Raw genomic sequence first — 57,671 nt, 5'->3', positions numbered from 1 at the left:
GCGGGTTCCTGGAAGACCATGGACGCGGTACGGCCGCGCAGCCGGGCGAGTTCGGCTTCGGAAGCGTTTACGACGTCCGTGCCGTTGATCGTCACCCGGCCCGACGTCCGCGCGGTGCCCGGCAGCAGTCCCATCGCGGCGAGAGCGACCGTGGACTTGCCGGAACCGGACTCGCCGACGAGGGCGAGGGTTTCGCCCGGCCGCACGGACAGTGATATGTCACATACCGCGGGCACGTCGCCGGTTTCGGTGGAGAACGTCACGTCCAGATGCCCGATGTCAAGAATCCCGCCGCTCATCCACGTCCCCTCACGTCGAAGGCGTCCCGCAGCCCGTCGCCGATCGCGTTGAACGCGCAGACGACGAGGATGATCGCGAGGCCGGGCGGCACGATCAGCCACCAGCGGTCCGAGTACGCCGCCGTCAGACCGGCCGACAGCATGCCGCCCCAGTCCGTCGACGGTGGCTGGACGCCCAGGCCGAGATACGACACGTACGCGACGAGCAGGATCGCGTCGGCGACCTGGAAGGTGGCCGCGACGACGATCGTCGACACGGAGCCCGGCAGGATGTGCCGGGCGATGGCCCGGCCGTGCGTACCGCCCGTCGCGCGCAGCGTCAGCACGTAGTCGCGGTTCTTGAGCGTCAGTGTTTCCGCCCGCACCAGACGGGACGGCACCAGCCAGGACACCAGGCCGAGGACGACGATCAGCCCGGCCGTGTCCGGCGTCGTGATCGCCGAGACCACCAGCAGGATGAACAGCGCCGGGATGGCGATCCCCGCGTCCACGACCCGCATCATCACCGCGTCCACCCAGCCGCCCGCATACCCGGCGACCGCACCCCACAGCGTGCCGATGACGGTCGCGAGGATCCCGGCCGCGAGTCCCACGAGCAGCGACACCCGACCGCCGTACATCAGCCGCCCCAGCTCGTCGTGCCCCACGGCGTCCGTGCCGAGCCAATGGGCGCCGCCGGGTGCGAGGTTGACCTGGGTGAGGTCGGTGTGGGTCTGGTCCGTGGAGTAGACCAGCGGACCCACGAAGCAGAACAACAGGAAGAGGACGACGACCACAAGTCCCGCGATCGCGAGCCTGTTGCGCGCGAAGCGAGCAACAAGGGGCGCGCGGAACGGCGCGACCAGCCCCGGCCGGCCCGCAGTTTCAACACCGCCGGTCATGCGCGGCCCACCTTCACTCGGGGATCGACGATTCGCTGAACGACATCCGCAAGCAGCGACCCCACAACCGTCGCCACGGAAATGACAAGCACGCACCCCAGCAGCACCGGATAGTCGGAGGACTGCGCCGCGCTCCAGAACAGCAGCCCCATGCCCGGGTAGTTGAACAGCTGCTCGACGACGAGCGCGCCGCCGAACAGCACCGGCACGTAGTAACCGAGCATCGCCACGACCGGCGTCAGGGAGTTGCGGAAGACATGCCGGAAGAGGATCGCGCGCTGCCGTGCACCGCCGGCCCGCGCCGTGCGGACGTAGTCCTCGGAGAGGTTCTCCAGGGTCGCGGACCGCATGTACCGGCTGAACACGGCCACCATGGAGGCGGCGCCCGTGACGACCGGCAGCACCAGCGCCGCCGGGTCCGCGAGCACCTGGGCCACCGTGTCTCCCTGGGGTGCCTGGGAGGGGAACCAGCGCAGGGTCTGGGTGAAGAGCAGGATCAGGACGAGGCCCAGGAAGTACACGGGTGTCGAGTACGCGATGAAGTTGAGCGTCGTGATCGCGTAGTCGGCGGGCTTGTTGCGCCGCACCGCCTGCCACATGCCGAGGGGGACCGCGAGCAGCAGGCCGACCAGCGCGGACAGCACGGTCAGGACGAGGGTCTTCGGCAGGCGTTGCTCGATCAGCCGGGAAACGCCTTCATTGAGCGTGAACGACGTGCCCAGGTCGCCCTGGAGCAGATTGCCCAGGTAGTAGACGTACTGGACCGGCAGCGAGCGGTCCAGGCCCTGTTCGTGGTTGAACGCGGCGATCTGCTCGGCGGTCGCCTGCGGGCCGAGGATCCCTCGTGCGGGACCCCCGGGCAGCGCGTGCAGCAGGCAGAAGACGACGACCGTGACGATCAGGACGACGGCCAGGGCCTGGAGCAGCCGACGGGCCAGGAAGAGAACGGTTTCCATGGGGTCAGCTGGTCCACTTCCACTGCGCCGGGTGGAAGTTGGCGAGCGAGTCCTGGGAGAAGCCGCCGAGGCCGTTCCTGATCACCGAGACCTGGTAGACCGGCTCCGGCAGCCAGATCACCGGCAGGTCCTGGGCCAGGGCCGCGCTGTAGTCCTGGATCGGCTGGTTCGAGTTCGAGGTCGTGGAGGCCGAGATGAGCTTGTCGACCTCCGGGTTGGAGTAGTTGCCGAAGTTCGAGCCGCCCTTGGACTGGAACAGCGAGTCACCGGTCGGGAAGGCGCTGAAGTACCAGCTGCCCGCGGTACCGAAGAAGGACAGCTGCCAGTCGCAGATCGGCTGGTCGGACGTGCACTGCGGGGTCTGCGACAGCACCGAGTTGACCGGCGCGGTCTTGATGGAGAACTTGATGCCGGTCTTCGCGAGCGAGGACTGGATCGCGCTCATCATGTTGTCCGTCACCGTCGAGCCGGACTGCGACAGCACCTGCATCTCGAACTTCGTTCCCTCGGCGATGCCTTCACCGCATTTCGCGGGTTCGGTGCAGGTCATGACGGAGTCCTGCTCGGTCCAGCCGTGGTCGGTGAGGAGGGTGCGCGCCGTGTCCGTGGAAAACGGATACGGGTTGGTCTTCTGCTCCGACGAGATGAAGTCGGAGGTCTGTCCCTGCGGGATCGGACCGTATCCGGCGACCGCCGTGCCGTTGAAGACGACCTTCGCCAGGCTCGCCTGGTCGATCGAGTGCTGCACCGCCTGCCGGGCGTAGAGCTGGTTGAACACCGCGCCCATCGCCGGGTTGTTGAAGTTGTACGGCATATAGGTGATCGCCCAGCCCGACCAGGGCTTCACCTCGTAACCCTGCGCGGTGAAGCTCTCCTCCTGGTCGAGGTCGGTCGCCTCGATGTAGCCGTAGTCGACGCTGCCCGAGCGCACCGCGTTCTTCTCGGCGTCCGCCGTGGTGAACGGGAGCAGGTTGACGGTGCTGATTCCGGGCTTCTCGCCGCCGTCGTACTTCTTGTTCTCGGTGAGGACGACCTTGCCGGAGGTCGAGAAGGACTTCACCGAGTAGGGACCGCTGATGGTCTTCCAGAGGGGGTCGCTCGCGTAGCCGGAGATGTTCTTCGCGGCGTCGTTGAGGTTCTTCCACACCTGCTTGGCGTCGCCGCCCTTGTCCCAGACGTGCTGCGGCAGCGGTGTGATCTCGCTCAGCTGGTTGGCCAGCATCCATTCGGAGTTGTAGGCCTTGTCGAACGTGATCGTGAAGTGGCGGTCGTCGACGGTCTTGAAGGATGTCCAGATGTCCGGCGCCTGGCCCGGGGTGTAGCCCGCCCACTCCGTCTTGTTCGCCTTGATGAGGTCGAACCAGAACTGGACATCGCGCGAGGTGATGGGCTGGCCGTCGCTCCAGTGCCGGTCGCCGAGGGTCATGGTGACGCTTTTTCCGTCGGCGGCGAAGTCGGCGTCGGTGGCGATGGAGGCCTTCTTGTTCCACGCGATCTTGCCGGTGGATCCGTCGTAGGCGACGAGCCGCTCCCACAGGCTGTCCGCGATGGAGCGGTTGTTGGTGTTCAGATGCGCCGCGGTGCCGATCGGCAGGATCCAGTTCGGCGTGAAGTTCGCGGGCAGCGCGTAGTTGATGGAGTCGCGGGACGCGGACGAAGAGTCGCTCGACCCGGAGCAGCCCGCGAGCAGCAGCGTGCTCGCGGAGACGACAGCACCGGCGACAAGCCTCGTGCGAGCGGGGGACATGGCACTCCTTGGCGTGAAATCAGCGAAGGCGGGGTGGCGGGAATCAGTCAACGACCGCCGATGGCGAAGAAACAGACGCACATCTGTAAAAAGCCTGTTACTGCTGTTCTGAAAAAAGTAACGAAGCCGTCGTACGGCCTTACGCTCGTCGCCTCGCATCCCCAGGACGGAAGTAACTCAACCGATGTCTGAAAAAAGTGCGCCGCACCGCCGGACCGCCACGGGCGGCGTCTCCGCACTCGCCGAACGCGTCCTCGAACTGCTCGCCTCCGGGCAGGCGTCCACCCGCACCGAGCTGGCCGGACTGCTCGGCGCCGCCCCGTCGACGATCTCGCTCACCGTCGGCCAGCTCGTCGCCCACGGACTGGTCGCCGAGGAGGGCACCCGCTCCTCGAACGGCGGCCGCCCGCAGAAGGTGCTACGCCTCGGCGGCAGCGACGGATTCGCGGTCGCGGCCGAACTCGGCGGCCGGCACGTCCATGTCGGCGTCGTCCTGCCCGGCGGGGGCCTCACCGACGTCTCGACCGTCCCGTTCCCCACGGCCGACGGGCCCGAGTCCGCGCTCCCCGGACTGGCCCAGACCCTCGACTCCCTCGCCGACCGGCACGGACGGCAACTGCTGCGCAGCGTCGGCCTCTCCCTCCCCGGCCCGGTCGACGTCGCCTCCGGCGTCGTCACGCTCCCGTCCCGGATGCCCGGCTGGAACCGTTTTCCCGTCCGTTCCTGGCTGGAGGACCACTTCGGCGTCCCGGCCGCCATCGAGAACGACGCCAACTGCATGGCCATGGGCGAACAGACCGTCCAGCCACCTGAACGCCGCCAGTCGATCATGGTCAAGACCGGCACCGCGATCGGCGCGGGCGTCATCGCCGACGGCCGGCTCTACCGGGGCGGATCCGGCGCCGCGGGCGAGATCACCCACGTCCGGGTCGAGGCCGCCCACGACATCCCCTGCTCCTGCGGCAACACCGGCTGCCTGGAGACCGTCGCCTCGGGTGCCGCGCTGGTGCGCATCCTGCGCGAACGCGGCCTCGACGTCGCGTCCACCGAGGACGTCGTACGGCTCGCCACCGACGCCGACCCCGAGGCGACCCGCGCGGTCCGCCAGGCCGGCCGCTACCTCGGCATGGTGCTCGCCGCGAACGTCAACTTCTTCAACCCCGACGCGGTGTACCTCGGCGGCATCCTCTCCACCCTGGAACCGTTCGTCGCCGCCGTCCGCAGCCAGCTCTACGAGGGCTGCCATCCGCTGGTGACCGAGCACCTCGCCATCGAACGCGCCAGCCTCGGCGCCGACGCCGGACTGGTCGGTGCCGGCCAGCTCGCACTCCAGCGGGCGCTGGCCCATGCGCTGCACGAGGTCATCGGGGGCCACGCGTGACGCCGGACGCGACCGGCGGCACGCGTGATGCCGGACGTCACCGGGGGCACGCGTGACACCGGAGGCCGCTTCTGACGAACGCCGCCGGCGCCCCGATGGACGGACGCCGTCGGCGCCCTCGATGGACGGACGCCGCCGGCACACCCGAGCGACGAACGCCGATCGCCGCATTCGGGTCGGCGATCCGCCGGTGTCACGGCCGGTCTCTTGCCCACACCCGCCCACATATGCCCATTGACAGACATTGCCCGGTAATGGGCGGACGTGGGAGGCAATGCCAGCTATTGCCGGTCTTGCCAGGGTGCGCCGACAGCATCCCTGACGTCCGGAGTTCACCCAAGGCACCTGGAGCCCACCCCGACGACCCGGAGGCACCGAACCATGACCGACCCCCGTCGCCCCACCCCGCGTCCCGTCATCGCCGTCGCCGGACTCGGCATCGAGTCCTCGACCTTCTCACCCGCCCGCACCGAGGCCCCCGCCTTCCACCCGCAGCGCGGCACCGACGTCCTGACGCGCTACCCGTTCCTCGCCCCGGGGGAGCCGCTGCGCTCCGCCGCCGACTGGCGCGGCGCCCTGGTCGGCAAGGCGCTGCCGGGCGGTACGGTGACGGCGGCCGCCTTCGCCGACCTGTCCGGTGAACTCATCGACCGGCTACGGCAGTTGGGACCGGTGGACGGCCTCTGGTACGACATCCACGGCGCGATGACGGTCGAGGGACTGGACGACGCCGAGGCCGTTCTGCTGGCGCGTATCCGTGACGTCATCGGCCCCGACGTCCTCGTATCGACCTCCATGGACCTGCACGGCAACGTCTCCCGCGAGCTGGTCCACCGCTCCGACCTGATCACCTGCTATCGCATGGCCCCGCACGAGGATGCCATGGAGACCAAGGAGCGCGCCGCCCGCAACCTCGTCGACCTGCTGCACAGCGGTGCGCCCCGCCCGGTCAAGGCGTGGATCCCGGTGCCGGTGCTGCTCGCCGGCGAGCAGACCTCGACCCGTATCGAACCCGCGAAGAGCGTGTACGCGGCGGTGACGGAGGTCGAACAGGCCGAGGGAGTGACGGACGCGGCGATCTGGGTCGGCTACGCATGGGCGGACGAGCCGCGCAACCGGGCCGCGGTCGTCGTCACCGGACCGTCCGAGCCCGCGGTGACCGCGGGCGCCGAGCGCCTCGCCCGCGGATTCTGGGCGGCGCGACGGGAGTTCGCCTTCGTCGCGCCGACCGGGACGCTCGACGAGTGCCTGGACGACGCGCTGGCGTCGGCCGTACGCCCGTACTTCATCAGCGACACCGGCGACAATCCGACCGCGGGCGGCGCCGGCGACGTCACCTGGGGGCTCGAACAGGTCCTGGCCCGCCCGGAGTTCAAGGACCCGGGCGGGCCGGTCGTCCTCTACGCCTCACTGCCGGGCCCGACAGCGGTGGATACGGCGGTCGAGGCGGGCGTCGGCGCCACGGTCACCGTCACCGCGGGCGCCGAGGTCGACGACCGCCACGCCGGTCCGCTCACCCTGACCGGCGTGGTCCACGCGATCCGGCACGGCGACCGGGACGCGCGGGTGGAGGTGGTCCTGCGGGTGGGGAGCGTGCACGTGATCCTCACCCGGCTGCGCAAGCCGTACCACCATGAACACGACTTCACCGACCTGGATCTGAACCCCCGGGCCGCGGACGTGGTCATCGTCAAGATCGGCTATCTGGAGCCCGAGCTGTTCGAGATGTCGGCGGACTGGAAGATGGCACTGACGCCGGGCGGCGTCGATCAGGACCTCCTGCGACTCGGTCATCACCGCGTACGCCGCCCGCTGTTCCCCTTCGACCCGGACATGCCCGCCCCGGACCTCACGGCCCGGATCGTCGCCCCCTCGGACCGGCCGCTCACCGGCCCCGACGCGTGAGACCGCCTCCCCCGTCGTCCCCGCCTCCCCGGTCGGCCTCGACGGCGGCGGCGATCAACTGGTCGATCAGCGCGATCAGTACGTCCCGGCACGACTCCCGCTCTCGCGCGTCGCACAGCAGCACCGGGACGTGCTCCGGCAGCGCCAGGGCGTCCCGGATGGCCTCGGGGGGATACGGATGCTCGCCGTGGAAACCGTTTACGCCGACGACGAAGGGGATGCCGCGACGTTCGAAGAAGTCGATCGCGCCGAAGCTGGACTCGGGCCGGCGGACGTCGATCAGGACCACCGCGCCCAGGGCGCCGATGGCGAGGTCGTTCCACATGAACCAGAACCGCTGCTGGCCGGGCGTACCGAACAGATACAGCACCAGCTCCCGGCTGATGGTGATCCGGCCGAAGTCCAGGGCCACGGTGGTGGCCCGCTTCTTCTCGATGCCGTCGAGGTCGTCGATGCCCAGGCCCGCCACGGTGAGCGATTCCTCGGTGCGCAGCGGAACGATCTCGCTGACCGACCCGACCATGGTGGTCTTGCCGACGCCGAAGCCTCCGGCGATCAGGATCTTGACCGTGTCGGGTGGCGCGACCGCGGTGGCGGCGGGCTCAGAGCCGGCCAAGGCTGTCCCTCACTTTCTGCAGCAGGTCCAGGTCCGGGGAGCGGGGGGAGACGGGGTGCGGCGGGTGGGCGGTGATCAGGCCCGCCTCCAGCAGATCGCACAGCATGATCACGACGACGCTCACCGGAAGGTCGAGATGGGCCGCCAGCTCCGCCACGGCGATCGGCTCCGCGCACCGGCGCAGGATCCGCGCCTGCTCGGGCTGCGGGCGCGGCGCCCGTACCGGCGGCGGATCCACCGCGGTGAGCGTCGTGATCAGCGTGAAGTCGGCGCGGCTGGGCCTGGTGCGTCCGCCGGTCAGGGTGAAGGGTCGTACCAGCCGGCCCGTCGAATTGTCTGCGGCCACCTCACGCGCCAGGGCCGGCATTGGCCCGCGGCGCCGCGCTCAGGTGCTCGCCGATCTTCTTCACCAGCATGTTCATCTGGTACGCCACCACACCGACGTCGGCGCCCTGGCTGGTGAGGACGACGAGATGGGCGCCCGTGCCTGCGGAGGTGAGGATCAGATAGCTGTGCGCCATCTCGATCAGCGCCTGGCGCACCGGACCGCCGCGGAAGTCCATGCTGACGCCCTTGCTGAGGCTCATCAGGCCCGACGCGGTCGCCGCCAGCCGTTCGGCGTCGTCGCGCAGAAACCCGGTGGATTTGCTGACGACCAGCCCGTCCTCGGAGAGTACGAGGGCGTGGTTCACCTCGGCGACCCGCTCCACGAGTCCGGTGAGCAGTTGATCGAGCTGGGTGTGCGTGGCGGGGCTGGGGCGTGTCATGGCGGTGTCCTTCATGAGCGATCGGCGGGCGGGGTCGAAGACTGGGGGACGTCGGCCGCGGCCGACTCCTCGTCGGCGCCGTCGTCACGCGCCCGGAGCGTGCCGCGCTGGAAACCGGCGAGCGAGGATGCGGCCTGCTCCGCGGTGAAGTCGTCCGCGTGACCGTTCTCTTCGGCGGGCGGCGCCTCATCGCGCAGCTCCGCGGCGAGGCTGGTCTGCGGCACCCGGCGGGGCAGGGGGGAGAGGCCGCCGTTGGGCGCGGCGGAGGCGGTTCGGGGTGAGGCGGTACGGGCCGCGACGACGGGACGGGACTCCCGTACGGGCTCCTCGGGCGCGGTGGCCCCGGCGTGCTCGATGTCGTCCGCGCCCGTAGCGGTATCCGTGTCTGTAACCGTATCCGAGCCCGTATCCGAGCCCGAGCCCGAGTCCGTGACCGTATCCGAGCCCGAGCCCGAGCCCGAGTCCGTGACCGTATCCGAGCCCGAGCCCGAGCCCGAGCCCGAGTCCGTGACCGTATCCGCGTCCGTATTCGCCGTCGTAACCGTATTCGCGTCCGCGTCCGTATTCGCTGTCGTAACCGCATCCGTATCGGTATCCGGGGCAGGCGCGTCCCGCACCACGACGTCATGCGGGATGAGCACGATCGCCGTGGTCCCGCCGTACGGTGAGGAGCGCAGGGTGACGGCGATGCCGTGCCGGTGGGCGAGGCGGGAGATCACGAACATGCCGAGCCGGAGGTCGTCGGCGAGCGCCACCACGTCGAACTGCGGGGGCTCGGCCAACTGGGCGTTGAGGGAGGCGTAGTCCTCCTCGGACATCCCGAGGCCCCGGTCCTCGACCTCCACAGCCAGGCCCTTGGCCACCAGCGCGGCCCGCACTCCGACCGGGTTCGGCGCCGGGGAGTACACGGTCGCGTTGTCGATCAGCTCGGCCAGCAGGTGGATCACGTCCGCCACCGCGGGCGGCGCGAGCGCCACCTCCTCCTCGGTGTGCACCACCACCCGCTGGTACTGGGCGACCTCGCCGACAGCGCCGCGCAGGATGTCGATCAGCGAGACCGGCTCCTTCCAGGTGCGGCCGGGCCGCTCGCCGCTGATGATGACGAGGTTCTCCTCGTAGCGGCGCAACTGGCTGGCCGTGGAGTCCAGTTCGTACAGGCCCTTGAGGATCTCGGGGTCCTGGTGCGCGCGCTCCAGCGCGTCCAGCTTGGTCAGCTGCAGATTGACCAGGTTCTGGCTCTGCCGGGCGATGCCCAGGATCACCTTCTGGAAGCCGCGCCGGGTGTCCGCGAGTTCGACCGCCGTGTGCACGGCCGTACGCTGTGCGGTGTTGAACGCCTCGGCCACCTGGCCGAGTTCGTCGCGGCCGTAGTCCAGCGGCGGCGTCGCCAGCTCCACGTCGACCTTCTCGCCCCGGTCGAGCCGGGCGACCACATCGGGCAGTCGCTCCTGGGCCAGGCCGAGCGTGGCCACCCGCAGACCGCGCAGCCGCCGGGACAGGGAACGGGTGATCCGCCAGGACATCCACACGCACAGCAGCAGGGCGAGCAGTCCGCCGGCGCTGAGCGAACCGGCCGTGATCAGCAGGCTGTCGGACGTGTCGGCGCTCCGGTCGAGCAGTCCGGCCGTCTGCTGGGTGATCAGCAGCCCGTAGTCGTCGGCGAGTTTCGTGAAAGCCGTTTCCCACCGTTTCTGCACATCGGGCAGCGGGATCCTGCGGGCACCCGCGCTGTCCGCCCGGGCCGCCGCCAGCACCTGGTCCTCAATGGACTCCAGCGTCCGCCACTCCCGGCTTTGCAGGATCCGCTCGGTCTGCGTCTTCACGCTGCCGCTCAACTGCGGGACGATCTGGTACCTGACCAGCCAGCGGCGCGCGCTGACCGACACCGCGAAATTGGACCAGGACTCCTCGTCCAGGTACCCGGACGGCCAGGCCAGGGTGAGCTGGGCGTCCTCCTGGGAGGCCAGCTCCGCCGCCTGCTCCAGCCCGACGAGCGGGCCCGCCTGGGCGGTGAGGTCGCCGTCGTCGACCTGGGAGAGTGCCTGGAAGGCGTGGATCTGCTCGTCGATGATCGCGCTGTACTGGTCCAGGATCTGCTGTGCGGTGATGTCGGTGGGTTCGTCGACCTGCCCGCGGTAGTACTCCAGGCTGCTCACCGACCCGACGACGGAGGTCAGCCAGTCCGAGATGCGGGCGGGGGCGCGCTCGATCTCGTCGTTCTGGCCGACCAGCTTCGCGACCGCCTCGTCCGTCTTCCGGCGCTGCGCGTCCAGGGCGTCCCGCGAACCGTTCGGCGAGGCCAGCCACGCGGCCGACAGCCCGCGCTCCGTCTGCAGGGCGAGCGTCGCCTCGGTGCCCATGGCGCCGGTCGACCGGCTCAGCTCGGTCTGCCCGCGCAGCCGCAGCCCCTCCGTGAACATCTGCGTCGTCGTCACAGCCCACATCGCGGCGAGGGTGACGCTGGGGACCAGGGCCAGGAGGATCAGGGAGAGACGTATGGAGCCGAAGCGGCGCCGGGAACGTGTCCGTGGAGACATCGTCGTCCTAGGGCGATCAGTGGGGCGGCTGGGGAGTGGTGGGTTGAGGGGGAGCGGTGGGTTGAGGCTGAGGGGGAGCGGTGAGTTGAGGGGGAACGGTGGACTGAGAGAGCGGTGGACTGAGAGAGCGGTGACGGTGGGTGTGCGGAGGGTGACCGCGCTTCCGGTATGACACAAAGGGTGCACAGGATGCTATCCGCACAAGTGACCGCATGTGCCGTGAGGGACCGAATCCGTGGCGACACGGGCGGATGAACTGTCCGGTCAGCGCGTGCCCTTGGCAGCGAACCCGGCCACCTCGGCGACGTTCGCCCTGGAGACGATCGCCGGGCCGGTGAGCACCGGAGCCACACCACCCCCGCTGAGGTTGCCGTTCGTCCGGTACAGCCACAGGGAGTCCACGGCCAGATACCCCTGCAGATACGGCTGCTGGTCCACCGCGAACTGCACGGAACCGTTCTCCACGGCCTTGACCAGCTCGTTGTCGAGGTCGAAGGTCGCCACTTTCGCGTCGCTGCCCGACTCCTTCACCGAGTCGACCGCGGCGAGCGCGAACTGCGCGCCCAGGGTGACCACTTCGTCGATGCTGCGGTCCTGGCGCAGTTCGTCCGTGATCGCGTCGGAGGTCGCAGCCATGTCGGTGCCCTCCACATAGAGCATTTGCGTCGTGCCGCCGAACGCCTTCTTCATGCCGGCGCAGCGCGCCTCCAGGGCGACGTTGCCGCGTTCATGGATGACACAGAGGGCGTGTTCGGCCTTGAGGTCGTCCAGCCTGTCGCCGACGGCCCGGCCCGCGACGCTCTCGTCCTGGCCGAAGTACTCCAGGAGCCCCGCCGACTGCCAGGCGTCGATACCGGAGTTGAGCCCCACCACGGGTATGCCCGCCGCCTTGGCCTCGCCGACCGCGCCCGTCATCGCCGTGGGCTTGGCCAGGGTCACCGCGATGCCGTCGACCTTCTCCCGGATCGCCTCCCGCATCAGCTCGGCCTGGCCCGCGGGGTCGGAGTCGCCGGCGTAGGCGAGTTCGACGTCGTCCTTGGCGGCCGCCGCCTCGGCCCCCTTGCGCACCCGCTCCCAGAAGAGGTCGCCCTCCGCGCCGTGGGTGATCAGGGCGATTTTCATCGGTTTCGCGCCCGCCGCTGCCGTGTCCGTCCGGGTGCCGGTGTCATCGAGCCCGGAGCAGGCGGCCAGCAGCAGACAGGCGGCCGCCACAGCGGCCACGGCGCAAGCCGGACGTGGGGAACCGGAGGAAGGCGACGGAGTCTTCATGGGGTGCGGGTACCTCGCTGTGCGGCCGAGCCGGAGGAACAGCTAGAGCGCTTGCCGGGTCGCACGAGGTGTGCGCCGAACGGGTGACTCTCGCTGGGGCGGATCACATCGTGTGTGGCCACCGGTCGTCAAGTGCACCGCCACGTGGAGTGAGTCGTCGCTCCCACATCGTGATCTGCGCTGGCCGGAAGCGCGAAGCGCTTCCGCTTCCTGGCCCGGTTGCGCGGGCAAACCCGTCACTCGTCTTGCGCGCCACCGACCCGTACATCGCGATGTCCTCGTCGCGGACCACTTCGGTGCCGCTCCCGCTCCCGCTCCCGGTACCGTCCGGACGCCACCTGTGGACCTGGACGATGCCCGGCTCGACGAGTTCGAGCCCACCCGTCCGACCTCCTCACCACCCGGTTCACGAAGCCCCGGTCTGCCTGCATATACACAGGCGGCGCAGGCCACTCCCGAACCATGGCGTCACCCGCTTCCCGGTCGGCCGGGTAGTGGTCCTTTCCGCCGATGATGTAGTGAAGTTGACGGCAGCGACCCGGGGGGCGCGGGGGGCGCGGGGCTGTGTCACTTTGCGGCTCCGCCGCGATGGGGGTCCCCCGCCGCTACGGTGCTACCGCTTTCGCGGCCCTTCGCCGGAGGCGTCGCCTCGGCTCCTGATCCGGCAACCACCCGAACGCGAGACAACTCCCCACCACACCGCACAGCAGCCCCAGAAGGAAGCCACCCAGGTTCGACGTCATCCAGGTGCCCAGCGACACCAGCACCCCGGTGATCGAGTAGAACAACCGCTGCGCCGGATTGAACAGAACCAGCAACCCCAGCACCACCATCAGCCCCGGCAGCAGATACCCGGCCACACCCTGCATCCCCACATGCAGAACGACCTTCAGCGACGCCCTCATGGTGAGCAGGACCTCCACCCCGCCCAGCGCGAGCAGCAGCCCGCCCCAGAACGGCCGGCGGGACCGCCACCCACGGAAAGCGGGCCGCAGTCCCCGACGTGGACGCTCCGACATCAGCACCCCGAGCTGCTGAACCGGAGTTTCAGGCCCGGAAGCGTGAACACCCCTGCCGTGGTCGCGTAGTTGGTCTGCCGCAGATTGGCGATGCGCACGGTGCGGGCCTGTTGGCTGAACACCCCGATCGGCCCCTTCACCCCGGCCCTGGTCAACGTACTCGCGTCGTTGCCGATCTCGATGTCGTCGAAGGCCGCGTCGCCGGACAGTTCGGTCGAGTCCGTGGTCAGGTCGGTCGCCTGCACCTTCTCTTTGCCACCGCCCGCCGTGATCAGCAGGTTCGTACCGCCGAGATCGACGCTCTGGCACAGCTTGGTGAGCGTCGCGTTCTTGATCGCGGAGGTGACGACCAGCACCTGTCCGCCGGTGTCGCCCGCGTTCGGGCTGCCCGGCGCCATGTTGTCGAGGCCGCCGAACTGCTCGAATCCGGTGCCGTTGAGTTCGGTCGCCGTGACGGTGAAGGGCATGCCGGAGATCGCGAACTGCACGCCCAGCGCACCTTCGGCGGTGAGCACGGCGAGCGCGACCGTGGCCAGCGTGGCGGGTACCGCCATCACCGCGGCGCGGCGCAGGCGTACCCGGCCGCGTCTCTGCGGGTCGGCGGAGGTTGTGGAACCGCTTTCCGGGTTCTCGGGGGTGGGTTCGGTGGACGACGAGACGTCCGAGTGCGGGGCCATGTCTGCTCCCAGGGGACTGGTGAATGCGGTCGGATCGTGCGCGGCACGGTGTCCTGGCGCGGACAGCGGCTGCCGCGCACGCCTCCTCACAACTCCCGGCGGGCGCAAGGGATTTCTCGTTACGCGACAGTAGCCGCCGAGGAAGTTACCGGGGGTTACATTTGGGGGTCAAGAGAGTTGTGGAAAAAGCGTGATGATTGTGTTCCGCCTGTGCGGCAAGGCCTTCCCGGGCCTCCGCGGAAGTGCAGCTTGCGTCCAACTCCCCTGAGAACCCTTGACGTTGAACAACTCTCAGGTTTACAACTTGCACTGCTCTCCCGGATCCGTGGCGCCGGATCTGCCCCGCGGGCACTGCCCGCGTTCTCCCGGACCTCTTGTCCCTTCGCGGGCGTTTTCCGCCCCCCTCCCCGGCCGCTCAGGCCGGCTGTCGTTGCCGGTCCGTCACGTACGGAGAAGGCGTCACGGACCGGCAACGGCGGGCCCTCACGCGCGCCCACCCCCCTTCACCTCAGACGCGCGCCCACCCCCCTTCACCTCAGAATCGAGGCACCCGCATGCGCACGCGTACCCTGCTCACCCTGGCCGCCGCCGTCGCCGCCCTCACCCTCCCGGCCGCCGTCCCCGCCTCCGCGGCCGACACCCCGGTCCTCACCACCGGCGGCGTCGCCGGCACACCCGTAGCCGTCGGCGACGTCCTCACCGCACCGCTGGCCGGCGGCACCACCGCCACCCTCTACTCCAGCGCGACCGGCACCAGCGGCGTCTCGTGCACGTCGTCGCAGTTCACCGCCACCGTCACCGACAACCCCACCGCGCCCGGCACCGCCACGGAGTCCGTGACGGGCCACACCTTCGACAGCAGCAGCTGCACCTCCAACGTCGTCGGCGTGCTAGGCGTCACCAGCATCTCCGTCGACAACCTGCCCTACACCACGTCCGTGTCCTCCGACGGCACCCTCACCGTGACTCCGGCGAGCGGGTCCGCCATCCAGACGACGGTCGTGCTGCGCACCCTCCTGGGCAGCATCACCTGCGTCTACCAGGCCCCCAGCCTGACCGGCACGGTGGACAACAGCGACAACAGCATCGCCTTCACCGCCCAGCAGTTCACCCGGACGTCCGGCTCCTCGCTCTGCTTCGCGAACGGTTACTTCACCGCCAAGTACGCCCCGGTGACCGACGCCGGCGCGCTCGTCTACGTCAACTGACCGACTGACCGACTGACCGACTGACCGACTGACCGACTGGTCGACTGGCCTTCGTGCACCCGGCGTTCAGCGTCGGCGCAGACGCAGGGCCAGGGCGGCGCCGCCGATGAGCACCAGTACCGCCGCGGCGCCGCCCGCCACCATCGGGGCCGAGGGGCCGGAGCCGGCGTCGGGGGTGGAGGCGAGCGGGGTACTGTCGGGCGTCTGCGGGGTGGCGGGGGCGGTCGGGCTCGACGGTGTACCGCTTCGGGCGGGTGTCCGTGCCGGGGCCTTGCTCTTCTCGGCGGCGGTTGCCGAATTCTCGGCAACCGGAGCCTTGGGCGACGCCGCGTTCCCGGCCTCCTCCGGCGCCGGGAACACCACGTCCGAGCACGAGTAGTACGTGTCCGCCGTGCTGGTGTTCTGCCAGATCGTGTACAGCACATGCCGCCCCGTCCGGTCGGACGGCAGCGTCCCGGTGATCCGGTACGCGCCGTCCGTCAGGGCCGGGTCCGTCACCTCGGCAAACGGTTTCGACGGGAGATCGGACCAGGTGAGCGGTTTCGACGAGTCGTATCCCTGCTTCGTCAGATAGAGCCGGAACGTGCCGGTGTGCGGGATCGTCGAGGCGTACCGCAGCGTCAGCGCGGCGCCCGGCTTCAGGCTCGTCGACGGCCAGTCGGAGCGGGCCAGGTCGAGGCCCCGGTACGCGGGCAGCCCGCCGCTGCACAGCTGTCCGTCGGGGATCGTCTGCCGGTCCCGGCCGTTCACGTTCGCGATGCGCAGGTTGTCCCAGGCGGTGAAGGGGGCGCCGTTCGCGCCGACGGCCGCCTTGCATGCCGTCGAACCGGCCGCGTCGCCGCCCTCGGGGGAGCAGGCGTACACCCGGCTCACCGGGTCCGTGGGCGCACCGTGCGCCTGTGCCGGTCCCGCCGCCCAGAGAGGAAGAAGGAACGGGGCCACGGCTACGGCCCCCAGGGCTCTGCGGTATGCGGTCATCCGGGACATCCGGAACGTCTCCTCGGCCGGGCACGGGAACGGTCTGCTGTGTGCAGTACGGAAAACGCACCCGGCGCGTTCACCTCGTGATGTTTGTGGTGACGTCCGGGGTGAAAGGCGTCGTAACCGGTCAACTTCCCGCTGTCTAGGGTGGGTTTCCGGCCGGATCGAGGGTTTCCCCTGTATCCGGATGATGTTTCCGTTGCCTATCGTTCGACCACAGCTGACCCACAGGTAACCCCTCGACGGGTCGGTGCCCGCGCCTGGCCGGCCACGCGACGCACTTCGGGTTCGACCCGACCGCTTTTCGGTACACCCCCCGCCGCTTCGAGGACGAAGCGAATCGACCGCCGCTCCGCGCTGCCCGGAGTCCGGCCACGAAAGGCAAGCCCTTGCGTACCTCCCCCTCCCTCAGACGGAAGCTGATATCCGTCGCGGCGGTCTCCGCCGCTCTCGTCACCGCCGCCACCGCCTCGGTCGCCGCAGCGCAGGAAACCGCCGCTCCGGAAGCCGCCGCCGTTCCGGCCGCGCAGACCGAGGCCGCCCCCGGCACCCTCACCGAGCGCCTCATCGTCGGCTACAAGTCCGGTGCCACCGAGGCCACGTCGAACAAGGCCGCGGACGCCGACGCCATGGCCAAGGGCAAGGAGGCCGGCGAAGACCTGGACTTCCAGCGCCGCCTCGGCACCGGTGCCGCCCTGGTCGACCTCGGCGAGAACCTCACGAGGAGCGACGTCGCCGACGTCGTCGCCGAGTACCGGGCCGACCCGCAGGTCGCCTATGTCGTTCCGGACCGCCTCAACACCCCGCAGGCCGACCCGAACGACACCGAGTACGCCAAGCAGTGGGACCTGTTCGAGACCACCGCGGGCATGAACGTGCCGGGTGCCTGGTCGACCTCCACCGGCAGCGGTGTCACCGTCGCCGTCATCGACACCGGTTACGTAACCCACTCCGACCTCGCGGCGAACGTCGTAAGCGGTTACGACTTCATTGCCGACACCGCCGTCTCCGTCGACGGAGACGGCCGTGACAGCAACCCGGCCGACCCGGGCGACTGGTACAACGCGGGCGAGTGCGGCTCCGGCATCCCGGCCAGCAACTCCTCCTGGCACGGCACCCACGTGGCGGGCACCATCGCCGCGGCCACCAACAACAGCAAGGGTGTCGCGGGCATCGCCTACGGCGCCAAGATCTCCCCGCTGCGTGTGCTCGGCAAGTGCGGTGGCTACGACTCCGACATCATCGACGCCATCACCTGGGCATCCGGCGGCACCGTCTCCGGTGTGCCCGCCAACTCCAACGTCGCCAAGGTCGTCAACATGAGCCTGGGCGGCGACGGGGCGTGCACCTCGGCGACGCAGAGCGCCATCAACGCGGCCGTGAACCGGGGCACCACGATTGTCGTGGCCGCGGGCAACGACAACGACAACGTGGCCAACCACTCGCCGGGCAACTGCAACAACGTGATCTCGGTCGCGGCCACCAACCGCACCGGCGCCAAGGCGTCCTACTCCAACTACGGCTCCCTCGTGGACATCTCGGCGCCCGGCGGCCAGACCAGCACCGGCACCGCGAACGGCATCCTGTCCACGCTGAACTCCGGCACCAGGACGCCGTCGAGCGAGTCGTACGCGTACTACCAGGGCACCAGCATGGCCACCCCGCACATCGCGGGCCTCGCCGCGCTGATGAAGTCGGCCAATTCCGCGCTGACCCCGGCCCAGATCGAATCGGCCATCAAGACCAACGCCCGTGCCCTGCCGGGGTCCTGCTCGGGCGGCTGCGGCGCGGGCCTGGCGGACGCGGCAAAGACGGTGCAGGCGGTGAGCGGCTCCGGCGGCTCCACGGGGGGCACCACCTTCTCCAGCAGCACGGCTGTCTCCATCCCGGACAACGGCTCGGCGATCGAGTCCTCGATCGCGGTCAGCGGTCGCAGCGGCAACGCCCCCTCGGCGCTCCAGGTCGGCGTGGACATCACCCACACCTACCGCGGTGACCTGGTCATCGACCTGGTCGCGCCGGACGGTTCGACCTACCGCCTGAAGTCCGCCAGCTCGTCGGACTCGGCCGACAACGTCAACACCACCTACACGGTGAACGCGTCGAGCGAGACCGCGAACGGCACCTGGAAGCTGCGCGTCCAGGACACCGCGGCGCAGGACACCGGCAGGCTCAACAGCTGGAAGCTGACCTTCTGAGCGGACGGCCGTGAACTGACGGACGGCCACGAGCGGACGGGCCGGCCGGTGCGGATGGGCACCGGCCGGCCCGTCGTCTTCTGCCGTCGTTCGATACCGTCCACCCTCCTTTTCAGCCAACCCTTCATCGCGTCACATGATACGAAGAGTGTGAACGCGCAAGTCGCGGGAATGGAGTGAAAGCCGGCGGTACGACTTCGGCTCGTCGGCCACGCTGTACGCTGAGTTATCTTCTACGGGGAGTCAGAAACAAACGGCGCGAGCCGTCTTTTTTGTTCAGGAGCCCCCACGATGGCGAGGCAGTTACGCGCCGAGCAGACCCGCGCGGCGATCATCACCGCGGCCGCCGACCTGTTCGACCGCCAGGGTTACGAGTCGACCAGCCTGAGCGGCATCGTCGAGCACGCCCAGGTCACCAAGGGCGCCCTGTACTTCCACTTCGCGGCCAAGGAGGACCTGGCCCACGCCATCCTGGAGATCCAGTCCACGGCGGGCCGCAGACTGGTGGAGGAGATCGACAGCCGGGGCTGCACCTCCCTCGAAGCGCTGATCCGCACCACGTTCGGCATCGCCCGCCTGTCCGTGCAGGGCCCGATACACCGGGCCGGACTCCGGCTCGCCACTGCCGGGGTCGCCGTACGGCCCCCGCTGCGGCATCCCTTCACCGAGTGGCTGGAGTTCATCTCGCGCAAGCTCGGCGGCGCGGTCAAGGAATCCGACGTCCACCAGGACATCGACATAGAAGCCGTCGCCCACGCCGTGGTCTCCTTCTTCGTCGGCACCCGGGTCGTGGGGCGCTCCCTCGACCCTCTCGCCAGACAGCCCCGCCGGACGGCAGAAATGTGGCACGTCCTGATCCGCGGCCTGGTGCCCGTCCCCCGGCGAGCCCGCTATCTGAGCCTCGCCACCCGACTGGAGCGGGAGATCACGGCCGCCTGAGCGCGCCGCGGGAAGTGCCGCGGTCTGTCAAGTGCCGCGGTCTGTCGTCGGTCGTTTGCGGGCCGTCGTGGCTGGTCGCCCCCACTCCTGATCAGCCCCGCGCCCTTTGCGGTGCTGAAGAACCGCAGCCGACTTCGCGCGAGCCGCTCAGGGCCCGATACGGTGACGACGGGGCGATACGGTGACGCCCATGCCCTTCGCCCCGTCCGCGCCAGTCATCCTCGGCAACGAATCCGGCTCGTTCCCGCACAGCGTGCTCGCCGAACGGCATCCCGCGATCGTGCGGCAGATCCGGGACGCCTTCCCGTACGGTCCCCAGCATCGGCGTGCGCTCGACGCGCTCCTCGACAACTGCACCAAGGGCGTGGTCGAACCGCTCCCGGCCGACGCGCCCGACCGGGAGCGCTGGCAGGCCTGGGGCGCGGCCGACCATACCGGACGGTCCTGGTTCGACATCCCCTGGCTGTGGTCCGAGAGCTACTTCTACCGCCGGCTGCTCGACGCGGTCGGCTACTTCGGCCCCGGAACCTGGCAGGGCATCGATCCCTTCCGCCCTTCCAAGCTCGCCGAACTCGGCGCCCCGGAAACGGACGAGGAACTCGCCGCGCTCGACGACCTGGAGGCGAAACCGGCCGACGAGCAGGCGCGCGCCCTGCTGCACGGCTCGCTGTGGGGCAACCGCGCGGACCTCGGCTTCCGCCTCTCAGCCAGGGGCGCGGGATCCCCGGCCGCCACACCCGCCCTGGTCGCCGACGACAGCGAGACCCTGTGGCCGTTGCTGGAATCCTCCGGCACGCTCTGCCTTGTCGCCGACAACGCGGGCCGTGAACTCATCCCCGATCTGCTCCTCATCGCCCACCTCCTCGCGCACGGGCACATCGGGCGGGCGGTGCTGCACATCAAGCCGTACCCCTACTACGTCTCCGACGCCACCACCGCCGACGTCCTCGACGCGCTGCGTCGGATCGCCTCCGTGCCGGGCGTGGCCGCCGGGTACGGGCGTGAGCTGTGGGCGGCGATGACCGACGGCCGCCTGGCGGTACGGGCCCACCCCTTCTCCTGCGCCCCGCTGCCGTACGCCGACATGCCCGACGACCTCCGGGCGGAGTTCGCCTCGGCCACGCTCACCGTGGTGAAGGGCGACCTCAACTACCGCCGCCTGGTGGGCGACCGGATGTGGCCGCCGACCACGCCGTTCGACGAGGTCACCGCGTACTTCCCGGGGCCGGTCGCCGCGTTGCGCACACTGAAGTCCGATGTGATCACCGGCCTCGACGCCGCCACGGAGGCCGCACTGGTGGCCGCGGAAGGACAGCGCTGGCGGACCGGTGGCACGCACGCGCTGATCCAGGTCCGCACCTGGTCACGTCACCTGCACCGGCAGTGACCACGTCGGCGACCGCGTCGTCGTCCGCTCCCGGGCCCCGGCTCCCGCGTCGTAGAGACCTGCCCGTCGAACTCCCCGGCAAGAGCCGGGGAGTCCTGACGCTGACGGTCAGACCACGCGCACGTCCTGCCACACCAGCCGGTGATCGGAGGTCGGCACGTTCGGCTCGCCGCCCACCAGGCGGTACAGCGGGTCGTCGGACGTCGGCCAGAACACGCCGTTCGACCCGGGTATGAGCCCCCTGGACGGCAGGACGTAGTCGACGCGCAGATTGGCCCGGGGCCGTGTCGCCGGAGTCCGCCGTGTCGTACGCCGGATCGCCGATGTGCGAAGTGTTGGCACCCCTCCCTGGAGCCGCGCCGCCTCGACCGCCGCCCTTGCTCGTGGGCGGAACCTCGGGCAGGTTGACGGCGCGCGCGTAGAGACGAACGCCACAAGTCCCGTCGAGAACTCCCGGATTCACCCCTGATTCACGCGATGGTGTGATCATGTCCGGGGTCGCGGATGTCCCCCGAAACACGTGGGTAGGGCCGGGCCATGACGCAGCAGCCCTTCGAACTCCCGCCCTTCTACATGCCGTATCCCGCGCGGCTGAACCCGCATGTCGACGAGGCCCGCGCCCACTCGGTCGCCTGGGCGCGCGAGATGGGCATGCTGGAGGGGTCCGGGATCTGGGAGCAGTCCGACCTCGACGCGCATGACTACGGCCTGCTCTGCGCCTACACCCACCCCGACTGCGACGGACCCGCCCTCTCCCTCATCACCGACTGGTACGTGTGGGTCTTCTTCTTCGACGACCACTTCCTGGAGATCTTCAAGCGCACCCAGGACCGCGCCGGCGGCAAGGCCTACCTGGACCGGCTGCCGCTGTTCATGCCGATGGACCTGTCCGCCGAGGTGCCCGAGCCGCAGAACCCGGTGGAGGCGGGCCTCGCCGACCTGTGGGCGCGCACGGTGCCCGCCATGTCCGCCGACTGGCGGCGGCGCTTCTCGGTCGCCACCGAGCATCTGCTCAACGAATCCCTGTGGGAGCTGTCCAACATCAACGAGGGGCGGATCGCCAACCCCGTCGAGTACGTCGAGATGCGCCGCAAGGTGGGCGGCGCCCCCTGGTCGTCGGGGCTCGTGGAGTACGCGACCGCCGAAGTGCCCGCGGCCGTCGCCGGGTCGAGGCCGATCAGGGTCCTCATGGAGACGTTCTCCGACGCGGTGCACTTGCGTAACGACCTCTTCTCCTACCAACGGGAGGTCGAGGACGAGGGCGAGCTCAGCAACGGCGTGCTCGTCCTGGAGACCTTCTTCGGCTGCACCACCCAGGAGGCCGCCGACACCGTCAACGACATCCTGACCTCCCGGCTGCACCAGTTCGAGCACACCGCGCTCACCGAGGTGCCCGCACTGGCCCTGGAGCAGGGCCTCGCCCCCGGGGAACTCGCCGCGATCGCCGCGTACACCAAGGGACTTCAGGACTGGCAGTCCGGTGGCCATGAATGGCACATGCGCTCCAGCCGGTACATGAACGAGCGCGCCCGCGCCACCTCGCCCTGGCAGGGCCTGACCGGCCCCGGCACCTCCGCCGCCGACGTCGGCGCGCTCCTCGCCACGGCCGGTGCCGAGCGCTTGCGTGCCCACACCCACGTGCCGTTCCAGAAGGTCGGCCCCTCCCTCCTGCCCGACTTCCACATGCCCTTCCAGGTGGAGCTCAGCCAGCACCTCGACGACGCCCGTCACCACCTCACCGGCTGGGCGGGCCGCATGGGCATCCTCCAGGAAGGAGTCTGGGACGAGGACAAACTCCGTGCCTACGACCTCGCGCTGTGCTCGGCTGGTCTCGATCCCGACGCCACTCCCGAGGCCCTCGATCTCAGTGCCCAGTGGCTCGCCTGGGGCACCTACGGCGACGACTACTACCCGCTCGTCTTCGGCCACCGCCGCGACCTGGCCGCCGCCCGCCTGACCACGGCACGCCTGTCGGCCTGTATGCCCGTCGACGGCGAGGAGGTACCCGCCCCCGCGAACGCGATGGAGCGCGGACTGATCGACCTGTGGGCCCGCACCACGGCGGAGATGACCGCCGAGCAACGGCGCACCGTGAAGGCCACGGTGGACGTCATGACCGAGAGCTGGGTGTGGGAGCTGTCCAACCAGCTCCAGAACCGCATCCCCGACCCGGTCGACTATCTGGAGATGCGGCGTGCCACCTTCGGCTCCGACCTCACCATGAGCCTGTGCCGGATGGGCCACGGCCCCGCCGTCCCCGCGGAGGTGTACCGCACCGGCTCCGTCCGCTCGCTGGAGAACGCCGCCGCCGACTACGCCTGTCTGTTGAACGACGTGTTCTCCTACCAGAAGGAGATCGAGTACGAGGGCGAGATCCACAACGCTGTCCTTGTCGTCCAGAACTTCTTCGGCTGCGACTACCCGGCCGCGGTCGGCGTCGTCCAAGACCTGATGACCCAGCGCATGCAGCAGTTCCAGCATGTCGCCGCGCATGAACTGCCCCTCGTCTACGAGGACTTCGGGCTTTCCGACGAGGCCCGCGCGATCATGCAGGGATACGTCACCGACCTGGAGAACTGGATGGCGGGCATCCTGAACTGGCACCGGAAGGTCGACCGCTACAAGGCCGACTTCCTGGCCCGGCGCGCTCACGGCTTCCTCCCGGACCGTCCGCCCGCCCTGCCCGTCGGCTGAGACCGGCGGTCATCGGCTGAAGTCGGCGCGGTCAGCTGACGTCCCGCACCCGCTTCGCGGTCTCCTCGGCGAGCTCCCGGACGCCGTTCGCGGCGTTCTCCGAGAGCTCGCCGAGTATCGCGTCGGCGGCGGCGAGGAGCGCTCGGGCGCCATCGGAGGAGCCCGCTTCGGCCAGGGCTCGGGTGAGGGCGTAGTGCTCCTCGGCTATGAAGCGGCCCAGGTTCACACCGTGCCAGTGCCGGAGGGAGTCGTCGCCCGGTTTCGCCAGGATGTCCCGAAGGGCGGCCAGTGAGCGGGCAGCAGGCGGGAGTTGCCCGCATTCGCGTTCCAGGCGGGCCTGGGTCAGCCGGGCCGACACCCGGTTCCAGGCCGTGTCCTTCAGGGTGGTGCAGAGGCGCTGGGCGCGCAGCGCCTGGGGGAGGTCGCCCGCCTGTTCCAGCCTACGGGCGAGCGATCTGAGCCGCGACGTCTCCAGCCCTGTAGGGTCCTGGGCCCGCCGCAGCGTGCTCCGGTCCATGACGATCTCGTCGAGCCGGCGGATCAGTGCCACCCGGGCGAGTTCGGTCAGGCCCTGGTCCAGGGCCAGTTCCGTCCAGGTGGACAGCGGTTCGTCGGCCGGGTCCGTACCGAACAGCGAGTCGTCCAGTTCCCGGGCCCAGCGCAGCAACTCGGCGGCGTCCGCTCCTGGCCGGGGCATCTCACTGAGGCCACAGTGCGTGTCGTAGTCCGTCTCGCGGACCTCGTGCAGCAACGGCAGATCGGCGATGTCTCCCCGCAGCCCCACCAGCACGGCGGCGAGCCGCAGTTCGTCGGTCATCGACGAGTCCGCCTCGTGCCGCAGCAGATGCCTCAACAGGCGGAGATCGCCCTCCGCGCGGTCGAACTGCGCGGCGCGCAGCGCGAGCCGGCGTCGTACGGCATCCTCGGCCATCACGTCCCACACGTCCCGCTCGCCCGCCCGCAACGAGGCCAGATCGGCCCTGCCCCGCGCGAGCACCGGCTCCCACAGCGGGGGTCGCGGATGCCGGTCGAGCAGGTCGTACGCGCACAACTCAGCCCCGTTCAGCAGCAGGAAGTCGGGTTCGGTACGCAGCAGGGCGGTATGCAGCATCCCGATCAGCTCGACCGGGGAGCGCTCGGGCAGGCCCAGCGCGGCGCGGAGCTCGGCCCGTTCCTCGTCGATCGGGTGGTACTCCCGGATCTCCTCCTCGATCTCCGCGACCCGCGCGAGGATGGCCTCCTCGCCGTCCTTGGGCGACAGATCCAGGTAGTCATGCCAGCCGGGCAGGCCGATCACTATCGCAAGCGCCTCGTCAGCACTTGAGCCGATGATCCCGGCCGAGCCCTCGGAGTCGGCGTACAGCAGGGAGCCGTCCCCGCACACGAAATACGTACCGCCCGTGTCGTCCCCGGCCACCACCTCCAGCGGACCGCCCGAGGCGAGGCGGACCGGCTCGGCATGGCCGTGGTCCGCGCGGGCCAGGTCGAAGTTGAAGGGGAACGCGGCCAGTTCGGCCAGGTGAGGGTCCTGCCTGAGGAGTCGCAAGGCGTGATCGGTCATGTCACAGAACGTAACAGCCGCCACTGACAACGGGCCTTGCCGCTCGGCTCACACGGGCTGACGTTCGTGCTCCATGGCCGCCTGACGTGCGTGTTCCACGGCGGCGCCGGCCAGTGCGCGGCCCCTCGGGTGCGGACGGGAACCGTCGCCGGACGGTTCCGGCTGGAAGAGCGGGGTCAGGAAGAAGGGACGGCCCGAAAGTTCGGCGATGCGTGGGTGCCGGCCCCGCCACCCCCGGCGCTGCTTCACTGGGCGGGCAGGCACGTGGGGCCGGCTCTGTCTTGAGAGGTCAGGCCTCAGGAGCGACTACGGATCACCACATACCGACCCGCCCAAAGACGCTCGGATGAGAGATCGCCCAGCGTCTTACCGCGCCATTAGGAGTGAGTCAGTATGGCTTCCCGTTCTTGACCGTGGGTCAGTCTCACTCGTTCGTGGCTCGTCGTGCGCCGGCGCACCGGGTAGTTCTCAGCCGGAGGCGAGACATGGAACAGACTGCGTTGCGTCCCAAGCCGATGCCCGGTCAGGAGTCCGGCGACAGCCCCACGCCCGGCCCCCTCCGGCGCCCGCATGCCGCCCGACGGCGTCGCCGACGGCTCACCACCCTGCTGTTCGGCCTGCTCGTCGGGACGGTCCTGGTCCTGTCCGGCGTCGGCCTCGGGACGGTCGGCGCCACCGTGATCGGCATGAGCAAACTGGCCGATCTGCAAAGCCGTGCGGGGCAGGCGGGCCGGCCGAGCCAGGGTGCGGCCCCGGCGGCCCCGTCAGCCTCGGCGCTCCCCGGCCCCACTCCACCGCCTGCCAAGCCCACTCCGTCACCGGCGCCCGCAGGTGCCACGCTCGGCTTGGAGGCCGTGGACGCCGAGAAGTCCGGAGCGCTGGTCGTCGGCGTCCACGTCCCAGGCCCGGGCTACACGGCGGGCCTGGTCAGGGGCGACGTACTCCTCTCCTTCGACACGACCCGGATCGACTCGGCCGCCGACCTCGCGCAAGCGGTCGCCGACACCCGCCCGGGAGCGGCGGTCACCTTGACGGTGCGTCATGAGAGCGGTGGCTACCAGCAGTTGACGATCATCCCGGGCGTCGTCACATGACCACCCGGAAATGACCGGCAAGCCGCCCCCTCCAGCCGGTCGGCACAGGAAAGGCCGACCCGACCGGAACGTCCGGGTCCGCCACCTGCTCGCTCCCCCATGGCACCCGCGGCGTCCGCGTCACCCCGGGCCCGACGACCACCGGCCGCCCCGCGAACGTACTGGCGGCGGGCGTGTGAGCGTGCCCGGTGACAGCCCGGCGATCTCGGGCCGCCGCCGATGAAGCAGTGCGGCTGGCAGGTCCGGATGGCGCTGCCGGAAGGAGCCGGGCAACGGGTGATGCGGCGCGACCGGCGACGACGTCACGCGGATGGTCGCGCGGCACCTGGTCGCGCTGGCCCGCCTGTGCGTCTTCGAGGGGCCGCCGCGACCGGCATGGGTGGGGTCCCGGTGGACGGAGACGCGGACCGGACCGACGGAGATGCGGACCGGACCGGGGGAAACGGTGTTCACGCGTACGTCTCGGGGACCGTTCCTCGGCCAGGGACTCGCCGAGCGCAGTGAGCCGCCTTGGCCGAGACGAGAGCGCCCGGGAGACTCCCGGGCGCCGGGGGACAATGGACGAGAGGCTGGCGATCGCTCCCCGGCGCTCGATCAGCCTGGGCACGGCCGCGCACGTGGCACGGGCGGTGCTGAGCACGTTGGCGTCGACCATGCGCCCCGGCTCACCGAGCGAGCGCCGACAGGAGCGGCGAATCGGCTCGCGCGGCCCCCGCCGTGCGGGCAGGATGCTGCCCGTAGGCCCTTCAGCCGCAGAGGGAGGCCAGGATGACCGGCACTGCGGCGCCCTTCGGCGCCGACGACTACCGGGCCCGGATGGAGCGCGCGGCGCGGACGGCCGCCGACGCGGGGCTCGCCGGGCTGCTCGTGGCGCCGGGGCCCGACCTGGTGTGGCTGACCGGCTACGCGCCCACCGCGGTCACCGAACGGCTCACCGTGCTGGTGCTCACCCCCGGGCGGGACCCCGTACTCGTCGTGCCCACCCTGGAGGCCCCGGACGCGGCCAAGGCGGCCGGCACGCCCGCACTGACGCTGCGCGACTGGACCGACGGCAAGGACCCCTACGCCGCCACCGCCGCGCTCCTCGACTCCACCGGGCGGTTCGGCATCAGCGACAACGCCTGGGCCATGCATCTGCTGGGCCTGCAGAAGGCGCTGCCGCGCACCTCGTACGCCTCCCTCACCGACGCCCTGCCGATGCTCCGTGCCGTCAAGGACGAGGCGGAACTGAGGCTGTTGGCGGCCGCGGGAGCGGCCGCAGACGCAACGTTCGAGGAGATCCGGAAGGTTCCCTTCGCCGGCCGCAAGGAATCCGACGTCGCCGCCGACCTCTCCGATCTGCTGCGCCGGTACGGGCACTCGCAGGTCGACTTCACCATCGTCGCGTCGGGCCCGAACGGCGCCAATCCGCACCACGAAGTGGGCGAGAGGGTCATCGAGCACGGCGACATGGTCGTCCTCGACTTCGGCGGCCTGAAGGACGGCTACGGCTCCGACACCTCCCGCACGGTCCACGTCGGCGAGCCGACCGACGAGGAGCGCCGGGTCCATGATCTGGTGCGCGAGGCCCAGGAGGCGGGCTTCAGGGCGGTACGGCCCGGGGTGGCCTGCCAGGAGGTGGACCGGGCCGCCCGCGCCGTCATCGCCGGCGCCGGATACGGCGAGTACTTCATCCACCGCACCGGACACGGCATCGGCGTCACCACGCACGAGCCGCCGTACATGATCGAGGGCGAGGAACAGCCCCTCGTGCCCGGCATGTGCTTCTCCGTCGAGCCCGGCGTCTATCTGCCCGGCCGCTTCGGCGTCCGCATCGAGGACATCGTCACGGTCACCGAGGACGGCGGCCGCCGCCTCAACGACACCACTCGCGAGCTGGTCATAGTGAACTGACCGAACACCAGGAGCCTCCCACGACGACTTCGAACGACGACGGCACCATGACCCAGGCACCGACACCCACCGCGGACACCGTCCGCAGACTGGTCCGTTCCCTGCTCAAGGACGGCGCCTCCGCGGCGAAGGGCGCCGCCGGACCCGACGTCCGGCCGGTCGCGGAGGGCGGCGGGCACGCCACCTGGTGGGTCGGTACCCGCCATGTCCTGCGGCTCGCCACCGACCGCGCGGCCGCCGTCCGCCAGCGCCGCGAACTGCGCCTGCGCGACCTCGTCCGCCCGCACGTCCCGGTCGCCGTGCCGACGAGCGTGGCGCACGGCGAGTGGGCGCCCGGCCTGACGTACACCCTGGACACCAAGATGCCCGGCGGCTCCGGCGAGGAGTACGACGTGTCGGCCGTCGGGGAGGCCGACCTGGCCGGGGTGCTCACCGGGCTGCGCGAGGTGCCCGTACGGCAGGCCGAGACCCTCGGCGTCCCGCGTGCCGCCCCGCGCTCGCTGGAGGCCCTGCGCCGGTCCGCCGAACACGCCGCCAGGCGTCTCGCCGCCGCCGACGAGTTCGACGCGGTCCGCCTCCACCAGCTCACCGCACCCGCCGCGGTCCAGCTCGCCGCCCAGCCCGGCGCCACGGTCCTCGTCCACCACGCACTCACCGGCGAGCACCTCGTGGTCGCCGCCGACGGCCGGGTGCGCGGCGTCCTCGGCTGGGCCGACGCGGTCCTCGGGGACCCCGCCGAGGACATCGCCGGCCTCGCGCGCGCCGTCGGCTCCCCAGCCGCCGTCCGCGCCGCCACCCTCGCCGGCTACAGCGCCCGCCCCTGCCTGCGCGGCCTGTGGCTCGCCCGCTGCGACAGCCTCATCCGCCTTGCCGAGCGCCTCGAAGGCCGGGGCGGCGGCCCCCTGCCACTGCTGCATGAGCAGCTGGAGCGGGCCTGGGAGGCGATCCTGCTGGAACGGGTGACGGAGTTGCGGGAGGAGGAGAAGGACGAGGAGCCCTGAGCCGGGACCGGTCGGGCTCCTGGCTCCCTTAGGCGGACTGATGGGCCACGGCCAGCGCGCAAGCGTTTACGCGCGCCCCGCTCACGCCTGCAGCAGCACCACGCACGCCTCTCCGGGCAGATGCAGCATCCCTTCCGCGCCCGGCGCTTCGACCGGCTCCCATGCGGCGAGCACCTGCACGGGGCGCGGGCCCAGGGGGATGGCCGCCGGCTCCTTGGCGAGGTTGACGGCCACGCGGACGTCCCCGCGCCGGAAGGCGAGCCAGCGCTCCACCTCGTCGTAGGCCACCTTGGTGTCGGCGAGGTCGGGATCGGTGAGGTCGGCCTGCTCGTGGCGCAGGGCGATGAGGTGGCGGTACCAGGCCAGCACGCGCGCGTGGGGCTCGTTCTCCGGCTCGGACCAGTCGAGGCAGGAACGGTCACGCGTCGCAGGGTCCTGCGGGTCGGGCACATCCTCCTCGGCCCAGCCGTGCGCGGCGAACTCCCGCCGTCTGCCCCGTCGTACGGACTCGGCGAGGTCGGGGTCGGTGTGGTCGGTGAAGAACTGCCAGGGCGTGCAGGCGGCCCACTCCTCACCCATGAACAGCATGGGTGTGAACGGCGCGGTCAGCGTCAGTGTCGCCGCGCAGGCCAGCAGCCCGGGGGAGAGGGACGACGAAAGCCGGTCCCCCAGGGCGCGGTTGCCCACCTGGTCGTGGGTCTGGCCGTAGCCGAGGAGCCGGTGCGCGGCCACGCGGGTGCGGTCCAGGGGGCGGCCGTGGCACCGGCCCCGGAAGCTCGAATACGTGCCGTCGTGGAAGTAGCCGCCGGTGAGCGTCTTGGCGAGCGCCGCCAACGGGGCACGCGCGAAGTCGGCGTAGTAGCCCTGGGACTCGCCGGTCAGCGCCGTGTGCAGGGAGTGGTGGAAGTCGTCGTTCCACTGCGCGTGCAGGCCCAGGCCGCCGTCCTCGCGCGGAGTGACCAGCCGGGGGTCGTTGAGATCGGCCTCGGCGACGAGGAAGAGCGGCCGGCCCAGGTCGGCGGCGAGGGCGTCCACGGCCGTCGACAGCTCCTCCAGGAAGTGGCACGCGCGCGTGTCGGCCAGCGCGTGCACCGCGTCCAGGCGCAGCCCGTCGATGCGGTAGTCGCGCAGCCACGCCAGCGAGCTGCCCAGCAGATACGCGCGCACCTCGTCCGAACCGGGCGCGTCCAGGTTCACGGCGGAGCCCCAGGGCGTGTGGTGCGTGTCGGTGAAGTACGGGCCGAACCGGGGCAGGTAGTTCCCGGACGGCCCCAGGTGGTTGTGCACCACGTCGAGAACCACGCCCAGGCCCAGCTCGTGAGCCCGGTCGACGAACCGTTTCAGCGCCTCGGGGCCGCCGTAGGGCTCGTGCACCGCCCACAGCGAGACCCCCTCGTACCCCCATCCGTGCCGCCCGGGGAACGGGCACACCGGCATCAACTCGACGTGGGTGACGCCCAGTTCGACGAGATGCCCGAGCCGGTCGGCGGCCGCGTCCAGAGTGCCCTCGCGCGTGTACGTGCCCACATGCAGCTCGTACAGGACCGCGCCGGGCAGCGGGCGCCCGGCCCACTCACCGCGCCACGCGTACTGCTCGTGGTCGACGACCGCGCTCAGCCCGTCCGGGCCGTCCGGCTGCCGACGTGAGCGCGGGTCGGGCAGCACAGGGCCGTCGTCAAGCGCGAACCCGTACCGCGAGCCGTCCTGCGCCTGGGCCTCCCTCCTCCACCAGCCCGCTCGGTCAGGATCGCGCTCCAACGCGCACGTGACGCCGTCGCACTGGAGCGTCACACGGCCTGCCTGCGGTGCCCACACCTCGAACTGCACGGACGGTTCCCCTTCGTCTGCTCACCGTGATGTAGCCCGTCCATGGTGCTTCAAACGGGATCAATCCGCTTTTGAATCTTCCCTTTTGCGAGGGGTGTCGCCGGATACGCGCGCGTGGCGGCTGTTCCCGCGATTTCTGGACACCCGGCGTTCGCTGACCGACAATCACGAGCGTGACGCCGTCTTCCGAGTTCAACACGTACCCCGCGCGGCTCTCCGACGCGGAGCGCGACAGAGCGCTGAAGGTGCTTCGGGACGGCGTCGCCATGGGGCGTCTGTCGCACGACACGTTCATCCGGCGCATGGAGCTGGCCCTCACCGCCCGCCGGTCCGAGGACCTCGCGGTTCTCACCGCCGACCTGCCGCCCACCGAGAGCCGTCTGTCGCGGCTGGTTTTCGGTACCGTCGAGGCCGTCTCCGGCTTCACGGTACGGCTGCGCAGGGCCTGGCAGGCCGAGCGACTGCCCAAGCTGCTGCTGCCCCACCCGGGCAACGGCCGTCCCCTGCGCATAGGGCGCGACGCCGCCAACGGGCTCCGGCTGACCCACGAGACGGTGTCCCGGGTGCACGCCGAACTCAGCCGGCAGGGCGGCATGTGGGTGCTGCGGGACCTCGGCTCGACCAACGGGACGACAGTCAACGGTCGGCGTGTCATCGGGGCCGCCGTTGTCCGTGAGGGTGATCAGGTCGGCTTCGGACGGATGTCGTTCCGGCTCGCCTCGAACTGAGTCCGCCTTGGTCGGGAGCGCGCCCCCGTGGCCGAAACGCCTTTGCCTCTCGCGGTGTTGACGTACCCGTCATCTCGTGACTGACTGTGCGTACAGGATGCACACAGGTGAACCGACGGCGCCACATCGCGGAGGTGTGCCCTGCCGCCACTCCTCCGCTACCCGACCGTCGACGAGCTGCACGCCCGGGCGGCGACGCTCGTCGCCCGGCACCCCCGGGACGCCCGACTGCGCCGTGTCGGAAGCTCCCGCGCGGGCACGCCCCTGTGGCTGCTGGCCGTCGGCCACGGCAGCCGCCAGGCCCTCGTCGTCGCCGGTCCGCACGCCAATGAACCCGTGGGCGGCGCCACCGCCCTGCGGCTCGCCGAACGGGCCCTCGCCGATCCCCGGCTCACCGAGGGAGCCGACGCGACCTGGAACCTGCTGCTCTGCCTCGACCCCGACGGCCTGCGCCGCAACGAGGGCTGGCTGCACGGCCCGTACACCCTCGGCCACTACTTCCGGAACTTCTTCCGGCCCGGCTTCCTCGAACAGCCCGAATGGCTGCCCGACGGCGCTGCCGCCGCCGTACTGCCGGAGACCCGCGCCCTGCTCGGCCTCCAGGACGAACTGCGGCCCTTCCTCCAGTGCTCCCTGCACGGCGTCGACGTGGGCGGCGGCTTCGTCGAACTCACCCGCGACCTGCCCGGCCTCGCGGGGCACGTCGCGCAGACCGCGGCCCGCCTCGGCATACCGCGCGAACTCGGCCCGTACGACACCCTGTACTGGCCCGGCCTGGGACCCGCCGTCTACCGGATACCGCCGCCCGAGCGGGGCGACCTGGCCGCGGCCATCACCGAGGCCGCCGTCGAGTCGACGTGGTTCCACCCGCATCCGTACGGCACCGTGACCGCTGTCGTCGAGGCGCCCATGTGGAGCGTGGCCGCCGTGGAGGACGCCACCGAGCCCGCCGACCCGGCCGGAGTGCTGCGGACCGTCAGCAACACGCTGCGCCACGACACCGAGGTTCTTCAGCGGCTCCTGGCGCGGATCCGGCCCCACCACGCGGACGCACCGGACGCGGCGCGTCTGCTCGCCCCGGTCGACGACTATTTACTGGTCTGCCCCGGCCTCGCCGACGCCTGGGATCCAGACAGCGGGGCCGCCGACGGCGCCGGCGGCGCGCGCCCGCTTCCCCCGCTCAGCACCGCCCACCTGGCCACCCTGCGGATCGCCGGACGCCGGCTCGCGCTGCGCACGGCGGGGCTGCTGCACCAGCTCGTCGCGGGCGGGGGCGCGGGCGGGGGCGCGGGCGGGGGCGCGGGCGGGGGCGCGGGGCGCGACCCGGCCGGGGTGCTGCCGGAGCTGGACCGGCTGATCCACGCGTGGTGCGCGGACTACCGGGACGGCTGCGGGGCCCGCTGGGTCCCGGTCGCCCGCCAGGTGGAGTACCAGGCACGAGTGGTGCTCGCCGCGTTCGAACTGGCCGTGCGGCGCGGGCCGGTGCGCTCCCGTTCGGGTGAGCCGGGGTGGGGCTCGGAGGCCGCCGTGCCGATGCATCGGGAATGACGTACTTCACCATGGCGAAAGCGGTACGGGGCGGCCTGCTCGCGGCTGCCGCGCTCCTCGTCGCCTCCGCGACCCCGGCGCAGGCGGCGCCCCGGCAGGCTCCCCCGGACAACTGGCTCTACCTCACCGTCACCCAGGGCGAGGCCCGGGCCGGCGACACACCCGGCAAGCTGCTCCTGTGCAACCCGCCCAAGGGCCCCGCGCGCGCGGCCGAGGCCTGCGCGGAACTGGAGGCCGCGGGCGGCGACATCGGCGGCATCCCGCAGAAGGACACCTTCTGCACGATGATCTACGCACCGGTGACCGCCCACGCGCGCGGGGAGTGGAACGGACGGCCGGTCGCATACACGAAGACCTTCTCGAACCCGTGCGTGATGGCGGCGTCGACGGGATCGCTGTTCGCGCGTTCCACCTGAAGGCCCGGCCGTCACGCGCGCGTGCCGCAACCACCGGCACGCGCGCGTGAGGGCACCTTCAGCGAGCCGCCCACGAAGTGGCCGGAGGCCGGCGCGGGGTCGTCTGAGGTGTTGCGTCGGTTGGTCGCGGGGGTGGCGGATTGCCAGGATGGCCGTGCGGGATCGCTGGTATGCGCGTGTGAGGGGTCCGTTCCGGGAGTCGCCCACGAGATCGCTGGAGTCGCTCGCGGGTCGTCTGAGGTGTTGCGTCGGTGGGTTACGGGGGTGCCGGACTGCCGTCACGGTCGTGCGGAGTCACCGGCATGCGCGCGTTACGGGTGCGTTCAGGGAGTTGCCCTCGATGTCGCCGGAGTGCCGTGCGGGGTCGTCTGAGGTGTTACGTCGTCCGGTCGCGGGCGTGTCGGACCGCTGCCACGACTGTGCGGGACTGGTGCTCGACCTGGTGTTCCAGCGGTACCCAGCGGGCGCGGAAACGTTGCGCGAAGGCGTCGCTCCAGGTGGCGACGAGGCGCTCCAGCCGGGGCGCCGCGTGGTCGCCGGTCTCCTGCAGGACCCGCAGCAGCATGGCCGCCGCCCGCAGCGGCAGCCGGCGTGCGAACGCGTCCACGCTTCCGACGTAGGCCATCGAATCGTCGGCGGGCTGTGTGTGGACCCAGTCCTCGGCCAGCCCCGGCACCAGCTCCAGCGCCCATCTGGCCGCCCGCAGCAGCGGCCCCTCGGCACCCGCGAGCCGCGGCAGCGCCTCGGTGAGCACCCGCTCCACCTCCAGCGAGTCGCGCAGCGGCCGTCCCGCCAGCCGCTGCATCTCCGCCGCCGGGGCCGGATGCGGCGCCGGGTCGTCCACCAGGTCGCTCGCCCACATCGGCACCTCGACGACCGCGGTCAGACCGCCGTACCGGTGTACGTGGTACCAGGTGCTGTGCCGCGCGTCGTCCGGCATGCTCGGATACGCCGCGCCCGCGCCGGGGCCGGGCATCACATGCACGCCGGGTCCGGCGGCCGGCCAGCCCGCGGCGTCCGAGGCGCCCGTCTCCACGGGGATGTGCAGCTCCGCCGCGGACTTGGCGAACGGCTCTGCGAGTCCGGGGACGTCCTTCGTCAGCTGCACCCAGCTGCCGCCCAGTTCGGTGCCGTGCAGGGTCACCTGGAGGAAGGGGCGCAGTTCGTCGATGACGCGGGTCAGCGCGCGGGTCTCCGGCGGCAGCCGGTCCGGCGGCAGCGTGGACGGGGCCCATTCCGGTTGCTCGGGTGCCGCGGGCCGGAAGAAGCCGAGGTGGTAGTCGTGGAGGCTGCGCGGCGCCGGGGTCACGTGCAGGCTCGCCCCGTCGGGGTCGGCGCACAGCAGGAAGTGCCAGGAGGTGTCGGCCCGCAACTGCCGCTCGTGCAGCACCCGTTCCGCGAGGGCGAGCGTCGTCGGGCCCCCGGTCGGCTCGTTGGCGTGCGCGCCCGCGACGACCAGGACGGCGCGGCAGGCATGGCCCATCGACAGCAGGTAGAGGGGTCTGCCCGCGCGGGAGACCCCCACTTGCCTCAGGGCACACAGGCCGGGCCGCTGAGCGGCCAGCGTCCGGGCGGACAAGACAAGTTGGGGAACGGTGGGGTAGCGCAGCTCCGGCAGGAGACTCACCCCCCGTCACATCCGCCCGGCTTTCGCAATCCGCAGTACCCCACGGCCGCCGTGCAGTGTCAAGGCGGTGGCGGGGGAGGCGCCAGGGGGCGCCCAGATGCATTTACCGGCAGCAGGCAGGGCCGTCGGTACCAGCAGGGTTGCCGGTCCCGTCCGACCCGAGCGTGAGCGCGGCGCCGACCGCAGCGGCTCGCCCCGTTCGTCGCGGAATCACCCGAACAGCCCATAAGGGCTGTGGCTGAGCGGGAGCGGTGGCCGGTTGAGCCCCCGCGTCCGTGCGTGCGCCCGCCGGGGACGACAGGCTCCCCGCTCGCACGGCGCGCACCCCCGCATGGACCGCCGGCCGAGTCCCCCTCCTGTGCGCGCAACGCCCCCTGGGGCTCAGCACAGCGCTCGCCGCTGACCTCCCCGTCGAACTGCGCTCGGGCCTGTCCGGCGGGTCGGGTCGGGGGAAGCAGCGACACCCCGTCAGCGCAGATGAGCATGAGCAGAGGCCTGCCTGCACGACGGAGGCGGGCGCCGGCGCCATGGGGGAGCCGGCAATCGACGACCACGCGGCAGGTGGGGCGTGCCAGGCCACGTGGCAGGTGGGGCGTGCCAGGCCGCGCGGCAGGTCGGTGTGCGGGTCCTCGGTCGTAGGTGGGTGTGCTGCTCGTGTGAATCGGTGTGCGGGTCCTCGGTCGTAGGTGGGTGTGCTGCTCGTGTGAATCGGTGTGCCGGTCCCCGGTCGCAGGTGGGTGTGCTGCTCGCCGTGAATCGGCGTACCGGCCCCCCGGCCGCAGATCGGCCTGCCGACCCCGCCACAGCACCATGATCCGCCGAACAGGCGCTACTCCACCCGCTCCAGCAGCACCACCGGAAGCCCCTCGAACAGCTCGTCCGCGCGCGCGTGCCCGGTGAACCGCCGCTGAGGAGTCAGCACATCGGCCCACCGCCCCTGCGGCAGCGGCAGCAGCGTGTCGCGCCAGCCGCCCGCCTCCGCGAGCCGCAGCGACAGCCGGGTCACGGCGACCACCACCTCGCCCGACCGCGCGAACGCCACACAGTGCGCGGCGCCCGGACCCTCCGCGGCCAGCGGCGCGTACGTCGCCGAGTCGCCGAAGACGTCGGCCCGGCGCCTGCGCAGCCGCAGAGCCGCCGCGCTCACCGCGCCCTTGTCGCCGGGATCCTCCGGCGGGAAGGACACGGGCGGCCGGTTGTCGGGGTCCACCAACGCCCGGTACTCGCCCTCCGTGCCCTGGTAGAGATCGGGCACGCCCGGCATCGTCAGCTGGAGCAGGGCGGTGCCCAGCACGTTCGCCCGGATGTGCGGCTCCAGGGCGGCGCGGAAGTCGGCCACGCGTCCGCCCGGAGCCCCGCACGGCCCCGCCGCGACGAACGCGGCCACCGCGTCCTCGTACGGGGGCTCCTGTTCCGTCCAGCTCGTATACAGCCCGGCCTCGCGCACATGCTTCAGCAGCGCCCCCTGTACTCGCTCGGCTTCCGCCGGGCCGAGCCCGAACACGGTCTGCCAGGCCGCCCATGCCAACTGCGCGTCCGGGACGCCCTCGCCGGTGCGTGTCACCTCGGCCAGGACGTCCGCCCAGCGCTGGGGGCACTCGGTGAGCACGGCCAGCGCGGCCCGTACGTCGGCGCTGCGCTTGGTGTCGTGCGTCGAGGCGACGGTCCCGGTCGTCGGCCAGTCGCGCTGCACGCGCGCGCAGTACGCGTGAAAGTCCTCCGGAGACACCGCGGGGCTGCCCGGGTTCCCGCCCACCTCGGTCGCCGACAGCAAGGGCACATAGCGGTAGAACGCCGTGTCCTCCACGGACTTGGCGCGCAGCGCCGACGCGGTCTGCGCGAACCGCGCCCGGAACTCCACGTGGCCCGGCCCGTCACCGGCCCGCCCGAGCACCAGATCCCGTACGACGTCCACGGCACCGGCCTCCTCGGGGTCGACGAAGGCCTGCCGGGCCTCGGCCGCGGCCTCCTCGGTGACGACGGCGGCGGCGTCCCCGGACTCGTACGGCCGGTAGACCTCCAGACGGACCAGGAACTCCTGCAGGGCGGTGCGCAGCGTCCAGGGTGCCCGGTCGCGCAGCGCGGGGTCCGGCGACGCGTCGCACAGGCGGCTCGCGACCCGCGTCAGCCGCTCGACCTCGGCGGCCAGCTCATGCGTGAGCACCTTGTACGCCGCCCGCCGCACCGTCGCCTCCCACTGCCCGCCACGGTCGGTCTGAGGGGCCGCGAAACGCCGGTACTGGCCGAGGAGTTCCCCGCACCCCGCCGGATCCGCGAAGAGGCCGTCCACGTGCCGCAGGGCGTCGTATCCGGTGGTGCCCGCGACCGGCCAGGAGGCCGGCAGGTGCTCACCGTCCGACAGGATCTTCTCCACCACCGTCCACCGGCCGCCGGTCGCCTCGTTCAGGCGCCGCAGATACGAATCCGGATCGGCGAGTCCGTCGGGATGGTCGATCCGCAGCCCGTCGAACACGCCCTCGTGCAGCAGCCGCAGGATCTTCGCGTGCGTGGCCTCGAAGACCTCCGGGTCCTCCACTCGCACCCCGATGAGCTCCGAGATGCTGAAGAACCGCCGGTAGTTCAGCTCCGTACGGGCCAGCCGCCACCACACCGGGCGATACCACTGGGCATCCAGGAGCTGCGGCAGCGGCAGCTTCTCGGTGCCCTCGCGCAAGGGGAACACATGGTCGTAGTAGCGCAGGACGTCACCGTCGACCGCCAGCGCGTCGATCTCCGTGCCGAGGGGATGCCCGAGCACCGGCAGCAGCATCTGGCCGCCCTGCGCCTCCCAGTCGATGTCGAACCAGCGCGCGTACGGCGACTTGGGGCCCTCCCGGAGTACCTCCCACAGGGCGCGGTTGTGGCGCGGGGCCATCGCCATGTGGTTGGGGACGATGTCGGCCACCAGGCCGAGACCGTGCTCCCGCGCGGTGCGCGCCAGCGCTCGCAGTCCCTCCTCGCCGCCCAGCTCACCCCGCACGCGCGCGTGGTCGACGACGTCGTAGCCGTGCAGGGAGCCGGGGACGGCCTCCAGGACCGGGGACAGGTGCAGATGCGAGACGCCGAGCGACGCCAGGTACGGCACGGCCCGCGCGGCGGCCTCGAACGGGAAGTCGGGCTGCAGCTGCAGCCGGTAGGTGGCCGTCGGCACCACCAGGTCAGGACGCTCAGGTGTCATGGAAACCTACGTACCCGCCCTGCCCTCTTTCGTGTCATCGCCCCGCGCACGTACGCACGCGCGTGTGCCCACGGGGACGAGGAACCCGCCGGAACGAGGAACCCGCCTGGATGACGAACCCGCCTGGATGACGAACCCGCTGGGTGGCGAACCCGCCGGGACGAGAACCCACCCCCCTGGACGAACCCCTCCCTCCTAGACCGGCCGCTGCAGCACCGTCATGCTCCGGTCCACCAGCGTCAGCCGGTCCCCGGCCTGCACCTTCGCTCCCGTGCCCGGCGCGACGCCGTCCGCGCGGGCGGTGTCGACGACCACCTGCCACTGGCGGCCGTGATTGACCGGCACCACGAAGTCAAGTGACGTGTGCGAGGCGTTGAACATCAGCAGGAACGAGTCGTCGCCGATGCGCTCGCCGCGCGAGCCGGGCTCCGAGATCGCGTTGCCGTTGAGGAACACCGCCAGCGCCGACGCCTGCGCCGAGTCCCAGTCCCGCTGGGCCATCTCCTTGCCCTCAGGAGTGAACCAGGCGATGTCCGACAGCTCGTCGTGGGTTCCCTCCACGGGCCGGCCGTGGAAGAAGCGGCGCCTGCGGAAGACCGGGTGGTCCTTGCGCAGCCAGACCATCGCGCGCGTGAAGTCCAGCAGCTCGCTGCCGTCCTCGGGCCACGCCACCCAGGCCAGCTCGCTGTCCTGGCAGTAGGCGTTGTTGTTGCCGCGCTGGGTGCGCGCGAACTCGTCGCCGTGGCTGATCATCGGCACGCCCTGGGACAGCATCAGCGTCGCGACGAAGTTCCGCATCTGACGCTGCCGCAGCTCCCGCACGCCCGGATCGTCGGTCTCGCCCTCGGCCCCGCAGTTCCACGACCGGTTGTGGCTCTCGCCGTCCCGGTTGTCCTCGCCGTTGGCCTGGTTGTGCTTGTCGTTGTACGACACCAGGTCATGCAGGGTGAACCCGTCGTGGCAGGTCACGAAGTTGATCGAGGCGAGCGGGCGGCGGCCGTCGTCCTGGTACAGGTCCGAGGAGCCGGTGAGCCGGGAGGCGAACTCCGCGAGCGTGCGCGGCTCGCCGCGCCACACGTCCCGTACCGTGTCGCGGTACTTGCCGTTCCACTCGGTCCACAGCGGCGGGAAATTGCCCACCTGGTAGCCGCCCTCACCCACGTCCCAGGGCTCGGCGATCAGCTTCACCTGCGAGACCACCGGATCCTGCTGGACCAGGTCGAAGAACGACGACAGCCGGTCCACCTCGTGGAACTGCCGGGCCAGCGTCGCGGCGAGGTCGAAGCGGAAGCCGTCGACGTGCATCTCGGTGACCCAGTAGCGCAGCGAGTCCATGATCAGCTGAAGGACGTGCGGGGAACGCATCAGCAGGGAGTTGCCGGTGCCCGTGGTGTCCATGTAGTAGCGCGGATCGTTCGCCAGCCGGTAGTACCGCGGATTGTCCAGGCCCCGGAAGGACAGCGTCGGGCCCAGATGGTTGCCCTCGGCCGTGTGGTTGTAGACCACGTCCAGGATGACCTCGATACCGGCCTCGTGCAGTGCCCGCACCGCCGACTTGAACTCCAGGACCTGCTGGCCGCGGTCGCCCCAGGAGGCGTACGCGTTGTGCGGGGCGAAGAAGCCGATCGTGTTGTAGCCCCAGTAGTTGTTCAGGCCCATGTCCACCAGACGGTGGTCGTTGACGAACTGGTGGACCGGCATCAGCTCCAGCGCGGTCACGCCCAGCTCGGTGAGATGTTCGATGACCGCCGGGTGCGCCAGGGCCGCGTAGGTGCCGCGCAGCTCCTCCGGCAGCCCCGGGTGCCGCATCGTGAGGCCCTTGACGTGTGCCTCGTAGATGACCGTGTGGTGGTACTCGGTGCGCGGCCGCCGGTCGTCGCCCCAGTCGAAGTAGGGATTGACCACGACCGACGTCATCGTGTGCGGGGCGGAGTCGAGGTCGTTGCGCTCGTCGGGTGCGCCGAAGTGGTAGCCGTACACCTCCTCGCCCCACTCGATCGAACCGCTGATCGCGCGCGCGTACGGGTCGAGCAGCAGCTTCGCGGAGTTGCAGCGCAGGCCGCGCTCGGGGGCGTACGGGCCGTGCACCCGGAATCCGTACCGCTGGCCCGGCATGACGCCCGGCAGGTACGCGTGCCGCACGAACGCGTCGCTCTCCCGCAGTTCCACCGCCGTCTCCGAGCCGTCGTCGTGCAGCAGACACAGCTCTACTCGGTCCGCGGCCTCCGTGAAGACCGCGAAGTTGGTTCCGGCGCCGTCGTACGTGGCACCGAGTGGATACGCCTCTCCAGGCCAGACCTGCATGGATACGACTCTTTCAGGTGTGCCCCGCCGCCGGGGGCGCCTTGGCCCCGAGTCTCCCCGAAAGTGAGGGAACCTCCTATGACTTACGTCCCTCTTACCGATCGACCAGTGCATACACGGTATGCCGAACCAGTGGGGCAACACGTACTCCCGGAGTTGGGGGAGTAGGGGGAACAACGTGCGCAATGCAGTGCACCGTCATCTGGGCAAGGTGGTGGCCGGTGCGGCCATCGCGGTGGCCGGTACGGCCGCGATGGTCGCGGTCACCCTGCCGGGCACCGCGGGGGCCGGGGAAACGGGAGGAAACAAGGCGGGCGCCCAGCAGCCGGTCCAAGGGCAGGGCCAGGGCCAGGGGCAGGAACAGGAGCAGGCCCAGGGGCAGACCGCGGTCCAGCCCGGGGTCGTCGAACAGGCTCCGGCCGAGGGTGACAAGGGCAAGGGCAGCGACCCGCTGACCGACGACGAGGTCGAGCGGGCCGAACAGCTCGCGGTGAGCCGGCAGCTGTTCAACGCCAGTGAGAACGTCGAGGGTGAGCGCGGTCCGCAGCGCCTGACCGTCGACCTCGCCGAACCGGAGGCCGACGCCGTCGACGGTCAGGGTGCGCCCCGGCGTGCCGAGGTGACGTTCTACGACTACTGGGACGACACCCTCGTCACCAAGACCGTCGACCTCGACACCGGGAAGGTCGTGGAGACCATCAGCCAGCAGGGCGTCCAGCCGACGCCGAGCCGGGCCGAGAACATCGAGGCGGCGGGCCTGCTGCTCGCCGACCCGCTGGGGGCGGGCCTGAAGGCGGACTACAAGGACGCCACCGACAACGAGCTCACGTCCCCGGACCAGCTGTGGCTGAGCGGCGGCATCTACCGGGCCACGCCGGGCGCCCAGCCCGCCGTACTGGACAAGTGCGGCGAGCACCGCTGCGTACGGCTGTTCACGAAGGTCAAGAACGGCCCGTGGATCGACACCAGGTCACTGGTGATCGACCTGAGCGCTCGCAACGTCGCCGAACTCGACCGCTGAGCCGGCCTCCGTCCAGTTTTCGAACCTGCACCTCCTGCAAGGGAGTCATTTCTTCATGCGCGTCAACAGAATCAGCCGTGTCCGTCACCGGACGGCCCTCGGTCTCGCCGTGGCCGCGCTGGCCGCCGGTCTGACGACCGGCACCGGACCGGCCGCAGCCCAGCCGAAGACCGCCGCGGCGGCCGCCGCCGACTGCAGCGCCGCCTACCGCATCGAGCAGAAGCTCTCCACCGGCACGACCTGGCGGATGTGCTGGCGGTATGACAGCAAGGCCGGCATCGTCCTGGACGATGTCTCCTACCAGCCCAAGGGCGAGGCTGAGCCGATCAAGGTCCTCAACAGCGCCCGGCTCGCCCAGATCCACGTCCCGTACGACGACGGGGAGAACGAGTACCAGGACCTGACGGACGAGGGTTTCGCCGCCGGTCTGATGCCCCTGGCGCCGGCCGAGTGCCCCGGCGGCACCATCAGGAACGTCAAGGTCCAGGACGGGGATCCGGGCAACCCCTTCGTCAAGGGCCTGTGCACCACCACCCGCGCCCGCGGCCACGCCTACCGGATGCAGAGCGACACGGGGGACAAGGCGTACCAGGCCCAGGGCAAGGATCTCCTCGTCTACACGGTCAACCAGGTCGGCTGGTACGAGTACATGACCGAGTGGCGCTTCCAGGACGACGGCACGATCAACATGAACGTCGGCGCGACCGGCAGCCTCTCCTGGAGCGACTACGACGCGGGCGACGGACGCGGCTGGCCCATCGGCAAGGGTCCCAAGGCGCAGGCCACCAGCCACAGCCACAACGCCTTCTGGCGGCTCGACTTCGCCCTCGACGGCTCCACCAAGAACCGGGTCGAGCAGTACGACTCGACCGTCACCACCCGCGGCCGGCTGACCCCCCAGACCAAGACCACCCGCACCAAGGTCGGCAAGGAACTCGCGGGCGACGCCAAGGCCTATCGCTGGTGGCGCATGGTCAGCGCGACGGGCAAGAACAAGGACGGACACGCGCGGTCCTACGAGTTCGTCTCGGGCCCCACCACCCGGTACCCGGGCCGCAGTTACACCAAGCACGACATCTACTTCACCCAGTACAACAAGTGCGAGCTGTTCGCCAGCAACAACCCGCGCTGCGGCGGGACACACCCCAAGTCCGTCGACAAGTGGGTCGGCGGGCAGACCCTCACCCAACCCGTGGCCTGGGTCAATGTGGGCTTCCACCACATAGCCCGGGACGAGGACCAGCAGCCCATGCCGGTCCACTGGCAGGGATTCTCCATCGTCCCGCGGGACGTCACCGCTATGAATCCCCTCACTCCCGCCGACCTCGCCTGGCAGAACGGCGAGTGGGAGTTCCGCGGTTGAGAAACGGTCCGTCCATCGGGCTGCACCGCGGACCGCTACCGGAGTACCCTTCCTTGATCGTTGACACGGGTAGTGCTCGGGGGAGCGGAAGGCGGTGCGCGGGTGGGCTCGGGAGGGCTGGAGTTGCCCCCTGGTGACGAGGGTCACGAGGGGAACTCCACAGACGTCCCGCCCGGCACGGTGTCCCTGGCCCGTCCGATGGACACGGGTTCCATTGGACCGGAGCTGGACTGGGGCGCCGACGCCTGGCGCGAGGTACGTACGCGTGCCCAGCGAGCCGGCCGGGCCTACATCTGGCTGAACCTCGTCGAACAGCGGCTGCGCGCGGTCGTGGCCGCTGTTCTGCGTCCCGTCTACGAACCGGTCCACGGCGAGGACTGGGTGGTCGCCGCGGCCGGACCCGCCGGACAGGAGTGGGTGCAGCGCGCGGTCGCCGTACGCGAAGTCAGCCGCCGCAAGGGCTACTTGCTCGACCCCGCCGACGACAATGTGCTGAGCTTCCTCACCCTGCCGCAGCTGCGCGAGCTGATGGTGCAGCACTGGCCGTGCTTCGAGCCCTACTTCGACGAGCGCCGGGACGTCGAACTCGCGCTGGACGAGCTGGAAGTCACCCGGAACGTCGTCTCCCGCAACCGTGCCCTGTCCGAAGCCGTCCTCAACCAGGCCGAGCGGGCCTCCGCCCGCCTCCTTGAGATTCTCGGCACGGCCGGCGACGTACCGTCCGCGCGCCGGCTGCCCGTCGACGCGGTCGAAGACCTCGTCGGCGACCGGTACGCGGACGTGGTCGCCGTGCACCCCGACCGGGTGCGGCTGCTGCGGCAGTTTCCCGCCGAGGACATCTTCGGCGGTGCCCGCCGGGTCGACGCCGTCGGTATCGGCCTCAGCCTGCTCGTGCAGAACTTCTCCGGGCGCCGGCTGGTCCGGCTGGCCGAGTCGGGCTGCCGCGTGCGGCTGCTGTTCCTCAACCCGGCCTCCAGCGCGGTCAAGCGCCGTGAGCGCGAACTCGGCATCAGGCGCGGGGAGTTGAGCCGCGCGGTCGAGATGAACATCCTGCACATGCGGCGAGTGCGGTCGAGGCTTCGCGATCCGGGTGCCTTCGAGATCCAGGTCTACGACGAGACGCCGCGCTTCACGGCCTACCTCGTCGACGGCGACGGCTCGGACGGAATCGCCGTGGTGCAGTCGTATCTGCGGCGGGCGCGGGGGATGGAGACGCCGGTGCTGGTGCTGCGCAACGGCGGCAATGTGGTCAAGCCGGGCGAAGTCGACGAGAGCGGGCTGTTTCCGACGTACCGCGAGGAGTTCGAGCTGGCTTGGGCGGATTCGCGGCCGGTGTCCTGACAAGTCCCCAGGCGGGCATGCCGGGTAAGCGGAATGCGGTCCTCTGATTGTCGGTGGCGCATGGGATGGTGGAGACCACTGGGGGAAAGCACCACCGAGAAGGGGGGCCAGGCATGGGCTGGCACCGAGAGCTGCTGATCGGCTTCGACCTGGAGACGACGGGCACGGACCCGCGCGAGGCGCGGATCGTCACGGGGGCCGTGGTCGAGGTCAGGGCCGGGCAGTCCATAGGGCGCCGGGAGTGGCTGGCAGATCCAGGCGTGGAGATCCCGGCGGACGCGGTGGCCGTGCACGGCATCAGCAATGAGCGCGCCGCCGCCGAGGGCCGGCCGGCCGACCGGGTCGCCGACGCCATCGCGGACGTCCTGGCGGCGTACTGGAAGACGGGTGTCCCGGTCGTCGCCTACAATGCGTCCTTCGACCTGACCCTGCTGGCGGCCGAGCTACGCCGTCATGGTCTGCCGTCGCTGCGTGACCGCCTGGGCGGACTCGACCCCGCCCCGGTCATCGACCCGTACACCATCGACCGGTCCGTCGACCGCTACCGCCGCGGCAAGCGCAACCTCGAAGCGGTCTGCGCCGAGTACGGCGTGGTCCTCGACTCCGCCCATGACGCCACGTCCGACGCCCTCGCCGCGGCGGAACTGGCCTGCGCCATAGCCATCCGCCACCCCAAGCTCGCCTCCCTCGGCCCGGCGGAACTCCACCGCCGCCAGATCGAGTGGTATGCGGAAAGAGCGGCCGACTTCCAGAACTTCCTGCGCCGCAAGGGAGACGCCACCGCCGTGATCGACGGGACGTGGCCGCTCAAGGAGCCGACGGAGGAGGCGACGGAGAAGACGGTGGAGGCGACGGAGAAGACGGTGGAGGAGGCTGCGGCGGGCGAGGCGATCTGAACCCGGCGGGAGCGACGAACCGCGTGGCGGCGCAAGAGGCGGCGGGGCCGGCGGAGTCGGCGGACCGGGTCGGGGCGTGGGTCGGCACACGAGACGCGGCGTGGACCGAGGGAGGTCGGGGTTCTGGTGCGGCGCGGTGTGCCCGTTCCACCGCCTGCCCCCAGTAGGTGCCGACGACCATCAGGGCCGCCCCGAGGCCGGTGAGCGGCGTGAGGTGTTCCCCGCCGAGGGCCACGCCGACCGCGACAGCCCAGACCGGCTCGGTGCCCAGCAGCAGGCTGGCCCGGCTCGCGGAGGTGCGCTGCACGGCCCACGTCTGGACCAGGAAGGCGAACACACTGCAGAACAGGGCGAGATAGACCAGCTGTGCCCAGGCTGCCTGGTCCGTGCGGACCAGGGTCGGCAGGTCGAGGGCGGCGGCCGGCAGGAACAGGGCCGTGCCGACGAGGGTCTGCACGGTCGTCAGCTGCAACGGGCGGATCGGCCGTCCCGCGGTGAGGCGGCCGACGAGCGTGACATGCCCGGCCCGGATCAGTGCGGCGCCGAGCATCAGCAGGTCGCCGAGGCGCGGTGCGTGGAAGCCGTTGCCGGACATCAGCAGCCCGACAGCCAGGAGGCACACGGCGGTCGCGGCGAAGAAGGAGGCGGGCAGCGCGCCGCGGTCGAGGAGCGGGGTGAGGACGATGGTCAGGCTGATGATGAGCCCGGCGTTGGCGGCGCTGGTGTGGGCGACGCCGTACGTCTCCACCACCAGAACCGCGGCCTGGGTCACCCCCAGGGGCACACCGGCCCGCAGTTCGTCACGCGTCCACCGCCGCGACCCGCGCCGCCGGGACGCGACCAGGCCGAGGCAGGTGACAGCTGACAGGGCGTAGCGGGCGAACAGCACGAGCAGGACGGGGAGCGCGGCAGTGGCTGTCTGGGCGGACAAGTAACTGGAGCCCCAGACGAGCGCGACAAGGAGGAGTACCGCATCGAGGCGGCGGACGTCGGACACGCGCCTACGGTGCACCGGGGACGTCCCTGAAGCCCAGTACCAGTCTCTAAAACGATCATTTAGCAGCCCTACATCATGGCTCTACACTGGCGCAATGGACGAACGGCAGCTCAGAATCCTGCGGGAACTCGGCGAACTGGGCAGTGTCACGGCGGTCGCCGAGGCGCTGCTGGTGACCCCGTCGGCGATCTCCCAGCAGCTACGGCTGCTGCAGCGCGCGATCCCGGTGCCGCTCACCGAGCGTCAGGGGCGCCGCCTGGTGCTCACCGACGCCGGACAGGCGCTGGCGGGCGCGGCCGTCGAGGTGGAGACGGCGCTCGCGCGGGCGCGGCACACGGTCGAGGAGTTCGTCGGACGGCCCGACGGGGAGGTGTCGGTGGCGGCGTTCCACAGCGCGGGCGCCGCGTTCTTCCCGTTCCTGCTCCGTGCGCTGACCGGCCCGGGGAAGCCGGTGCCGAGGCTGGCCGACGAGGACGTACCGCAGGAGGACTTCTGCCGACTGACCCGGGACTACGACATCGTCCTCGCCCACCGCCTGGACCACGCCCCGCCATGGCCGGACACGGTGGCCACGACGACGCTGCTGCGCGAACCGCTGGACGTGGCCATGCCCGCCGACCACCCCCTGGCCGCCAAGCGCCGCGTCACCCCACGCGACGTGGCCGACGAGCCGTGGATCACGGTGCACGACGGTTTCCCCGTCCTGGCGGTCATCGAGTCCATAGCCGCGGCGGCCGGCTGTCGCCTCCACCTGGCCCACCGCATCAACGAGTTCGCGGTGGTGGCCGAGGCCGTGGCGGCCGGAGGCGGCATCGCCCTGATGCCACGCTGGACGATGCGCCCACACCCCGAGCTGGCCCTCAGACCCCTCAGCGGCGTCCAGGCAAGACGCCACATCGACGCGCTGCACCGCCCCGAGCGCACGGCAAGGGCGGCCGTCCGCACGGTCCTGGCCGAACTGCGCCGCGCCGCGCGAACCATCCAGGACAGCGACCGCGGCAGCGAGGAGACGCGCTCGGGCCGCTCCGCGAATGCTTCCGCGGAGTAGGCGTCGCCTGCCGGGGACGCCGGCCATGGGCCGTGATCGGTCTCTGCCTGGCGGCCCCTGCCATGTCCGCCCCGCCCTGATCCAAGCGCTGTTCAGCCGGTGTCAGAACGAATACCAGCGCACCGTCCCGTCCCCGTCCCGCAGCGACCTCACCCGTCGCTCGAACTCGGCCAGCGCGTCAGGGTTGCCCGGCGCGTGCTGGGCGACCCATGCGCAACTGGCGGTCTCCCGGGCGCCGCGCAGCACCGAGCACCCGTCCCACTCGCGCACATCCCAGCCGTAGGTGTCGGTGAAGGAGTCGTACGCCGCCGCCGGGAGCCCGTAGCGGTCGCGGGAGAGGGCCATGACCACCAGGTCGTGCTCGCGCAGGTCGGCGGAGAAGGTCTCCAGGTCGACCAGGACCGGCCCGTCCGGCCCGACGTGCACATTGCGGGGCAGCGCGTCGCCATGGATCGGACCGGGCGGCAGCTGCGGGGTGAGCGTGGCGGCGGCTGCCGCGAAGCCGTCGCGGCGCTCACGCAGATAGGCCGCGTCGGCAGGAGAGATCGCGTCGCCCGCGAGCCGCAGCCAGCGTTCCACACCGCCCAGCAGATCGCGGGGCGGCAGTGCGAAGGAGGGGGAGGGCAGGGCGTGGACGACCCGTAGCAGTACGGCCACGTCGCGCGGCTCCGCGGGCCGTACGGGATCGGGCATCCGGTGCCACACGGTCACCGGATGCCCCTCGACCAGGAGTGCCTTCGGCTCGGCGGCGCGTACCGCGGGCACGGCCGCGGCCTCCAGCCAGAGCGCGATGTCCAGTTCCCGCCGGGCCCGGTCCAGGAGTTCGGCGGCGCGGCCCACCTTGACGACCAGGTCACCGGCGGCGAACACGGCGTTCTCGCCCAGAGCGAGCAACCGCGCGTCCCGCGCCGGTCCGGGCAGCACGCCTGCCGCGGCCAGTACGTCCCGCGCCCTTGCCTCGTCCATCGTCCGCCTCCGTGTGCTCCCTGTGCGTGCGCGTACGGCGCCGGGTCCCGCCGTCCGGCGCCCAGTGTCGCATTCCCACAGGTGGGAGCGTGTGCGCGGGGCTGACACGGCACAGCGCCCGCAGGCCAGGACGAGGCCCGATCAAGCCGGAAGGGCTGCTGTCGCCGGACGGCTGAAGGGCATCTGGGCCGAGCTGGCCCAGGAGGGCGGCGGGCGGCGGACCTCGTCGAGGCGGAGCCGCCCCGGAAGCGAGCAGGACAGGGCCCGTTGGCTCCCCGGCAGCCAACGGGCCCTGGCTCGGGGTGAGGTCAGACCCGCACCGGCTCACCCTCGTCGTCCCGCGACCGCGTCCCCCGCGTCACGGCCTCGGGGGCCTCGTCGTGCGTGAGGTCCGGCATCCGGTTCAGCCACTTCGGCAGATACCAGTTGCGCTCGCCCAGCAGCGCCATCACCGCCGGCAGCAGCACGCCCCGGATGATCGTCGCGTCGATGAGCACCGCGGCCGCGAGGCCGACGCCCATCTGCTTCATGGACTGCATCGACAGCGTCCCGAAGATCGCGAACACGGCGACCATGATGACCGCGGCGCTGGTGACCACACCGGCCGTGGTGACCACCCCGTGCGTGATCGCGTCCTTCGTCGTCCGGCCGCGCAGCCGCGCCTCGCGGATCCGCGACACCACGAACACGTGGTAGTCCATCGACAGGCCGAACAGGATCACGAACAGGAACAGCGGCAGCCAGGTGACGATCGCGCCGACGCCCTCCGCGCCCACCAGGGACGCACCCCAGCCGTGCTGGAAGACGGCGACCAGGATGCCGTACGCCGCACCCACCGACAGCAGGTTCAGCACGATCGACGTGATCGCGATGGTCAGCGAGCGGAAGCACAGCAGCATCAGCAGGAAGGCGAAGACCACGACGAAGGCGAAGACCGGGATGACCGCCCCGGCCAGCTGGTCGTTGAAGTCCTTCGAGCCCGCGACCTGTCCGGTGATCGGCGCCTCCACGCCGTCGACCTCGCCGAGCGTGGCCGGCCGTACCTCGTCGCGCAGCTTGTCCAGGCTCGCCCCCGCCTTGTCCAGGTCGGAGCCGCCGACCAGCGGGACGTAGACGAAGGCGACGTTCTGCGCGTCGTGCAGCTCGATGTCGACCGGGCCGCGCGAGACACCCGAACTGATCGCCTGCGCACGGAAGTCCGCGAGCGCGGCCCGCACCTCGGGGGCGTTGATGTCGTCGGCCTTGACGACCACCTCGGCCGGCTCGGAGCCGCCGGGAAAGGCGTCGTTGACGCGGTTGTACGTCTGCACGATCGGCAGCGAGTCGCCGAACTCCTGGTCCAGCGTGAGGTTCTGCGTCTTCATGCCCACCGCCGGAGCCGCGATCGCCAGCAGCGCTCCGGCCGCCACGACGACGGAGACGAGGGGCCTGGCGAGCACGCCCTTGAGGACGGCGGTCCAGAACCGGCTCTCGGAGCCGCCGCCCCGCTTGCGACGGCGCAGGAACGGAATCCGCCCCTTCTCCACCCGCCCGCCGAGCAGCGACAGCAGCGCGGGCAGGACGGTCACGGAGCCGACCATGGCGACGGCCACGACCATCAGCGACGCCAGGCCCATCGCCTCGAACTCGGCGAGCCCGGTGAACAGCATGCCCGCCATCGCCACACACACCGTGACACCCGAGACGATGATCGCGCGCCCGCTGGTGGCGGCGGCCACCCGCAGCGCGGTCTGCGGGTCCCGGCCCGCCTCCCGCTCCTCGCGCTCACGGCGCAGATAGAACAGGCAGTAGTCGACGCCGACGGCCAGACCGACCAGCAGCATCACGGAGTTGGCGGTCTCACTCATCGGCATCACATGGCTGACGATGCCCATCAGGCCCATCGTCGCCATGATCGCGGTGATCGCCAACAGCACCGGCAGCAGCGCCGCCACCAGCGCGCCGAAGGCGATCAGCAGAATGCCGAGGGCCACCGGCACCGCGGAGAACTCGGCCCGCTGGAAGTCGTCCCCGAAGGCGTCGTCGAACGTCTTGTTCATGCTGGCGCTGCCGATCTCCTCGATCCGCAGCGACTCATGGTTCTTCTGCACGTCCTCGACGGCCTTGAGCACCGGCTCGACCCGCTCGCCCGCGGTCTCCGCGTCCCCGCGCATGTCGAACTGCACCAGCGCGCTGCGGCCGTCCGACGAGATCGTGTCGGCCTCGTACGGCGATGTCACGTCCGTGACCTCACCGGTCGCCCCGACCGCCTCGACCACGGAGTCGACCGCGGCCCGGAAGCCGGCGTCCGTGGCCGTGACGCTGCCGTCCTTCGCCTGGATCAGGACGGTCTCACCGGCCGGCTCGTCGATCCCGGCGTCCTCGATGATGGCGGCGGCGGTGTGCGTCTCGCCCCCCAGCTGGTCGCTGTCCTTGACGTCGACCCGGCCGGCCGCCGACCCGAGCCCCATCGCCAGGACGACGAACAGCACCCAAATACCGACGGCAGCCCATCGATGCCGGGCGCTCCAGCCGCCGGCCCGCGCGGCGATGCCCCGCACCCGTATATCTCCGTTCCCCATGACGGGCTTGCCCCCTCGTCAGCGGTGCCGGCCCCCTGCCGCCACCTTTCGTTTCGAAGGTATGGGCCGGATAAAGGCATCTCGTCGTGCTGCCCGGTGAGGTGCCCCGGCCGCGCCTCATCCCCTTGGACCCCGGTGTCTCACCACTGGGGAGGACCGTGGGCCCTTACATCTATCGGTGCTCCTCGGGGGCGGGCCCCCGGCGACGGCCGCATAAGCTGGGCGGATGACGACGTATGCGGCGCTGCTGCGCGGAATCAACGTGGGTGGCAGCAAGAAGCTCCCGATGGCCGAGTTGCGCACGCTGCTGGAAGGCCTCGGCCACGACGGCGTACGCACGTATCTGCAGAGCGGCCAGGCCGTTTTCTCCTGCGGCCACGGCGACGCGGAATCCCTCGCCGCGGAGCTGACCCGGGCGATCGAGAAGCACTTCGGTTTCGGCGTCGACGTGATCGTCCGCGACCACGCCTATCTGAAGGCGGTCGCCGAGGCCTGTCCGTTCCCGGCCGCCGGCCTTGAGGCCAGACAACTGCACGTCACCTACTTCTCCGCGCCCGTCGCCGCGGAGCGCTTCGCCGAGATCGACCCGGCCGCGTACCTCCCCGAGGAGTTCCGGCTCGGCGACCGCGCGCTGTACCTGTACGCACCGAACGGCCTGGGCCGCTCCAAGCTCGCCGACCACCTCGCCAAGCCCCGCCTGAACAAGGGCGTGATCGCCACCAGCCGCAACTGGAACACCGTGGTCAAACTGGTCGAGATGACCGGTGCCTGAGCACAATCCGGCCGTGGCCGCCGCGATCGAGGGCGAACTGCGGCTGCTCACCCCGCAGGTCCGCCGCTCGCCCGACCTGCTCGGGGCGCTGCTGCACCCCGACTTCCAGGAGTTCGGCGTCTCCGGACGACACTGGGACCGTGCCTCGATCATCGCCGCGCTGACCGCGACCACCGAGTCCGGGGCCCGTCCGATCGTCGCCTCTCGCATGAAGGGCGTCCGCCTCGCGCCGGACCTCGTCCATCTCACCTTCGACACCGACAACAACGGCCGCCGCGCACACCGCAGTTCCCTGTGGCGGCTCACCGATCAGGGCTGGCTGCTCTACTTCCACCAGGGAACGCTGTTCAACGCCGAAGAAGGCTGACCTTCCGTACGCCGTTGTAGGTGGTGTACGAGGTGATCTCGTCCGGTACCGTCAGCGGCCCAGTCGCGTACAGGCGGCGCAGTTCGGCCTCGGAGCGGGCCGCGGCCACCGCGTCGGTCAGTGCGAGGTCCTCGGCGGTGAGCAGCGCGTCGTTCTCGATCTCGGGTCCCCAGCTGTCCCAGGGCAGGAGTTCCACGCCGTTCAGCGCGGCCAGATCGCGGCGGACGTTGGCCCGTACGAACCACAGACCCGTGTACGACAGGCCCTCGATCCCGTTGAGGTCGATCAAGCCGAACGCTTGCGGGTCGGCCCGCCCCTCGCGGCACGCCCGCCAGGCGTCCGCGGCCACCAGGAACTGGTCGCGGGGGACGTCGACCGGGTCGAAGGGCACATCGTGCTCGTGGTGGACCTGCGGGTCGGCGAGCCGCCGACTCCCGTCGGGGAGGCGGTACTCGGTGACCCAGTGGTCGCTGTGGAATCCCTCGTCGAAGTAGGCCGCGAAGCCGCACCGGATGCGCGCCGCCGTCCCCGTCGCCCGCAGCAGCGAGCAGTGCAGCAGCGCGAAGTCCCGGCACGTGCCCACGAAGCGCCGCTGCGGCGCGCGAGGCTCGGTCAGCGGTGTGTCCCCGCGCTCACGCAGGATCCGCAGGAGTTCCGTGACGTACCGCGCCTCGGCGTCGTCGTGCAGCCGCTGTTCGGGGACGACGTATCCGAACAGCTCTCCCTCGCCCCGATGGATGATCAGATCCCGTACCACGCGGGCGAGTTCACCGGGATCGCGGGGCAGCCCGCTCGTGTCGAGGTCACCCGGGTCGCTGTACGCCGTCTGCTTCAGGTAGGTGTCCATGCCCGGACACTTGGCCCTGCCCGAGGGGCAAAGTCAACCCCGTGGGATCCGTCAGGCGCCGACCGCGGCCAGCATCGGCGTGCGCGCCGCGTCGTACCGCTCCAGCAGCACCCGCGCCACCTCCGGTGCCGGACCCAGCACATCGGCCAGTACGTCCGCCCCGGCCGCGCCGCGCGCGATACGGTCCGGCAGGAAGCCGGGGGCCAGGACGTACGGGGCCACGGCGACCTTCGAGCAGCCCAGGGACCTCAGCTCCCGTACCGCGTCCTCGGTGCGGGGCAGAGCGGCGGAGGCGAACGCAGGCCGCACGGCGCACCAACCGGTGTGCCGCCACTCCCGCGCGATTTCTGCGATCACTGCGATCGCCTCCGGGTCGGTGGACCCCGCCGAAGCCAGCACGACCCCGGTCGAGGACTTGTCGGCGGGCGTCAGTCCCGCCTCGTACAACCGCCGTTCGAGCGCGGACAGCAGCAGCGGGGAGGGGCCGAGCACCTCCGTCTGCCGGATCCGCAGCCGCGGCGGGGCGTCCCCGAGGACCGCCGGGATGTCGGCCTTCGCGTGGAAGGCGCGCGTCAGCAGCAGCGGCAGGGCGACCACGTCCCGGACACCCTCCGCGGCCAGGGACTCCAGCACGCCCGGTACGGACGGGATGTTGAAGTCCAGGAAGCCCGTCTCCACCCGCACGTCCGGACGCAGCGAGCGCACCCGGCGTACGAGGGCGTGCACCGTCGCGGCGTGCCGCGGGTCGCGGCTGCCGTGGGCGATCACCACCAGGACGGGGCTGAACCGGTTGCGCATGAGTGCCTCAGCTCCTCGCCAGCAGACCGCGGCTGCGCAGCACCCGCCGCTCCAACGGGCTGAAGATCAGCAGGTCGATGGCGATACCGACGACGAGGATGAGCAGGATCGCGAAGAACACCATGGACATGGAGCTGTTGTTGCGGCCGTTCTCCAGCAACTGGCCCAGGCCCACGCCCAGGTCGGGAGAGGAAGCGATGATCTCCGCCGCCATCAGCGAGCGCCAGGAGAAGGCCCAGCCCTGCTTCAGTCCCGCCAGGTAGCCGGGCAGCGCGGCCGGCATGAGGATGTGCCAGGTGCCCTTCAGCCCCGTCGCGCCCAGCGTGCGGCCCGCTCGCAGGAACAGCGGCGGCACCTGGTCGACGCCGGACACCAGGCCGTTGGCGATCGACGGGACCGCGCCGAGCAGGATCACCGTGTACATCATCTGGTTGTTCAGGCCCAGCCAGATCACGGCCGGGGGCACCCAGGCCACCGACGGCAGGGACTGCAGGCCGGACAGGATCGGGCCGATCGCCGCGCGCACGAACTTCACCCGGGCCACCAGCAGGCCCAGCGGCGTACCGATCGCCAGCGCCATCAGGAAGCCCAGCAGACCGCGCGAGACGGACGTCCAGATGTATTCGTGCAGGGTGCCCTGCAGCCACGACTCGCGCAGCTCGCCCCACACGTCGGTCGGCGTGGGCAGCTTGGTCGGGTCGTCGGCGATCCCGGACGACACCAGGAACTGCCAGGCCGCCAGCACGAGGGCGACGGCGACGACCGGCGGCAGGACCTTCTCGGTCAGCGTCTTCCTCAGCGGCGTACGGCTGGTCTGGACCGTCTCCAGGGCGTCCAGGCCGGCTTCGAGCCCGGCGAGGTCGTTGCCGTCCCTGCCGTCCCTGCCGTCCTTGGCGTCCTTGCCGTCCTTGGCGTCCTTGGCGTTCGTCTCAGTGCTGGCCATGGCGGCGGATCTCCCCACGCAGTTCTTCGGTGATCTCCCGGGACAGTTCCGCCACGGCCGCGTCCTCGATGCGGCGCGGCTGCGGGATGCCGACCGTCCACTCGCGCGCGATGCGTCCCGGGCGGGAGGACAGCAGCACCACGCGCTGGGCGAGTCGTACCGCCTCGCGCACGTTGTGGGTGACGAAGAGGACCGACAGCTGTGTCTCGCTCCAGATCCGGGTCAGCTCGTCGTGCAGAACGTCCCGGGTGATGGCGTCCAGCGCGGCGAACGGCTCGTCCATCAGCAGGAGTTTGCTCTCCTGGGCGAGCGCCCGGGCCATGGCGACGCGCTGGCGCATACCGCCCGACAGCTCGTGCACGCGCTTGCCGTACGCCCCCTTCAGCCGGACGAGTTCGAGGAGTTCCTCGGCCCGGCCGCGCCGCTCGGACTTGGCGACCCCCCTGAGCTTCAGGGCGAGTTCGATGTTCTTGCCCGCGGTCAGCCACGGGAAGAGGGCATGCTCCTGGAACATCAGGGCCGGGCGTCCGTCGCTGGTGATGCTCCCCGCGCTGGGCTTGTCCAGCCCGGCGACCAGGTTGAGCAGCGTCGACTTGCCGCAGCCGGACGCCCCGAGGAGGGTGACGAACTCGCCGGGCGCGACATCGAGCGTGATGTCGTCGAGGACGAGCTGCTGCCCGGCGGGGCCGGCGAAGGACTTCGAGACGTGGTCGATGCGCGCGGCGTGCTCGACGGACGCATCCGTGTCCGCGGCCTTGGCGAGGGCGGTTGCCATGGTCGTCACCTCCTGGGAACTCATCGGAATCGGTGCCTTACCTCGTGCCGAGGCCGGCGTCGTCGACCTCGGGTTCGCCCTCGGCCTTGAGGACCTTGTTCAGTGGCGCCAGGTCGTAGATGCCGGTCAGGTCCGGCTGTTCCAGCAGCCCCGCCTTGACCGCGTGCTGCGCCTGGGTGTCGAGCGTGGCCGCCAGTGGATCGTCGGTGAACCGGATGGACGGCCACGCCGGATCGATGACCTCGGCCGGCAGTGGCTTGCCGGTGTCGGCTGTCAACTGCGCGTTGGCCGCGGCCTTCGCCTTGTCAGGGTTGTCGTTGATCCACTTGTTGGACTCCACCGAGGCGCGCAGCACGGCCTCGACAGCCTTCGGGTGCTCCTTCAGGAAGCTCTGCGACACGATGACGTTCGTGATCACGAACTCCTTGTCCGGCCACAGGTCCGCCTCGTCCAGCAGTACCTTCGCGCCCTCGGCCACCAGCTTGGACGCGGTCGGCTCCGGCACCCACGCCCCGTCGACGGAACCCGACCGGTAGAGATCCGGAGTGACCTTGTTGTCCGAGCGGACCACCGAGACGTCACCCGCGCCGCTCTGCGCGTCGACCTGCCAGCCCTGCTCGGCGATCCAGTTGAGGAACGCCACGTCCTGGGTGTTGCCGAGCTGCGGGGTGGCGATCTTCTTGCCCTTGACGTCCTTCAGGGACTTGATCTTCTCCGGGTTCACGACGAGCTTCACCCCGCCGGAGGCCGCACCGGAGACGATGCGCAGGTTGTTGCCGTTCGCCTTCACATAGCCGTTGACGGCGGGGGAGGGGCCGATCCAGCCGATGTCGATGGAGCCCGAGTTCAGCGCCTCGATCGCGGACGGACCGGCGCTGAACGTGGCGTACTCGGCCGTCGTGCCGCCCAGCTCCTCCTGGAACAGCCCCTCGTGCCGGCCGACCAGCGCGGTGGCGTGGGTGAGGTTCCCGAAGTAGCCGATCTTCACGGAGTCGAGCCCGTCGACCTTGGCCGCCCCGGCGACGGCATGCTCGGTGTTCTCCTGGGCCTGGGAGCCGTAGCCGCAGGCCGTGAGAGCCAGCAGCGGCAGCGCGGCCGTCACCGCGAGGAGATGCCGGAGGGCGGGGGCGTCAGGCACGGGAGGTGTTCCTCTCGGAGGCCCGGCAGTCACGCCCTGGTCAGGTCGTGGCCGGGAGGTCGGCGGGTGTGTACGGCTCGTCGCGCATGCGGTGCGCGTACGTCATCGCGCACATCGCGCCACCCCGCCGTGGGGATCGGGGGAGTTCATGGTCAGAAGTCCCACCCGTCGTCCTCGGCTTCGTCGCGGACCGGCTCCGGGGAGGCGAACGACTCGCCGACCATGCCCGCGGTGAGCGTGGTGCCGTCGCTGGGGTCGATCAGGATGAAGGAGCCGGTGCGGCGCGAGTCGGCGTAGGCGTCGACCGGCAGCGGCTCGGCCGTGCGGATCTTCACCCGGCCGATGTCGTTGGCGACGAGTTGTCCCGGGTGCGGGTGCAGGGACAGGTCGTCGAGGGTGAGCCGGGACGGGATGTCCTTGACGATCGCCTTGACGGTACGGGTGCCGTGCTTGAGCAGCACGCGGTGGCCGACGGTCAGCGGGGCGTCCGCGACGTGGCAGACGGTCGCCTCGATGTCCTGCGTGGTGGGCGGTGCGTCCTTGCTGGGCACGATCAGGTCGCCGCGCGAGATGTCGATGTCGTCCTGGAGCAGGAGCGTCACCGACTGGGTGGTCCAGGCGACGTCGACGGGCCTGCCGAGCAGGTCGATTCCGCTGATCTTCGTCGAGCGGCCGGACGGCAGGACGGTGACCTGCTCGCCGACGTGGAACGAACCGGCCGCGATCTGGCCCGCGTAACCCCGGTAGTCCGGGTGCTCGGCGGTCTGCGGCCGGATCACGTACTGCACGGGCAGCCGGGCGTGGCAGTGGCTCAGGTCGTGCGTGACGGGCACCGTCTCCAGATGCTCCAGGACCGTCGGGCCGCCGTACCAGTCCATGACGGCGGACGGCTCCACCACGTTGTCGCCCGCGAGCGCCGAGATGGGGATCGCGGTGACCTCGGGGACGCCCAGCTCGGTCGCGTACGCCGTGAACTCCTCGGCGATCGCGGCGAACACGGCTTCCCGGTAGTCGACGAGGTCCATCTTGTTGACGGCGAGGACCACGTGCGGGACGCGCAGCAGAGCGGCGATCGCGGCGTGCCGCCGGGTCTGCTCGACGACGCCGTTGCGCGCGTCGACGAGGATCACCGTCAGCTCGGCGGTGGAGGCGCCGGTGACCATGTTGCGGGTGTACTGCACATGGCCGGGGGTGTCGGCG

At 70.9% G+C, this 57,671-nt stretch carries 47 protein-coding genes and 2 pseudogenes (1 of these 49 running past the window's edge); 20 read left to right on the top strand and 29 right to left on the bottom strand.

Annotated elements, in window-relative coordinates:
- The 4 genes in view from GFH49_RS27770 to GFH49_RS27755 are tightly spaced (at most 4 nt apart) and all read right to left on the bottom strand, a layout consistent with a single transcriptional unit that may run on beyond the window.
- A protein-coding gene (locus tag GFH49_RS27770) for a dipeptide ABC transporter ATP-binding protein (protein WP_155058801.1) crosses the window boundary here: on the bottom strand, positions 1 to 299 show its 5' end (the start). 1,342 nt of this gene lie to the left of the window's left edge; only the first 299 of its 1,641 coding nucleotides appear in the window; the start codon lies at positions 297 to 299; the stop codon falls past the left edge of the window.
- Positions 296 to 1,180, bottom strand: coding sequence for an ABC transporter permease (locus GFH49_RS27765; protein WP_155058800.1), 885 nt, complete (start codon positions 1,178 to 1,180; stop codon positions 296 to 298). The genes GFH49_RS27770 and GFH49_RS27765 overlap by 4 nt, the downstream gene beginning before the upstream one ends.
- Complete coding sequence (locus GFH49_RS27760; RefSeq protein ID WP_155058799.1) at positions 1,177 to 2,136, bottom strand: ABC transporter permease; 960 nt, start codon at positions 2,134 to 2,136, stop codon at positions 1,177 to 1,179. The genes GFH49_RS27765 and GFH49_RS27760 overlap by 4 nt, the downstream gene beginning before the upstream one ends.
- Before the next feature lie 4 nt (positions 2,137 to 2,140).
- Positions 2,141 to 3,883, bottom strand: coding sequence for a peptide ABC transporter substrate-binding protein (locus GFH49_RS27755; protein ID WP_155058798.1), 1,743 nt, complete (start codon positions 3,881 to 3,883; stop codon positions 2,141 to 2,143).
- Positions 3,884 to 4,067: 184 nt separating this feature from the next.
- Between GFH49_RS27755 and GFH49_RS27750 the strand changes: the two genes are divergently transcribed.
- Both GFH49_RS27750 and GFH49_RS27745 read left to right on the top strand, forming a co-directional pair.
- The gene (locus GFH49_RS27750; RefSeq protein WP_155058797.1) at positions 4,068 to 5,264 is read left to right on the top strand and encodes an ROK family transcriptional regulator; all 1,197 of its coding nucleotides are present in this window, start codon (positions 4,068 to 4,070) and stop codon (positions 5,262 to 5,264) included.
- A gap of 381 nt (positions 5,265 to 5,645) precedes the next feature.
- Positions 5,646 to 7,169 carry a M81 family metallopeptidase gene (locus GFH49_RS27745; RefSeq protein WP_155058796.1) on the top strand — a complete coding sequence of 508 codons (1,524 nt, stop codon included), beginning with the start codon at positions 5,646 to 5,648 and terminating at the stop codon, positions 7,167 to 7,169.
- Here GFH49_RS27745 and GFH49_RS27740 read toward each other — a convergent pair.
- The 9 genes and pseudogenes from GFH49_RS27740 to GFH49_RS27705 all read right to left on the bottom strand — a co-directional run bounded on the left by GFH49_RS27740 (position 7,150) and on the right by GFH49_RS27705 (position 14,054).
- A complete protein-coding gene (locus GFH49_RS27740; RefSeq protein WP_155058795.1) occupies positions 7,150 to 7,785 on the bottom strand; it encodes a GTP-binding protein in 636 nt (211 codons plus the stop codon). The genes GFH49_RS27745 and GFH49_RS27740 overlap by 20 nt on opposite strands.
- Entirely contained in the window at positions 7,772 to 8,152 is a 381-nt protein-coding gene (locus GFH49_RS27735) for a DUF742 domain-containing protein (RefSeq protein WP_408055961.1), read from the bottom strand. The genes GFH49_RS27740 and GFH49_RS27735 overlap by 14 nt, the downstream gene beginning before the upstream one ends.
- Positions 8,133 to 8,552, bottom strand: a complete 420-nt coding sequence (locus GFH49_RS27730) for a roadblock/LC7 domain-containing protein (RefSeq protein WP_155058793.1) — start codon at positions 8,550 to 8,552, stop codon at positions 8,133 to 8,135. The genes GFH49_RS27735 and GFH49_RS27730 overlap by 20 nt, the downstream gene beginning before the upstream one ends.
- A gap of 11 nt (positions 8,553 to 8,563) precedes the next feature.
- The gene (locus GFH49_RS27725; protein ID WP_155058792.1) at positions 8,564 to 11,089 is read right to left on the bottom strand and encodes a sensor histidine kinase; all 2,526 of its coding nucleotides are present in this window, start codon (positions 11,087 to 11,089) and stop codon (positions 8,564 to 8,566) included.
- Between the two features lie 264 nt (positions 11,090 to 11,353).
- The gene (locus GFH49_RS27720) at positions 11,354 to 12,358 is read right to left on the bottom strand and encodes a substrate-binding domain-containing protein (protein WP_155058791.1); all 1,005 of its coding nucleotides are present in this window, start codon (positions 12,356 to 12,358) and stop codon (positions 11,354 to 11,356) included.
- Between the two features lie 244 nt (positions 12,359 to 12,602).
- A pseudogene (locus GFH49_RS41630) lies at positions 12,603 to 12,737 on the bottom strand (SAM-dependent methyltransferase); the annotation flags it as partial.
- A gap of 25 nt (positions 12,738 to 12,762) precedes the next feature.
- A pseudogene (locus GFH49_RS41625) lies at positions 12,763 to 12,948 on the bottom strand (SAM-dependent methyltransferase); the annotation flags it as partial.
- A gap of 15 nt (positions 12,949 to 12,963) precedes the next feature.
- Positions 12,964 to 13,377, bottom strand: a complete 414-nt coding sequence (locus GFH49_RS27710; RefSeq protein ID WP_155058808.1) for a DUF6114 domain-containing protein — start codon at positions 13,375 to 13,377, stop codon at positions 12,964 to 12,966.
- Positions 13,377 to 14,054, bottom strand: a complete 678-nt coding sequence (locus tag GFH49_RS27705; RefSeq protein ID WP_155058790.1) for a DUF6230 family protein — start codon at positions 14,052 to 14,054, stop codon at positions 13,377 to 13,379. Before GFH49_RS27705 ends, GFH49_RS27710 begins: the two co-directional genes overlap by 1 nt.
- Positions 14,055 to 14,608: 554 nt before the next feature.
- Between GFH49_RS27705 and GFH49_RS27700 the strand changes: the two genes are divergently transcribed.
- A complete protein-coding gene (locus tag GFH49_RS27700; protein ID WP_155058789.1) occupies positions 14,609 to 15,262 on the top strand; it encodes a Tat pathway signal sequence domain protein in 654 nt (217 codons plus the stop codon).
- Positions 15,263 to 15,328: 66 nt separating this feature from the next.
- Here GFH49_RS27700 and GFH49_RS27695 read toward each other — a convergent pair whose 3' ends face one another.
- Complete coding sequence (locus GFH49_RS27695) at positions 15,329 to 16,249, bottom strand: lytic polysaccharide monooxygenase auxiliary activity family 9 protein (RefSeq protein WP_155058788.1); 921 nt, start codon at positions 16,247 to 16,249, stop codon at positions 15,329 to 15,331.
- Positions 16,250 to 16,632: 383 nt separating this feature from the next.
- Here GFH49_RS27695 and GFH49_RS27690 point away from each other — a divergent pair, with 383 nt between their 5' ends.
- From GFH49_RS27690 to GFH49_RS27680, 3 genes are all read left to right on the top strand, one after another.
- Entirely contained in the window at positions 16,633 to 18,441 is a 1,809-nt protein-coding gene (locus GFH49_RS27690) for a S8 family peptidase (RefSeq protein WP_155058787.1), read from the top strand.
- Between the two features lie 291 nt (positions 18,442 to 18,732).
- A complete protein-coding gene (locus tag GFH49_RS27685; RefSeq protein ID WP_155058786.1) occupies positions 18,733 to 19,380 on the top strand; it encodes a ScbR family autoregulator-binding transcription factor in 648 nt (215 codons plus the stop codon).
- A gap of 190 nt (positions 19,381 to 19,570) precedes the next feature.
- Positions 19,571 to 20,767, top strand: a complete 1,197-nt coding sequence (locus tag GFH49_RS27680; protein WP_155058785.1) for a damage-control phosphatase ARMT1 family protein — start codon at positions 19,571 to 19,573, stop codon at positions 20,765 to 20,767.
- Between the two features lie 108 nt (positions 20,768 to 20,875).
- Here the strand turns inward: GFH49_RS27680 and GFH49_RS27675 are convergent, their stop codons facing one another.
- Positions 20,876 to 21,109, bottom strand: a complete 234-nt coding sequence (locus tag GFH49_RS27675; RefSeq protein WP_196218143.1) for a hypothetical protein — start codon at positions 21,107 to 21,109, stop codon at positions 20,876 to 20,878.
- 195 nt (positions 21,110 to 21,304) lie between these two features.
- Between GFH49_RS27675 and cyc2 the strand changes: the two genes are divergently transcribed.
- A complete protein-coding gene (gene cyc2, locus GFH49_RS27670) occupies positions 21,305 to 23,461 on the top strand; it encodes a germacradienol/geosmin synthase Cyc2 (protein WP_155058784.1) in 2,157 nt (718 codons plus the stop codon).
- Between the two features lie 31 nt (positions 23,462 to 23,492).
- Here the strand turns inward: cyc2 and GFH49_RS27665 are convergent, their stop codons facing one another.
- Positions 23,493 to 25,022 carry a hypothetical protein gene (locus GFH49_RS27665; RefSeq protein WP_155058783.1) on the bottom strand — a complete coding sequence of 510 codons (1,530 nt, stop codon included), beginning with the start codon at positions 25,020 to 25,022 and terminating at the stop codon, positions 23,493 to 23,495.
- A 485-nt stretch (positions 25,023 to 25,507) separates the two neighbouring features.
- On the opposite strand from GFH49_RS27665, the gene GFH49_RS27660 reads away from it, so the two are divergent.
- The 3 genes from GFH49_RS27660 (at position 25,508) to GFH49_RS27650 (ending at position 29,010) form a co-directional block, all read left to right on the top strand.
- Positions 25,508 to 26,116, top strand: a complete 609-nt coding sequence (locus GFH49_RS27660) for a PDZ domain-containing protein (RefSeq protein ID WP_155058782.1) — start codon at positions 25,508 to 25,510, stop codon at positions 26,114 to 26,116.
- 768 nt (positions 26,117 to 26,884) lie between these two features.
- Positions 26,885 to 28,009: an aminopeptidase P family protein gene (locus GFH49_RS27655; protein ID WP_155058781.1), complete on the top strand. Its 1,125-nt coding sequence runs from the start codon at positions 26,885 to 26,887 to the stop codon at positions 28,007 to 28,009.
- A 47-nt stretch (positions 28,010 to 28,056) separates the two neighbouring features.
- Complete coding sequence (locus tag GFH49_RS27650; RefSeq protein ID WP_155058780.1) at positions 28,057 to 29,010, top strand: aminoglycoside phosphotransferase family protein; 954 nt, start codon at positions 28,057 to 28,059, stop codon at positions 29,008 to 29,010.
- An 81-nt stretch (positions 29,011 to 29,091) separates the two neighbouring features.
- Here GFH49_RS27650 and treZ read toward each other — a convergent pair whose 3' ends face one another.
- Entirely contained in the window at positions 29,092 to 30,837 is a 1,746-nt protein-coding gene (treZ, locus tag GFH49_RS27645) for a malto-oligosyltrehalose trehalohydrolase (protein ID WP_155058779.1), read from the bottom strand.
- A gap of 173 nt (positions 30,838 to 31,010) precedes the next feature.
- Between treZ and GFH49_RS27640 the strand changes: the two genes are divergently transcribed.
- From GFH49_RS27640 to GFH49_RS27630, 3 genes are all read left to right on the top strand, one after another.
- Entirely contained in the window at positions 31,011 to 31,565 is a 555-nt protein-coding gene (locus GFH49_RS27640) for an FHA domain-containing protein (RefSeq protein ID WP_155058778.1), read from the top strand.
- Between the two features lie 141 nt (positions 31,566 to 31,706).
- Positions 31,707 to 33,113 (top strand): M14 family zinc carboxypeptidase, encoded by a 1,407-nt coding sequence (locus tag GFH49_RS27635; protein ID WP_155058777.1) that lies wholly within the window; start codon positions 31,707 to 31,709, stop codon positions 33,111 to 33,113.
- Positions 33,110 to 33,529: an SSI family serine proteinase inhibitor gene (locus GFH49_RS27630; protein WP_155058776.1), complete on the top strand. Its 420-nt coding sequence runs from the start codon at positions 33,110 to 33,112 to the stop codon at positions 33,527 to 33,529. Before GFH49_RS27635 ends, GFH49_RS27630 begins: the two co-directional genes overlap by 4 nt.
- A gap of 376 nt (positions 33,530 to 33,905) precedes the next feature.
- Here the strand turns inward: GFH49_RS27630 and GFH49_RS27625 are convergent, their stop codons facing one another.
- The 3 genes from GFH49_RS27625 to glgX all read right to left on the bottom strand — a co-directional run bounded on the left by GFH49_RS27625 (position 33,906) and on the right by glgX (position 40,638).
- Positions 33,906 to 35,156, bottom strand: coding sequence for a M14 family zinc carboxypeptidase (locus GFH49_RS27625; protein WP_155058775.1), 1,251 nt, complete (start codon positions 35,154 to 35,156; stop codon positions 33,906 to 33,908).
- 829 nt (positions 35,157 to 35,985) lie between these two features.
- Positions 35,986 to 38,334 (bottom strand): malto-oligosyltrehalose synthase, encoded by a 2,349-nt coding sequence (treY, locus tag GFH49_RS27620; protein WP_155058774.1) that lies wholly within the window; start codon positions 38,332 to 38,334, stop codon positions 35,986 to 35,988.
- A gap of 195 nt (positions 38,335 to 38,529) precedes the next feature.
- Complete coding sequence (glgX, locus tag GFH49_RS27615) at positions 38,530 to 40,638, bottom strand: glycogen debranching protein GlgX (RefSeq protein WP_155058773.1); 2,109 nt, start codon at positions 40,636 to 40,638, stop codon at positions 38,530 to 38,532.
- 178 nt (positions 40,639 to 40,816) lie between these two features.
- Between glgX and GFH49_RS27610 the strand changes: the two genes are divergently transcribed.
- The 4 genes from GFH49_RS27610 to GFH49_RS27595 all read left to right on the top strand — a co-directional run bounded on the left by GFH49_RS27610 (position 40,817) and on the right by GFH49_RS27595 (position 45,259).
- Positions 40,817 to 41,659 (top strand): Tat pathway signal sequence domain protein, encoded by an 843-nt coding sequence (locus GFH49_RS27610; protein ID WP_155058772.1) that lies wholly within the window; start codon positions 40,817 to 40,819, stop codon positions 41,657 to 41,659.
- 55 nt (positions 41,660 to 41,714) lie between these two features.
- Entirely contained in the window at positions 41,715 to 43,022 is a 1,308-nt protein-coding gene (locus tag GFH49_RS27605) for a copper amine oxidase (RefSeq protein WP_155058771.1), read from the top strand.
- A gap of 72 nt (positions 43,023 to 43,094) precedes the next feature.
- Entirely contained in the window at positions 43,095 to 44,363 is a 1,269-nt protein-coding gene (locus GFH49_RS27600; protein ID WP_196218145.1) for a DUF5919 domain-containing protein, read from the top strand.
- Positions 44,364 to 44,476: 113 nt separating this feature from the next.
- Positions 44,477 to 45,259 carry a 3'-5' exonuclease gene (locus GFH49_RS27595; protein ID WP_155058770.1) on the top strand — a complete coding sequence of 261 codons (783 nt, stop codon included), beginning with the start codon at positions 44,477 to 44,479 and terminating at the stop codon, positions 45,257 to 45,259.
- Here the strand turns inward: GFH49_RS27595 and GFH49_RS27590 are convergent.
- The gene (locus GFH49_RS27590; protein ID WP_155058769.1) at positions 45,171 to 46,256 is read right to left on the bottom strand and encodes a DMT family transporter; all 1,086 of its coding nucleotides are present in this window, start codon (positions 46,254 to 46,256) and stop codon (positions 45,171 to 45,173) included. The two genes, GFH49_RS27595 and GFH49_RS27590, sit on opposite strands and share 89 nt — an antisense overlap.
- Positions 46,257 to 46,350: 94 nt before the next feature.
- Here GFH49_RS27590 and GFH49_RS27585 point away from each other — a divergent pair, with 94 nt between their 5' ends.
- A complete protein-coding gene (locus tag GFH49_RS27585; RefSeq protein ID WP_155058768.1) occupies positions 46,351 to 47,304 on the top strand; it encodes a LysR family transcriptional regulator in 954 nt (317 codons plus the stop codon).
- Positions 47,305 to 47,406: 102 nt separating this feature from the next.
- On the opposite strand, the gene GFH49_RS27580 is transcribed toward GFH49_RS27585, so the two are convergent.
- The gene (locus GFH49_RS27580) at positions 47,407 to 48,270 is read right to left on the bottom strand and encodes a phosphotransferase (RefSeq protein WP_155058767.1); all 864 of its coding nucleotides are present in this window, start codon (positions 48,268 to 48,270) and stop codon (positions 47,407 to 47,409) included.
- Positions 48,271 to 48,578: 308 nt separating this feature from the next.
- Positions 48,579 to 50,831, bottom strand: a complete 2,253-nt coding sequence (locus GFH49_RS27575; protein ID WP_155058766.1) for an MMPL family transporter — start codon at positions 50,829 to 50,831, stop codon at positions 48,579 to 48,581.
- 226 nt (positions 50,832 to 51,057) lie between these two features.
- Between GFH49_RS27575 and GFH49_RS27570 the strand changes: the two genes are divergently transcribed.
- Positions 51,058 to 51,603 (top strand): DUF1697 domain-containing protein, encoded by a 546-nt coding sequence (locus GFH49_RS27570; RefSeq protein ID WP_155058765.1) that lies wholly within the window; start codon positions 51,058 to 51,060, stop codon positions 51,601 to 51,603.
- A gap of 13 nt (positions 51,604 to 51,616) precedes the next feature.
- A complete protein-coding gene (locus tag GFH49_RS27565; protein WP_408055960.1) occupies positions 51,617 to 51,970 on the top strand; it encodes a nuclear transport factor 2 family protein in 354 nt (117 codons plus the stop codon).
- Here the strand turns inward: GFH49_RS27565 and GFH49_RS27560 are convergent.
- From GFH49_RS27560 to cysN, 6 genes are all read right to left on the bottom strand, one after another.
- Positions 51,951 to 52,817, bottom strand: coding sequence for a transglutaminase domain-containing protein (locus GFH49_RS27560; protein WP_155058763.1), 867 nt, complete (start codon positions 52,815 to 52,817; stop codon positions 51,951 to 51,953). The two genes, GFH49_RS27565 and GFH49_RS27560, sit on opposite strands and share 20 nt — an antisense overlap.
- 51 nt (positions 52,818 to 52,868) lie before the next feature.
- The gene (locus tag GFH49_RS27555; RefSeq protein ID WP_155058762.1) at positions 52,869 to 53,615 is read right to left on the bottom strand and encodes a sirohydrochlorin chelatase; all 747 of its coding nucleotides are present in this window, start codon (positions 53,613 to 53,615) and stop codon (positions 52,869 to 52,871) included.
- Between the two features lie 7 nt (positions 53,616 to 53,622).
- On the bottom strand, positions 53,623 to 54,558 hold the full coding sequence (locus GFH49_RS27550) for an ABC transporter permease (RefSeq protein WP_230396525.1): 936 nt from the start codon (positions 54,556 to 54,558) through the stop codon (positions 53,623 to 53,625).
- On the bottom strand, positions 54,545 to 55,333 hold the full coding sequence (locus GFH49_RS27545; protein ID WP_155058761.1) for an ABC transporter ATP-binding protein: 789 nt from the start codon (positions 55,331 to 55,333) through the stop codon (positions 54,545 to 54,547). Before GFH49_RS27545 ends, GFH49_RS27550 begins: the two co-directional genes overlap by 14 nt.
- A 37-nt stretch (positions 55,334 to 55,370) precedes the next feature.
- Entirely contained in the window at positions 55,371 to 56,471 is a 1,101-nt protein-coding gene (locus tag GFH49_RS27540) for an aliphatic sulfonate ABC transporter substrate-binding protein (RefSeq protein ID WP_155058760.1), read from the bottom strand.
- A 152-nt stretch (positions 56,472 to 56,623) separates the two neighbouring features.
- The coding region (gene cysN, locus GFH49_RS27535; RefSeq protein ID WP_155058759.1) for a sulfate adenylyltransferase subunit CysN at positions 56,624 to 57,671 on the bottom strand (1,048 nt) is incomplete at its 5' end.

It is taken from the genome of Streptomyces blattellae (assembly GCF_009709555.1).
Classification (GTDB): Bacteria; Actinomycetota; Actinomycetes; order Streptomycetales; family Streptomycetaceae; genus Streptomyces; species Streptomyces blattellae.
Note: the sequence above shows the minus strand (reverse complement) of the source record. Positions and strands in the feature narration are given on the sequence as shown.

Bases quoted from the DNA above. Each gene is read 5' to 3' on its own strand.
- GFH49_RS27765 (WP_155058800.1), bottom strand. From the start codon at position 1,180: ATGACCGGCGGTGTTGAAACTGCGGGCCGGCCGGGGCTGGTCGCGCCG.
- GFH49_RS27760 (WP_155058799.1), bottom strand. From the start codon at position 2,136: ATGGAAACCGTTCTCTTCCTGGCCCGTCGGCTGCTCCAGGCCCTGGCC.
- GFH49_RS27755 (WP_155058798.1), bottom strand. From the start codon at position 3,883: ATGTCCCCCGCTCGCACGAGGCTTGTCGCCGGTGCTGTCGTCTCCGCG.
- GFH49_RS27750 (WP_155058797.1), top strand. From the start codon at position 4,068: ATGTCTGAAAAAAGTGCGCCGCACCGCCGGACCGCCACGGGCGGCGTC.
- GFH49_RS27745 (WP_155058796.1), top strand. From the start codon at position 5,646: ATGACCGACCCCCGTCGCCCCACCCCGCGTCCCGTCATCGCCGTCGCC.
- GFH49_RS27735 (WP_408055961.1), bottom strand. From the start codon at position 8,152: ATGCCGGCCCTGGCGCGTGAGGTGGCCGCAGACAATTCGACGGGCCGG.
- GFH49_RS27730 (WP_155058793.1), bottom strand. From the start codon at position 8,552: ATGACACGCCCCAGCCCCGCCACGCACACCCAGCTCGATCAACTGCTC.
- GFH49_RS27725 (WP_155058792.1), bottom strand. From the start codon at position 11,089: ATGTCTCCACGGACACGTTCCCGGCGCCGCTTCGGCTCCATACGTCTC.
- GFH49_RS27720 (WP_155058791.1), bottom strand. From the start codon at position 12,358: ATGAAGACTCCGTCGCCTTCCTCCGGTTCCCCACGTCCGGCTTGCGCC.
- GFH49_RS27710 (WP_155058808.1), bottom strand. From the start codon at position 13,377: ATGTCGGAGCGTCCACGTCGGGGACTGCGGCCCGCTTTCCGTGGGTGG.
- GFH49_RS27705 (WP_155058790.1), bottom strand. From the start codon at position 14,054: ATGGCCCCGCACTCGGACGTCTCGTCGTCCACCGAACCCACCCCCGAG.
- GFH49_RS27700 (WP_155058789.1), top strand. From the start codon at position 14,609: ATGCGCACGCGTACCCTGCTCACCCTGGCCGCCGCCGTCGCCGCCCTC.
- GFH49_RS27695 (WP_155058788.1), bottom strand. From the start codon at position 16,249: ATGTCCCGGATGACCGCATACCGCAGAGCCCTGGGGGCCGTAGCCGTG.
- GFH49_RS27685 (WP_155058786.1), top strand. From the start codon at position 18,733: ATGGCGAGGCAGTTACGCGCCGAGCAGACCCGCGCGGCGATCATCACC.
- GFH49_RS27680 (WP_155058785.1), top strand. From the start codon at position 19,571: ATGCCCTTCGCCCCGTCCGCGCCAGTCATCCTCGGCAACGAATCCGGC.
- cyc2 (WP_155058784.1), top strand. From the start codon at position 21,305: ATGACGCAGCAGCCCTTCGAACTCCCGCCCTTCTACATGCCGTATCCC.
- GFH49_RS27665 (WP_155058783.1), bottom strand. From the start codon at position 25,022: ATGACCGATCACGCCTTGCGACTCCTCAGGCAGGACCCTCACCTGGCC.
- GFH49_RS27660 (WP_155058782.1), top strand. From the start codon at position 25,508: ATGGAACAGACTGCGTTGCGTCCCAAGCCGATGCCCGGTCAGGAGTCC.
- GFH49_RS27655 (WP_155058781.1), top strand. From the start codon at position 26,885: ATGACCGGCACTGCGGCGCCCTTCGGCGCCGACGACTACCGGGCCCGG.
- GFH49_RS27650 (WP_155058780.1), top strand. From the start codon at position 28,057: ATGACCCAGGCACCGACACCCACCGCGGACACCGTCCGCAGACTGGTC.
- GFH49_RS27630 (WP_155058776.1), top strand. From the start codon at position 33,110: ATGACGTACTTCACCATGGCGAAAGCGGTACGGGGCGGCCTGCTCGCG.
- treY (WP_155058774.1), bottom strand. From the start codon at position 38,334: ATGACACCTGAGCGTCCTGACCTGGTGGTGCCGACGGCCACCTACCGG.
- glgX (WP_155058773.1), bottom strand. From the start codon at position 40,638: ATGCAGGTCTGGCCTGGAGAGGCGTATCCACTCGGTGCCACGTACGAC.
- GFH49_RS27605 (WP_155058771.1), top strand. From the start codon at position 41,715: ATGCGCGTCAACAGAATCAGCCGTGTCCGTCACCGGACGGCCCTCGGT.
- GFH49_RS27595 (WP_155058770.1), top strand. From the start codon at position 44,477: ATGGGCTGGCACCGAGAGCTGCTGATCGGCTTCGACCTGGAGACGACG.
- GFH49_RS27585 (WP_155058768.1), top strand. From the start codon at position 46,351: ATGGACGAACGGCAGCTCAGAATCCTGCGGGAACTCGGCGAACTGGGC.
- GFH49_RS27580 (WP_155058767.1), bottom strand. From the start codon at position 48,270: ATGGACGAGGCAAGGGCGCGGGACGTACTGGCCGCGGCAGGCGTGCTG.
- GFH49_RS27575 (WP_155058766.1), bottom strand. From the start codon at position 50,831: ATGGGGAACGGAGATATACGGGTGCGGGGCATCGCCGCGCGGGCCGGC.
- GFH49_RS27570 (WP_155058765.1), top strand. From the start codon at position 51,058: ATGACGACGTATGCGGCGCTGCTGCGCGGAATCAACGTGGGTGGCAGC.
- GFH49_RS27560 (WP_155058763.1), bottom strand. From the start codon at position 52,817: ATGGACACCTACCTGAAGCAGACGGCGTACAGCGACCCGGGTGACCTC.
- GFH49_RS27555 (WP_155058762.1), bottom strand. From the start codon at position 53,615: ATGCGCAACCGGTTCAGCCCCGTCCTGGTGGTGATCGCCCACGGCAGC.
- GFH49_RS27550 (WP_230396525.1), bottom strand. From the start codon at position 54,558: ATGGCCAGCACTGAGACGAACGCCAAGGACGCCAAGGACGGCAAGGAC.
- GFH49_RS27545 (WP_155058761.1), bottom strand. From the start codon at position 55,333: ATGGCAACCGCCCTCGCCAAGGCCGCGGACACGGATGCGTCCGTCGAG.